This window comes from Pseudomonas sp. LBUM1653 (genome assembly GCF_059716115.1).
In genome coordinates, this window is record NZ_CP166803.1 from 232,202 (window position 1) to 289,057 (window position 56,856).

A 56,856-nucleotide genomic window follows, 5' to 3' on the forward strand; every position below is an offset into this window, starting at 1 on the left:
AGACGTCGCGCCCCAGCCAGGCCGACAGGCGTTCGAGTTTTTCCAGGGCGGTGGGCTGACCGAGCAGGTCGAGACGATTAAAGCGGGCAAGCTGTTGTTTGATCATGGGTCCGTACTGGCGGTGGAATATCTCTGGACTATAGGCACGCCACTTTGTCGGGGCAACCGACAATCGCTTATAGCCAATTGTGCTTAGCACAGCACAATTGGTTCTTAATTTGGCTTGCGGGCCTTGCCGTAAAGTAATCGCCGACAGTGCGGCCCGACAGTCCGGCCGCCCGTGAGGAGTTTTTACCGTGAGTGAGCGTTCCAGCCATTGGCAATTGCAAACCATCGTCAGCCAACTGCGCACGGCACGTGAGCAGTGGCGTGCACAAAACGGCCGCGCCAGCGGTGAGCAGGGTGGTCGCGAGTTGCCGTCGCGGGCGGCCATGGCGGACATTCTCGAAGCGCTCTGCGGTGCGCTGTTCCCGATGCGCCTGGGACCGGTGGACTTGCGCGAAGAGAGTGAGGATTTCTATGTCGGCCACACCCTCGATGTGGCGTTGAATGCGTTGCTGGCTCAGGCGCGACTGGAGTTGCGCTACGCCGCTCGCCACAGTACCCAGGCAGACATTGAAGTCGAGGCTAAAACCATCCAGATCATTCAGGACTTCGCCCTCGCGTTGCCAGGGCTGCGCAGCCTGTTGGACACCGACGTTCTGGCGGCGTATCACGGTGACCCGGCGGCGCGTAGCGTCGATGAAGTGCTGCTGTGCTATCCCGGCATTTTGGCGGTGATTCACCATCGCCTCGCCCACCATCTATATCGCGCCGGCTTGCCTTTGCTGGCACGGATCAGCGCAGAAATCGCACATTCGGCCACGGGCATCGACATTCACCCAGGCGCGCAGATCGGCCGCAGTTTCTTCATCGACCACGGGACCGGTGTGGTGATCGGCGAGACCGCGATCATCGGCGAGCGGGTGCGGATTTATCAGGCGGTGACCTTGGGTGCCAAGCGCTTTCCAGCGGACGAAGACGGCCAGTTGCAGAAGGGCCAGGCGCGGCATCCGATCGTCGAGGATGACGTGGTGATTTACGCCGGGGCGACGATTTTGGGCCGGATCACCATCGGCAAGGGCTCGACCGTTGGCGGTAATGTCTGGCTGACCCGCAGCGTACCGGCGGGCAGCAACCTGACCCAGGCGAATCTGCAGCTGGATGATGGGGCGCAGAAGTAGGGTCTCAAATCTTCGCTGACTGAGCTGGCCTCTTCGCGAGCAGGCTCGCTCCCACAGGGAAATGCATTCCAATTGTGGGAGCGAGCCTGCTCGCGAATGTTTTCAAGCCGTATCGAGATATTGGCTTTCACCCCATTCTCCACTGAATGAATCCCCCCAAGCCCCGCGTCATATCGCTCCTTGAGCTACTGTTCGAGCACGACCGCCGAGCCCTGCGATTAGTCCTTAGCACCCTATTCATGTTTAACTTGAACGTTCATTCAAGTTAAACCGGTGGTTCGCTGCCCGCTCACAACAGGAGGCTTGCCTTTGCTGAGTCCGATTTCTACAGCCACGTTTTACCCCCTCGAGGTGCACCGTCAATGAGTGCATCGTCCATTCCCCCAAGCGGCCTGGTCCGCATGAATCCGCCGGTATTTTACTTCGCGGCGACTTTCATTCTGTTGTTCGGTGTCGTGGTCATGGCCATGCCCGAACAGGCCGGTGCCTGGTTGCTGGCGGCGCAAAACTGGGCGGCCAACACGGTTGGCTGGTACTACATGCTGGCGATGACCTTGTATCTGGTCTTCGTGGTGGTCACCGCGTTATCGGGCTACGGCAAGATCAAACTCGGTGCCGACCACGACGAGCCCGAATTCAGTTATCTGTCCTGGGCCGGCATGCTGTTCGCCGCCGGGATCAGCATTACGCTGTTTTTCTTCTGCGTGTCCGAGCCCCTGACCCATATGCTGCAACCGCCTCAGGGCGAGGCGGGCACGGCGGATGCGGCGCGGCAGGCAATGCAGATTCTGTTTCTGCACTGGGGCCTGCATGGCTGGGGCGTGTTCGCCTTTGTCGGCATGGCGCTGGCCTACTTCGCCTACCGGCATAACCTGCCGCTGGCCCTGCGCTCGGCGCTGTACCCGCTGATCGGCAAACGTATCAACGGCCCCATAGGTTACGCGGTGGACGGCTTCGGCATCATCGCCACGGTCTTCGGCCTCGGCGCCGACATGGGCTTTGGCGTGTTGCACCTCAACTCGGGTCTGGACTACCTGTTCGGCATTGCTCACACCCAATGGATTCAGGTCGGGCTGATCACGCTGATGATGGGCGCGGCGATCATCGTGGCGGTGTCCGGCGTCGACAAGGGCGTGCGGGTGATGTCCGACATCAACATGCTGCTGGCCTGTGCGCTGCTGCTGTTCGTGTTGTTCGCCGGGCCCACCCAACACTTGCTCAATACCCTGATCCAGAACGTTGGCGACTACCTTGGCGCCTTGCCGATGAAGAGTTTTGACCTCTACGCCTACGACAAACCCAGCGACTGGCTGGGTGGCTGGACGGTGTTCTACTGGGCCTGGTGGATCGCCTGGTCGCCGTTCGTTGGCCTGTTCATTGCGCGGATTTCCCGTGGCCGCACCATCCGCGAGTTTGTCTTCGGCGTGCTGCTGATTCCGCTGGGTTTCACCCTGGCGTGGATGTCGATCTTCGGCAACAGCGCCATCGACCAAGTGCTCAACCACGGAATGTCGGCGCTGGGCATGTCGGCCATCGACAACCCGTCGATGACCCTCTACCTGCTGCTGGAAACCTACCCATGGAGCAAGACCGTGATCGCGGTCACGGTGTTTATCAGCTTCGTGTTCTTCGTCACCTCCGCCGATTCCGGCACCGTGGTGTTGTCGACGCTGTCCGCCAAGGGTGGCAACCCCGATGAAGACGGGCCGAAATGGTTGCGGGTGTTCTGGGGCGCGATGACCGCGCTGGTGACCAGCGCACTGCTGTTTTCCGGCAGCATCGATGCGTTGAAGTCCGCCGTGGTCCTGACTTCGCTGCCGTTCTCGATGATTTTGCTGTTGATGATGTGGGGGCTGCACAAAGCGTTTTATCTGGAATCGCAGAAGCAGATTGCGCAGATGCATTCCCTGGCGCCGGTGTCCGGCTCGCGGCGCGGTGGCTGGCGTCAGCGCTTGAGCCAGGCGGTGCATTTCCCGTCGCGGGACGAGGTCTATCGCTTCCTGGATTCAACGGTGCGCCCCGCCATCGAAGAGGTGTCGGCGGTGTTTATCGAAAAGGGCCTGAGCGTCGTGACTCACCCGGAGCCGGTCAATGACAGCGTCAGCCTCGAAATCGGTCACGGCGACGAACACCCGTTCATCTATCAGGTACAAATGCGCGGCTACTTTACGCCGTCATTTGCCCGGGGTGGCATGGGCTCCAAGGAGCTCAATAATCGTCGCTATTACCGAGCCGAAGTACATTTGAGCGAGGGCAGTCAGAACTACGATCTGGTGGGATACACCAAGGAACAGATCATCAATGACATCCTTGATCAGTACGAGCGGCACATGCAGTTCCTGCACCTGGTGCGTTGAGCGGGTCTTCAGGTCTCGGTGGTCAACACCATGAATAACACCAGCGCCGCCACCGGGATACCGAACACGGCGCTGCCAACCACAAGCTCCGTGCCCAGTGGCTGGCCTGCATGCACCATGCCCACCGCGCCATTGATCAGCGTCAGCGCCAGCCACAGCACGATAAAGCTGTAGGCAAGAACCTGGCGGGGGAAGCCGATTTTTTCGCCGATGTACAGCATCAAAGCGAGCAGGATCAGGCCGAAAGTGATGATGATGGTGGTGTGCATGGTGGGTGCCTCCCTTCAGGTGTGTGCTGGCATTACTGATTCACCCCAATACACCGAGCATAGTTAAACCAGCCCGCCATTCACCCGCAGAATCTGCCCATTGACCCACGCAGAATCCGGCCCGACCAAAAACGACACCACACGGGAAATATCTTCTGGTTGCCCGAGGCGCTCCAGCGGCGCCATTTTGGCGAAATTCTGGATCTGCTCTTCGCTCTTGCCATGCAGGAACAAATCGGTTGCCACCGGGCCAGGCGCCACGGCGTTGACCGTTATATTGCGTCCGCGCATTTCCTTGGCGAACACCTGGGTCAACGATTCGACCGCTGCCTTGCTGGCAATGTACACCGCATAGCCCGGCAGGTTCAGGCCCACGGTACTGCTGGAGAAGTTGATGATCCGTCCCCCGCTGTTCAGACGTGTGGCGGCTTCGCGCAGGATGTTGAAGGTGCCGCGAGCGTGGATGTTGAAGTTCTGTTCGAACAGTTCGTCGCTGTGTTGCGCCAGCGGCATGACCTTGAGGATACCGGCGTTGTTCACGAGTACATCCACCTTGCCGAGTTGTGTTTCGGTCTCATCGAACATCCGGCGCACGTCGTCGGCACTGGCCACGTCCGCCTTGATCGCTATGGCTTGATGACCCGCCTGACGCAACTCTACAACCAGTCTTGATGCTTCGCTGGCGCTGTTGGCGTAGTTGATGACTACGGCGAAACCTTCGCAGGCCAGTTGCCTGGCAATGACCGCGCCGATGCCGCGGGAGGCGCCGGTCACGAGAGCAACCCTGGAAGTTTGAGTGGTCATGGCAATGTTCCTGTTGATTGGGTGTGGAGCCAATTTCACATGTTTACTCAGGCCAATAAATGCACCAGAGTTGCCTTGACTGTTCAATAATCGCCAACAATCGAGCGTGGGAGTGCAGCGTGGATCAAGTCAAAGCGATGAAGGTGTTCGTGCGCATCTACGAGCGCAGCAGCTTCACCCTGGCGGCGGATGACCTGAACCTGCCGCGTGCAACGCTGACCCACACGCTGAATCAATTCGAAGCCTGGCTCGGCACGCGTTTACTGGAGCGCAGTACCCGTAAGGTGCGTGCGACGCTGGATGGCGAGGCGTATTACCTGCGTTGTGTGCAATTGCTGGCGGAGCTGGAAGAGGCCGAACTGGCGTTTCGCGGGGTGGCGCCAAAAGGGCGGCTGCGAGTCGATTTGCACGGTACCTTGGCCAAACATTTCGTAATCCCGGCCTTGCCGCAATTCATGGCTCGTTACCCGGACATCGAACTGTCCATCAGCGAGGCCGACCGCCACGTTGATCTCATCACCGAAGGCGTCGATTGCGTGCTGCGCGCCGGCACTCTTGGCGATTCCACGCTGATTGGCAAACGTGTTGCGAACCTGCGCCAGATCACCTGCGCCAGCCCGGCCTATCTGCGCAAATATGGAGAACCGGCAAGCCTCGACGACTTGAAACAACATCGCGCGGTGAACTACGTCTCGCGCACGACGGCCAAATTGTTTCCATTCGAATTCATGGTCGATGGCGAGCTCAAGGAAGTGCCCATCGATGGCGCCGTTTCGGTGTTTGGCGCGCAAATCTACGCCGCCTCGGCGATTGCCGGATTAGGCCTGATCCAGTGCCCGCACTATCGCATGGAAACGCAGATCGCCCAGGGGCTGGTGAAGGAAATCCTCACCGATACCCCACCGCCGTCGATGCCGGTGTCAGTGCTGTATCCGCACAATCGCCACATGTCGCCACGGGTTCGGGTATTTGTGGATTGGTTGGGGGAGGTGTTTGCGGATGCCGGATGAAGGGCCGAACGCAGAGCGTCCGTTGAGGCATTCCCACGCAGAGCGTGGGAACGATTATCTGTGAAACGTTTCAGCAAATATTCGAGTCCGGGGTTTTCTGGCGTTTGTCTGGGCGTATGCTGGGCGACTGGCGAAGCAGTCGATACCAGATTCAAGACAGACAAGAGAGGATTCGATGACTTACACCGCTGCCGAAAACCGCTACGACTCCATCCCTTACCGCCGCGTGGGCCGCAGCGGGCTGGTGCTGCCGGCGCTGTCCCTGGGCCTGTGGCACAACTTCGGCGACAGCACGCCGATCAACACTCAGCGTGCGTTGTTGCGCACGGCGTTCGACCTTGGGATCAACCATTTCGACCTGGCCAACAACTACGGCCCGCCATACGGCAGCGCCGAGATCAATTTCGGCCGTTTGCTGCGTGAAGACTTCAAGCAGTACCGCGACGAGTTGATCATCTCCAGCAAGGCCGGTTGGGATATGTGGCCCGGTCCTTATGGTCAGGGCGGCGGTTCGCGCAAGTACGTACTCGCCAGCCTTGACCAGAGCCTGCAACGCCTGGGTCTCGACTATGTGGACATCTTCTACTCGCACCGTTTCGACCCGGACACCCCACTGGAAGAAACCGCCAGCGCCTTGGCTACCGCCGTACAGCAGGGCAAGGCGTTGTACATCGGTATCTCGTCTTATTCCGGGGTGAAAACCCGTGAAATGGCGGCGTTGCTCAAAGAGTGGAAAGTCCCGTTGTTGATTCACCAACCGGCCTACAACCTACTCAATCGCTGGGTGGAAAAGGACCTGCTGGACACCACCGACGAACTCGGTACGGGTGTGATTGCGTTCACGCCGCTGGCTCAGGGGCTGCTGACGGACAAGTATCTCAACGGCGTGCCGGCGGATGCGCGAGTCAACCGTCCGGGCGGTGCTTCGTTGCAGGCGTCGCACTTGTCCGAGGCCAACATCGCCCAAGTGCGCGCGCTCAATGAAATCGCCAAGCGTCGCGGTCAAAGCCTGGCGCAACTGGCGCTGGCCTGGACTCTGCGCGATCCACGGGTGACCTCGGCGCTGATCGGTGCGAGCCGGCCGGAGCAGATCATCGAGAACGTCGGGGCGTTGAAGAATTTGAGCTTCAGTGCAGAGGAACTGGCGGAGATTGACCGTTTTGCTCAGGAGGGTGGGATTAACCTTTGGGAGAAGCCTTCAACGGCGGAGTAAGCATTCGGCGCCAGGTTCTTCTCGCGTCCGTCACACCGCATTCGCGAGCAGGCTCGCTCCCACATGAGTTCGCAATCTAATGTGGGAGCGAGCCTGCTCGCGAAGGGGCCATCAAAATCACTACAAAAACTGGCGGATCAGCGGAAGAACGGCGCATCCCCCAACACCGTCGCCCGCTGCATCACCCGCCGCGCCGGGCGGTAATCATCCACCGCGTAATGCTGAGTCACGCGGTTGTCCCAGAAGGCGATGTCATCTTTCTGCCAGCGCCAGCGAATGGTGAATTCCGGCCGGGTCGTATGGGCGAACAGAAATTTCAGGATCGCCTCGCTCTCGGTTTCCGCCAGCTCGTTGATCTTCGAGGTGAAGCCTTCGTTGACGAACAGTGAGCGACGTCCGCTCACCGGGTGCGTCCGGATCACCGGGTGTGACAGCGGCGGATTCTTGCGCCGTGTCTCTTCCCATTGGGCCAGCGCTTCTGGCGTGTTGCCATAGCGCTCCAGCGGAAACGAACGGGTGAAGTCGTGGGTGGCGGTCAACCCTTCGAGCAGGCTTTTCATTGGCGCCGACAAGGCTTCATACGCCGCGATGCCGCTGGCCCACAGGGTATCGCCGCCAAACTCCGGCAGCAGCTTGGCGCTGAGCACCGCGCCCATGGCCGGGGTCGGCAGGAAGGTCACGTCGGTGTGCCAGATCGCGTTGTCACGCACGTCGGTGACGGCGGTGTCGAGGATCAGCACCTCCGGTTGTTCCGGCACGTTCGGATAGATCGGGTGGATGTGCAGGTCACCGAAATTGGCAGCGAATCGCGCCTGCTGCTGCGGGGTGATCGGCTGGTCTCGGAAGAACAGCACCTGGTGCTTGAGCAGCGCTTGCTCGATGGTGTCGCGTTGCTCCAGGTTCAGCGGCTGGCTGACATCGACGCCGCTGATCTGTGCGCCGAGAGCCGAGCTTAGAGGGACGATGGTCAGGTTGCTCATGGTGGTTCTCTTCAATCCGGGGGCGCCGAAATGTCGGCGTAGTCAGTTCTGAATTTGTCAGTGAGCCTGGCCGTGCCATGGCACCAGTTTGCGTTGCAGGGCACGCAGGCCCATCTCCATGGTGAAGGCAATCAGCGCGATCACCAGAATCCCCAGCACCACTACATCGGTGACCAGGAACTGCGCAGCCGACTGCACCATGAAACCCAGGCCGCTGGTGGCGGCGATCAGTTCGGCGGCCACCAGCGTCGACCAACCCACGCCCAGGCCAATGCGCACGCCCGTCAAAATGTCCGGCAAGGCGCTCGGCAGAATCACATGGCGGATCAATTGTGCGCGGGTGGCACCCAGTGACTGCGCGGCGCGCAATTTGGCCGGGTCGACGGTTCGCACGCCCGTGGCGGTGGCGATGGCAATCGGGGCGAAAATGGCCAGGTAGATCAGCAGCACTTTCGACAACTCACCGATACCGCACCAGATCACGATCAGCGGCAGGTAAGCCAGCGGTGGAATAGGGCGATAGAATTCGATCAACGGATCCAGCACGCCACGGGCAATACGGTTGGCACCGATGGCGATGCCCACCGGCACGGCGGTCAGCACCGCGAAGCCGAGGCCCAGACCGATTCGACTGAGGCTCGCGCCCAAGTGCTGCCACAAGGTTGAATCCATATAGCCCGTGGTCACCAGCAGCCAACCCTTTTGCAGTACGGCGGACGGAGGCGGTAGAAACAACGGTTCGATCATGCCGGTGGCAGTGACCGCCCACCAAATGGCAACCAGCGCGAACAGCGTCAACACGCTGATCCAGCGAGTGCTCAAGCTGCGGCGCAGCGTAATGACCTTAGAACCTGGTTTGACCGCTGCGGCGGGAATTTCGTAGCTGCTCATGCGCGCTCCTGCCGCTGGGCGGCGCTGCGTTGGGAGAACACTTTGGCGAGCACGTGTTCGCGGGTTTCGATAAAGCTCGGATCGGACTTGATCGACCGTGCCGACTCACCCGCGGCATAACGCTGACCAAAATCCAGGTGCAGACGCTCGACGATCTGCCCCGGATTCGGTGCCAGCAAAATCAGATCCGTGGCAAGAAATACCGCTTCTTCAATGTCGTGGGTGATCAGGAACACCGGTTTGGCGGTGCGCCGCCAGACTTGCAGGAGCAGCTCTTGCATCTGTTCGCGGGTGAAGGCGTCGAGGGCGCCGAAGGGTTCGTCCATCAGCAGCACGCGCGGATCGGCAGCGAGCGCGCGGGCCAGGCCGACACGCTGTTTTTGGCCGCCGGAGAGTTGCCAGATCCGGCGGCTTTCAAAACCGGAAAGGTCCACCAGCGCGAGCATTTCCCGTGCGCGGATTTCGCGTTTGTCTCGAGCAATGCCGGCCAGTTCCAGGCCGAAGCCGACGTTGGCCAACACGTCCTGCCAGGGCAGCAGGGCGTCGTCCTGGAACACCACGCCGCGTTCGGCGCTCGGACCTTTAACCGGCACGCCGTCGAGGGTAATGCGCCCGGCGCTGGGCTCGACGAAACCGGCAATCAGGTTCAACAGCGAGGTCTTGCCGCTGCCGGACGGGCCGAGGGCGACCAGCAACTGCTGGGGCCCCAGGGTCAGGGAAATATCCGCCAGCACAGGTGTAGGGCTGCCGGGGTACTGTGCGCTGATGCGCTCCAGCTGTAACAAAGCCATCGCCATTAACTCCCGATCAATCCGTGATGAACTTGGCGCTGACGTACGGCGCGTAATCCGGCAGCACCGCGTCAACCTTGCCTTGTTCCTTGAGGAACACAGCGGTGTCGGTGATGGCCTTGGTCGTCGGTGCGCCCAGCGTAATCACTTGATCGGCTGCCAGTGGATAGACGTTGCCTTGCAGCAGCAGTGGAATGTCGCTGGCCTTGGCGCCGGACAGTTTTACCAGCTTGTCGACGTTGCTTTGATTGGCGAGCCAGGCTTGTGGGTCTTTGCGGTAATCGGCGTAGGCATCCAGGGTGACTTTGGCAAACGCGGTGACGATTTCCGGGTGCTTCTCGGCAAAGTCCTTGCGCACGATCCAGGCGTCGAAGGTGGGCGCACCGAACTTGGCCAGTTCGCCGGAGGTAATCAGCACTTTGCCGTTTTCCTTGGCCACACCGAGGGCTGGATCCCACACGTAGGTGGCGTCGATGTCACCGCGTTTCCATGCGGCAATGATCGCTGGCGGAGCCAGGTTGAGCACGGTGACTTTCGACGGGTCGATGTTCCAGTGCTTAAGCGCGGCGAGCAGGCTGTAGTGGCCGGTGGAAACGAAAGGTACGGCGATTTTCTTGCCGATCAGGTCTTGGGGAGTCTTGATTCCGGAACCGTCGCGGGCCACCAGGGCTTCGGCAGCGCCGATCTGGGTGGCGATCAGAAAGGTTTCCACCGGTACTTTGCGGGTGATTGCAGCTGTCAGCGGGCTGGAACCGAGGTAGCCGATCTGCACGTCACCCGAGGCGATGGCGGCGATGATGTCGGCACCGTTATCGAATTTGCGCCAGTTGATGTCGGCCTTGGTAGCTTTTTCATACGCGCCGTCGGCCTGGGCGACTTTCGCCGGGTCTACGGTGGTCTGGTAAGCGACAGTCACGTCGGCCGCCTGGGCAAACAAACTCGCCGCAGCCAAGGAAGCGGCTGCCAGCAGGCGAAGAGAGAAATTCAGTTTCATCGAGAAGCTCCTTGTCAGGCGGCCGAGGGCAGCGTGAGAGGAGACTAAATGATCTAAGAATCAGTAAATAAATAACTTTTTCGAATTAGCTTATGAGCGGAAAATTCTAAGCCGGACCGTTGCGCGGCTTTCGCGAGCAGGCTCGCTCCCACAGGGACTGCGTAAATCCTGTGGGAGCGAGCCTGCTCGCGAAAAGGTCCGAAGGACCTTCTGGAAGTTAGTTGCTGATCGCCAGAATGCTCGCCTGATACGAACCTACAAACACATCGAAATCACCGACTTCGTTCTGCTCAAGCGTGGCTTGCTGAGCCAGCGACGAACGCGCGAGCTCTTCAAACCTGGCCTGTTGCTCTGCCGGCAACGGTTCGCTGCGGAAAAACTCCGCGTGTACCCGGCTCTGACGCAGGGAGAATTGAGCAAAGCTTTCCTTGTGCTCGGCCATTGCCGCCAGTACCTGGGCCGATGGCGTCAGGGAAGGGTTCTGGACCTTGGCCATCTGAGCGTCCAGCGCTTTGCTATGGGCATCGCCGCCATGGCTCTGATCAAGCAGCGCCGCCAACGGGGCAATCTGCTCCAACAATTGGCCAGCCCATTCTTTCAGATCGACCGGTTGCCCGTCGCGCTGCAATTGCAGGCCCGGACGACGACCTTCCTTGACCACGCTGAGGAAGTTGGAGGTCGCATTCGAGCAGCTGGTGTTGGTCAGCAACGGGCTGTCGTTCAGCGCGCAGTACAGGAGGAAGGCGTCGAGGAAGCGCGACTCGGTGAGGTCGATGCCCATCGGCAGGAACGGGTTGATGTCTAGACAACGCACTTCGACGTACTGGATGCCGCGGGCCACCAACGCCTGAATCGGCCGTTCGCCGGTGTAGGTCACGCGTTTCGGGCGGATGTTGGAGTAGTACTCGTTTTCGATCTGCAGGATGTTGGTGTTGAGCTGAACCCACTCACCGTCCTGGTGGGTGCCGACTTCGACATACGGTGCATAGGGTGTCGCCACCGCTTTGCGCAGGCTATCGGTGTAGCTGTTCAGGTCGTTGTAGCACGGTGTCAGGCCTGCCTGGGCGTTGCTCTGGTAACCCAGGTCACTCATGCGCAGGCTGGTGGCGTACGGCAAATAGAGGGTGTCCGGGTCGAGCTGTTCCAACTGGTGCGAACGACCGCGCAGGAACCCGGCGTCCAGCGCTGGAGACGCGCCGAACAGGTACATCAGCAGCCAGCTGTAGCGGCGGAAGTTACGGATCAGCGCGATGTAGGCCGACGACTGATAGTCGCGGTCGGTGCCGACAAAGCCTTCGGCCTGCTTGAGCAGCGGCCAGAGCTTTTCCGGCAGGGAAAAGTTGTAGTGAATGCCGGCGATGCACTGCATGGTCTTGCCGTAGCGCAGGGCCAGGCCCTTGCGGTAGACGTACTTGAGCTGACCGATATTGGACGTGCCGTAGTAGGCGATCGGGATATCTTCCTCGGCCGGCAACGGGCACGGCATCGAGGGGCTCCACAGGTACTCGTTGCCGAGCTTGCTGTAGGCAAAACGGTGAATGCTGTCCAGGCTCGCCAGCGTATCGGCCGGGTCGGGCAGGGCCGGGGTGATGAACTCCAGCAGCGACTCGGAATAGTCGGTGGTGATCTGTTCGTTGGTCAGCGCGGAACCCAATTCTTCCGGGTGCGGCGTTTGCGCCAGGCGACCTTCATCGGTCACGCGCAGGCATTCACGTTCGATGCCGTGAAGGCACTGTTCGAGCAGAGAGAGGTTAGCGCGCTCGCCGAGCAGAGCCAGGCGGCGGTTGAGAAGTTCGCTCAAGTTGGATTCCTTCACGCGTCAGTCGCCCCAATATGGGGGTGGGCAAGACGGTCTACAAGGGTGAAGTTAAAACTGGCGTTTTCGCCTGGTTTTGGAGCCGTGCACGTACTGATCGTCGCAATCCCCTGTGGGAGCGAGCCTGCTCGCGAAGAGGGAGTGTCAGTCGACATTGAAGTCGCCTGATACACCGCCTTCGCGAGCAGGCTCGCTCCCACAGGAAACTCCGGCGCTGTAATCACAACGCCGAAATTAACTCAAATCGATGACTTCTAGCTACAGGACAGCGAACGTGCCTTGTGCTTTAGCGACCAGTTTGTCGCCTTGCATCACATCGGCTTCGACCACCAGCGTGCGGCGACCCGGATGGATCACCCGGGCCGTGCACATCACTTCACCGTCAGCGACGGCGCGGATGTAGTTGATCTTGCACTCGATGGTCGCGCTCTGCTGGTCAAAGCCGTGGGTGCTGGAACAGGCCAGACCCATGGCAATGTCCACCAGGCTGAACAAGGCCCCGCCGTGCAGCTTGTTGGCGCGATTACGCAGTTGTGGCTCAAGCGCCAGGGCGACTTGCGCCACCCCGGTTTCCACGCTGTGCAAACGGCAGCCCAGCAGCTTGAAAAATGCGCTTTCGGTGTATCCGGCAGGGATGTCCATCAGCGCTTCTTCAGCTGTTTGGCGTTGGCGAACAGCGACGCCATGGCGTTGTTGCTCGGCGCTGCGGCCGTGGTTTCCTTGCGCGGTGCGGTGTTCTGGGATTGGCGTGGAGCCGAACCCGGACGCGCACCACGAGCGCCGTCGATTTTCTCGCCAGGGGTGTCGCTCATGCGCATCGACAGGCCCACGCGTTTACGCGGGATGTCAACTTCCATGACCTTCACTTTCACCACGTCACCGGCCTTGACCGCTTCCCGTGGATCCTTGATGAACTTCTCCGAAAGTGCGGAGATGTGCACCAAACCGTCCTGATGCACGCCGATATCGACGAATGCACCGAAGTTGGTCACGTTGGTCACTACGCCTTCGAGAATCATGCCCAGCTGCAGATCCTTGAGGTCTTCCACGCCCTCCTGGAACTCGGCGGTCTTGAACTCGGGACGCGGGTCGCGGCCAGGCTTTTCAAGTTCTTGCAGAATGTCGGTGACCGTCGGCAAGCCGAAGGTTTCATCGGTGTATTTCTTCGGATCGAGGCGTTTGAGGAAGCTTGCATCGCCGATCAGCGAGCGAATGTCGCGGTCGGTTTCAGCGGCGATCCGCTGTACCAATGGATAGGCTTCCGGGTGAACCGCAGACGAATCCAGAGGATTTTCGCCGTTCATCACGCGCAGGAAACCAGCCGCCTGCTCGAAGGTTTTCTCACCCAGACGCGCGACTTTCTTCAGCGCAGCGCGAGTCTTGAACGCACCGTGTTCGTCGCGGTGGCTGACGATATTCTGCGCCAGGGTCGCGTTGAGGCCGGAGATGCGGGCCAGCAGCGCCACAGAGGCAGTGTTCACGTCCACGCCGACGGCGTTTACGCAGTCTTCAACCACAGCGTCCAGGCCGCGTGCCAGTTTCAGCTGCGACACGTCATGCTGGTACTGGCCGACGCCGATGGATTTCGGATCGATCTTCACAAGCTCAGCCAGCGGATCCTGCAAGCGACGAGCGATAGACACCGCGCCACGGATCGATACGTCGAGGTCCGGGAATTCCTTGGACGCCAGTTCCGAGGCCGAGTAAACCGATGCGCCGGCCTCGGACACCATGACCTTGGTCATTTTCATGGCTGGGTATTTTTTGATCAGTTCGGCGGCCAGCTTGTCGGTTTCACGGCTGGCGGTGCCGTTACCGATGGCGATCAGGTCCACCGAGTGCTTGGCGCACAGGGCGGCGAGAATCGCGATGGTCTGGTCCCACTTGTTATGCGGCACGTGCGGGTAAACCGTGGCGTGGTCCAGCAGCTTGCCGGTGGAATCGACCACCGCAACCTTGCAGCCGGTACGCAGGCCCGGGTCGAGGCCCAGGGTCGCGCGTGGGCCGGCCGGGGCTGACAGCAGCAGGTCGTGCAGGTTGTGGGCGAACACGTTGATCGCCTCGGTTTCCGCGCCGTCGCGCAGCTCACCCAGCAGATCGGTTTCCAGGTGGGTGTAGAGCTTGACCTTCCAGGTCCAGCGCACCACTTCGCCCAGCCATTTATCGGCAGCGCGGTTCTGGTTCTGGATACCGAATTGCTGGCCGATCATGCCCTCGCACGGGTGCATGGTGCCCGGCAGTTCATCGCCGACCTTCAGCGCGGAGCTGAGAATGCCTTCGTTGCGGCCACGGAAAATCGCCAGCGCGCGGTGCGACGGCATGCTTTTGAGCGGTTCGTCGTGTTCGAAGTAGTCGCGGAACTTGGCGCCTTCCTCTTCCTTGCCGGCAATCACGCGGGCACTGAGGGTGGCTTCCTGCTTCAGGTAGCTGCGCAGCTTGTCCAGGAGACCGGCGTCTTCAGCGAAGCGCTCCATGAGAATGTACTTGGCGCCTTCGAGGGCGGCCTTCACATCGGCCACGCCTTTTTCGGCGTCGATGAAGCGGGCGGCTTCGGTTTCCGGGCTCAGGGTCGGGTCGTTGAACAGACCGTCAGCCAATTCGCCGAGGCCAGCTTCCAGGGCGATCTGGCCCTTGGTGCGGCGCTTCTGCTTGTACGGCAGGTACAAGTCTTCGAGGCGGGTCTTGGTGTCGGCGAGCTTGATGTCGCGCTCGAGTTGCGGGGTCAGCTTGCCTTGCTCCTGGATGCTGACAAGGATGCTGATGCGCCGTTCGTCGAGTTCTCGCAGGTAGCGCAGACGCTCTTCCAGATGACGCAATTGAATGTCATCGAGGCTGCCGGTCACTTCTTTCCGGTAACGGGCGATAAAGGGAACGGTAGAACCTTCATCGAGTAGCGCGACGGCCGCTTCGACCTGTTGTGGGCGTACGCCGAGTTCTTCGGCGATGCGGCTGTTGATGCTGTCCATAAAACCACCTGACAAATTGTGAAAGCAGGCTCGCAGGCGCAACGATGAGGCCTTGGCGAGTCTGGTTGAGCGGCCTGGCCTGCGCCGCTACCTGGATCAAAGGTATCCCGTTGACCCGTGAAATCGAACAATTACTGCCGGCGCCATGAAAATAAAAAGTGGCCAACCAGCGTAACGATCAGACGTTGCCTGACACAAAAGGCCGCGCATTATAACCAGCGTTGCGCCCTTCGGGGGCATCGCAAGTTGTAGGCATAATCCCCGGATTTCTGGCGATAAAAGAAAAATCTGCTAACAATGCACACGGTGCGTATAACGGCAGCTACGCCATAATGCGCGCCGAGATCAAAGGAGCATCCAATGAGCAGCACTGCAAACAATGCTGAAGGCGAAAAAATTCTTATTGTTGACGACGATCCGGGCCTCAGCAGCCTGCTGGAACGTTTTTTCGTCAGCAAGGGCTACCGTGCCCGCGCCGTACCGAACACTGAACAAATGGACCGCCTGCTGGCGCGAGAAGTGTTCAACCTGGTCGTCCTCGACCTGATGCTGCCCGGTGAAGACGGCTTGACCGCCTGCCGCCGCCTGCGCGGCGCGAACAATCAAATCCCGATCATCATGCTGACCGCCAAGGGCGATGAGCTGAGCCGCATCAAGGGCCTGGAACTGGGCGCCGACGATTACCTGGCCAAGCCGTTCAACCCGGACGAGCTGATGGCCCGCGTAAAAGCCGTCCTGCGTCGTCAGTCGGCTCCGGTGCCTGGCGCACCAGGCAGCGAAGACGAAAGCGTGACCTTCGGTGACTACGAGCTGTCCCTGGCCACCCGCGAACTCAAGCGTGGCGAAGAAGTGCACATGCTCACCACCGGCGAGTTCGCGGTGCTCAAGGCGTTGGTGATGAACGCCCGTCAGCCATTGACCCGAGACAAGTTGATGAACCTGGCCCGTGGCCGTGAGTGGGATGCCCTGGAGCGCTCCATCGACGTGCAGATTTCCCGTCTGCGCCGGATGATCGAGCCCGATCCGTCCAAGCCGCGTTACATCCAGACTGTCTGGGGTGTGGGCTACGTATTTGTTCCGGATGGCGCCGCCACCAAGTGATCGGCGATCTGTAGGCGCGGGTTTGTGCGGGCTACGGGCAAGATGGCCTTGCCCGCAGACTCGCGACCGGCAATGTGCGAGCATCGCTCGCTCCTGCACGTGTTTAACGGTTACCCATGAAAACCCCGGTTTGGTTCCCCCAAAGTTTCTTCTCTCGCACCCTTTGGCTGGTGCTGATCGTTGTCCTGTTTTCCAAGGCGCTGACCCTGGTTTATCTGCTGATGAACGAAGACGTACTGGTGGACCGCCAGTACAGCCATGGCGTCGCCCTGACGCTGCGCGCCTACTGGGCGGCCGATGAAAACAATCGCGAAAAGATCGCCGATGCTGCAACCCTGATTCGGGTAGTAGGCGCCGGTGTGCCTGAGGGTGAACATCACTGGCCCTACAGCGAGATCTATCAACGGCAGATGCAAGCCGAACTGGGGGCCGATACCGAGGTGCGCTTGCGCATGCACTCGCCACCGGCGCTGTGGGTCCGGGCGCCTAGCCTGGGCGATGGCTGGCTGAAAGTGCCGCTGTATCCGCACCCGTTGCGCGGCCAGAAAATCTGGAATGTGCTCGGCTGGTTTCTCGCCATCGGCCTGCTGTCCACTGCCTCGGCGTGGATCTTCGTCAGCCAGCTCAACCAGCCCCTCAAACGCCTGGTGTATGCCGCGCGGCAACTCGGCCAGGGGCGCAGCGTGCGCTTGCCGATCAGTGATACACCCAGTGAAATGACCGAGGTCTATCGCGCGTTCAACCAGATGGCCGAAGACGTCGAGCAGGCCGGCCGCGAGCGCGAACTGATGCTGGCCGGGGTTTCCCATGACCTGCGCACGCCGCTGACCCGGTTGCGCCTGTCGCTGGAGCTGATGGGCGATCATAACGACCTGACGGACGCCATGGTGCGCGATATCGAGGACATGGACGCCATTCTCGATCAGTTCCTGGCGTTCATTCGCGATGGTCGTGACGAGTCGGTGGAGGAGGTGGACCTGAGCGATCTCGTCCGCGAAGTCGCCGCGCCGTACAACCAGAACGAAGAAAAGGTGCGCTTGCGTCTTGAGCCGATTCAACCATTCCCGTTGCGCCGGGTGTCGATGAAGCGGCTGTTGAACAATCTGATTGGCAACGCGTTGAATCACGCGGGCAGTGGGGTTGAGGTGGCGGCGTATGTGTCCGGAGATACCAGTGCGCCTTATGTCGTCCTGAGTGTCATGGACCGTGGCGCCGGGATAGATCCATCGGAGCTGGAAGCGATCTTCAATCCATTTACTCGGGGTGATCGGGCCCGGGGCGGCAAAGGCACTGGGCTAGGTCTGGCGATCGTGAAGCGGATTGCTTCGATGCATGGCGGGAATGTTGAATTGCGCAACCGTTCGGGCGGTGGACTTGAGGCTCGGGTGCGGTTGCCACTTGGATTGATGCTGCCGCGGGATGCGGTTTAACCGCTGAAAAGATCGCAGCCTGCGGCAGCTCCTACAGGGTACGCATTCCCATGTAGGAGCTGCCGCAGGCTGCGATCTTTTGCTTTATCCCTTGCCTTTGGTCCGCGTCATGTTCGGCCCGCCATTCTTCTCCAGGTGCTCGATGATGATCCCCGCCACGTTCTTGCTGGTGGTGGTCTCGATCCCTTCCAGTCCCGGCGACGAGTTCACTTCCATCACTAGCGGCCCGTGATTGGAACGCAGGATATCCACCCCTGCCACGGCCAACCCCATGACCTTCGCCGCGCGCAATGCCGTCATGCGTTCTTCCGGGGTGATCTTGATCAGGCTGGCGCTGCCACCGCGATGCAGGTTGGAGCGAAACTCCCCGGGTTTGGCCTGGCGCTTCATGGCTGCAATGACTTTGTCACCGACCACGAAGCAGCGAATGTCGGCACCGCCAGCCTCCTTGATGTACTCCTGAACCATGATGTTCTGCTTGAGGCCCATGAATGCCTCGATCACCGACTCTGCCGCCGTGGCGGTTTCGCACAACACCACGCCGATGCCCTGGGTGCCTTCCAGCACCTTGATCACCAGCGGCGCGCCGTTGACCATTGCAATCAGGTCGGGAATGTCGTCGGGGGAGTGAGCAAAACCGGTGACCGGCAAGCCGATACCGCGCCGAGAGAGCAATTGCAGCGATCGTAGTTTGTCCCGCGAGCGGGCGATGGCCACCGATTCGTTGAGAGGAAACACACCCATCATTTCGAACTGGCGCAACACCGCGCAGCCATAAAACGTGACCGACGCACCGATCCGCGGGATCACTGCATCGAAACCCTCCAGCGGTTTGCCGCGATAGTGGATCTGCGGCTTGTGGCTGGCGATGTTCATATAGGCGCGCAGGGTGTCGACCACCACCATTTCATGGCCGCGTTCGGTACCGGCTTCGACCAGGCGACGGGTGGAATACAGACGCGGGTTCCGCGAAAGCACAGCGATCTTCATGCAACACCTGTGGAGGAGGTAGATACCGGGAACACCGGCTTGTCTTGTACATATTTGATTCCCGGATTGACTACCAACTGGCCGTCAATCAGGGCTTTGGAACCGAGTAGCAGGCGATAACGCATGGATTTGCGGCAGGCGAGCGTGAACTCGACCCGCCAGACCCGATCGCCGAGGGCCAGGGTGGTGCTGATCACGTATCGCACCTGCGCATGACCGTTGGAGCTTTTAATGGTTTTTCTCGTCACCAGCGGTGCTTCGCAGCGGCGGTGACGTAACTGCACCACCGTGCCCAGGTGCGCGGTGAAGCGCACCCACTGCGCGCCGTCGCGGTCGAAAGTCTCGATGTCGGTGGCGTGCAGGCTGGAGGTGCTGGCACCGGTGTCGATTTTTGCCCGAAGGCCGGCGACTCCCAAATCCGGGAGCGCCACCCACTCGCGCAGACCGACAACGGTCAAATGGTCAAATGTCTTCAAAATTGCTCAACCGGTAGAAACCGCTCTGGCCGCAAGCGGCCGAATTCGCGGTATTCACGCAGAATAATGGTTAAAAGGCGACAGATATCTACGGCCCGGATTTCCAGCCCCACGGAGAGGTTCTGGAATGTCTGCATTGTAATCCGGGACGGCGTAATTCTTGGTACGACTGAAACGGTAGTACAGTTCACCAATATTTCAGAACGAGGAAATCCCATGGCACAAAAAAACGAAGAGGACGACAAGGTCCGCCTCGATAAATGGTTGTGGGCGGCGCGCTTTTACAAAACCCGTGCCTTGGCCAAGGCGGCGATCGAAAGCGGCAAGGTGCATTGCCGGGGAGAGCGCTGCAAACCGGGCAAGGAGCCGCGCATTGGCGATGAATTCGTGATACGCACCGGTTTCGAGGAACGCACGGTAGTGGTCCAGGCGCTCTCGATTGTTCGACGTGGCGCGCCCGAAGCACAGACGCTGTATGCCGAAACCGAAGCCAGCTTCGCCAAGCGGGAAAACGCAGCGGCCGAGCGCAAGGCAGGTGCCTTGGGTGTGAGTACCGATGGCAAGCCGAGCAAGAAACAGCGGCGGGATCTGTTCAAGTTTCGTGGCAGCAGCAACGAATGATTCATCAGGGCCACCGATCACGCCAATCAGGCCAAGACTTGTAATTGCGCCTGTGTGTAGCCATATAAGGTAATTAGTTTGCCGTGCATGTGCCATTCGTCGTAAAGCGCTTACAGCCACAGGCCTCCAGGCCACAACCCGGCAGCCATACGCTATAGCCAAGGCGTAACCTCGTTCCGTAACCACTTTTGTCACCACTTCAGATACCAGACTTATGACCGACTTACCGGATAACGACTTCACCCAACGCTTCATCTTCGATGACAGCGACACCCGTGGCGAGATGGTTTCGCTGGAACTCAGCTACGCTGAAGTCCTGGCCAAACACGCCTATCCGGAGCCGGTTGCGCAACTGCTCGGCGAACTGATGGCGGCCGCAGCGTTGCTGGTTGGCACCTTGAAGTTCGATGGCCTGCTGATCCTACAGGCCCGCTCTGAAGGCCCGATTCCGTTGCTGATGATCGAGTGCTCCAGCGAGCGCGACATCCGTGGCCTGGCCCGATACGAGGCTGAGCGGATTGCCCCCGACGCCACCCTGGCCGACCTGATGCCGGCTGGCTCGCTGACATTGACCATCGACCCGAAGCAGGGCCAGCGCTACCAGGGCGTCGTCGATCTGGACGGTGAAACCTTGTCCGATTGCTTCACCAACTACTTCGTCATGTCTCAGCAGATTGGTACTCGCATCAAGCTCTGCGCCGATGGCCGCCGTGCCCGTGGCCTGTTGCTGCAACAGCTGCCCGCCGATCGCTTGAAAGACGAGGAAGAACGCGCCGACAGCTGGCAGCACCTCACTGCACTGGCCACCACCCTGACGGCCGATGAATTGCTGAGTCTGGACAACGAAACCGTGCTCCATCGTCTCTATCACGAAGAGCAGGTTCGTCTGTTCGATGTGCAGAAACTGCGCTTTCGTTGCAGCTGCTCGCGCGAACGTTCAGCCAATGCGCTGGTCAGTCTGGGTATGGAAGACGCGCAAAACCTGGTGCTCGAACACGGTGGTAACATCGAGATCGATTGTCAGTTCTGCAACCAGCAGTACCTGTTCGACGCCGCCGATGTCACCCAATTGTTCGCTGGAGCGGGTGTCGAGACGCCGTCAGATACCCGGCACTAAAACGGTTCAGCGCAGGTAAATTCACTGGAAAGTACCGCAATAGCGCCGTTACGACGGGAGGGCCCTACTCTTTTTGGGCTTTTCTGGCATAATCCGGCCCACTTTTTTCGCGGTAGTAGTGCACGACTTTCTACTACAAAACGTTTGGAGCACTCGGCCACTGGCCGACGGGGAACCTCATGACGCAAGCCAATAACGCCGTGTACACCGATCTGAGTGTTGATGATCTGGTTAAAGAAGCCCTCAACCGCGGTGAAGGCGAGCTTGCCGATACCGGCGCACTGGTTGTTCGTACCGGTCACCGTACCGGCCGTTCGCCAGTCGATCGTTTCATCGTTGAAGAGCCGTCCACCTCGGCCGCCATCGCCTGGGGCCCGATCAACCGCAAGTTCCCGGCTGACAAGTTCGATGCCCTGTGGAGCCGCGTAGAAGCATTCAACAATGCGCAAGAGCACTTCGTTTCCCACGTGCATGTAGGCGCGGCTGAAGAGCACTACCTGGCCGTGAAGATGACCACCCAGACCGCTTGGCAGAACCTGTTCGGCCGTTGCCTGTTCATCAACCCGGCCCAGTACAACCCGGCTGGCCGTGAAGAGTGGCAAGTGCTCAACGTTGCCAACTTCGAATGCGTTCCAGAGCGTGATGGCACCAACTCCGACGGTTGCGTGATCATCAACTTCGCGCAGAAGAAAGTGCTGATCGCCGGCATGCGCTACGCCGGTGAAATGAAGAAAGCCATGTTCTCGGTGCAGAACTTCCTGCTGCCGGCCGCCGACGTGCTGCCAATGCACTGTGCTGCCAACATCGGCGAAGAAGGCGACGTGACCCTGTTCTTCGGTCTGTCCGGTACTGGCAAGACCACCCTGTCCGCCGATGAAAGCCGTTACCTGATCGGTGACGACGAACACGGCTGGGGCGAGGGCGTGGTGTTCAACATCGAAGGCGGTTGCTATGCCAAGTGCATCGACCTGTCCGAGAAGAACGAGCCGGTCATCTGGAAAGCCATCAAGCACGGTGCAGTCCTGGAAAACGTCGTTATCGACGACGCCAAGCACGCCGACTACGCCGATGTCAGCCTGACCCAGAACAGCCGCGCCGCCTACCCGCTGGAGCACGTAGCCAAGCGTTCCGAGCAGAACCTCGGTGGCGAGCCGAACGCTGTGATCTTCCTGACCTGCGACCTGACCGGCGTTCTGCCGCCAGTGTCGATCCTCAACGAAGAACAAGCGGCCTACCACTTCCTTTCCGGTTACACCGCTCTGGTCGGTTCGACCGAAATGGGTTCGGGCAGCGGCATCAAGTCGACCTTCTCCACCTGCTTCGGCGCACCGTTCTTCCCGCGTCCGGCTGGCGAATACGCAGAACTGCTGATCAAGCGCATCCGCGGCTTCGGCTCCAAGGTCTACCTGGTCAACACCGGCTGGACCGGCGGTGGCTACGGCGTCGGCAAGCGCTTCAACATCCCGACCACCCGCGCGGTGATCGCAGCGATCCAGAGCGGCGCTCTGATCGGTACCGAAACCGAGCACCTGGACACCATCAACCTCGACGTGCCACTGGCCGTACCGGGCGTTGAAACTGGCCTGCTGAACCCACGCAACACCTGGGCCGACAAGCCATCCTACGACGAAGCCGCTAAAGCACTGGCCGGCCTGTTCATCGAGAACTTCAAGAAGTTCGAAGTGAGCGACGCGATCAAGGCTGCTGGTCCGAAGTTGTAAGTGTTGGTTTGATGCAATGAAAAAGCCGCCCTTCGGGGCGGCTTTTTTGTGCGCAGCGTTTCAGGTTTTCAGGTGCAAGACAAACGCGCCGACCAACACCAGCACTACCCCCAGCACCTGCACCTTCCCCAGCCGTTCCTTGAAAAACACATACCCCAGGATCGCCGCAATTCCGCCGGACAACGTGCTGATCACCGTCACCACCGAAACCGACCCGGCCACCGCCCCCCATGCGAATGAGGAAAACCCGCCGAGGTTCATCAGGCTGGCGCCGGTCAGCGTCAGGCAATTTTTCAGCGGCGGTATTTTCAAGCCGTCGTCGAGCCTGAGTACGATCACCACCAGCACCATCAACCCGACCAGGTATGCAAGCCAAAGCATTGTCACCGGCCCCAGCACGGGCAACACGAAACGTCCCTGCAGCCAGAAACTGGTGCCGTAGAACATTGCCGCCAGCAGCGCGTAGGCGATGGAGTTGCTGGCTTGGGTGGTGTGTGGCACCTTCGGGTCGGAATGAATGCTGGATAGAACCACCCCGAGCACACAGAGGCCGATACACAGCAACTGAATCAGGCTGATGTGCTCGCCCCCGGCCCAGGACAACAGCGTGGTCACTACACCATATGACGTCACCAGCGGGGCGACGATGGAGGCTTTGCCCAGGGCGAACGCCTTGGACAAGGCCAGGGCGCCGGACACCGTCAACACGGCCGCGACGAGGCCGAAAAGCCAGGTTTCCAGCGGGGCGGCCATGGACCGCAGAATGAATACCGGGAAGGCGATCAACAGCAGGCTCATGATGGTAAAACCCAGCGCCTGGCCGAAATACACGGCACGTTTGACGCCGACGGCACGGGCATTCAAGCCCACCAGAAAATCCGTGCCGCCCCACAGCAAAGCAGCCAACAAGCCCATCAATACGTCCACGCAATGTCCTTATTGTTATGTGCCGCGGACGTTACAGGCCTTCAAGTTCCCGGGTGTCCCAGCGTTGAGCCTTGATCGCTCGGTAGAGCATGCCGATGGTCAATGGTTCCTTCTAACCGCGACCCTTGGCTTTGCGCTTGAGAAATACATCGTAGCCTTCGGGTTGAAAATAGAGGTAGCTGTCGTAATCCACGAAATCGATGGCGAAGTGGTCTTCCAGGGTTTCGATTAAATGCTGTGCATCGGCGCCGTTGCAGCCAAGGTCGAAGTTGATCGAGGTGGTGAGGCTGATGGTTTTGCGTTCGGGGAGGCCGAGTTCTTCGTGTAGTAGCTGGATGAGCAGGTGCAGGGTGGGGTCTTCGGGGAGGTTGGGGGCGAGGTTCATAGTAAAGATGTCTGACTGGACTTGGGCAGATCTAATTGTTCGTCAGGAAGGATGGGAAGGGCGGGAGCAGATTGCGGCGAAGCATTTTGCAGGTACTTGGCGATGGCTTCTTCTCGAGTGGACAACGGTTTTTCGAGATCTGCCGGCGACGTGTTGAACCCTGCAAGACGCAAGCTTGCTAGATAGTTTGAACGGCAGACCTTTTCGTAATGCGCTTGTTTTTGTTCGAATGTTAACTTGCTCATCACGTCGCCTCAGGTGGCTAATGCATTCAATACATGGACGGGGTCATTATGAATAGCTTTCAGCAAAGCTTTAGCCGGCCCCGTTGGCTCACGACGGCCCTGCTCCCAGTTTCGCAGAGTGCCAAGTTGGACGTCGATCAACGCTGCGAACTTGGCTTGAGTTAAACCAGTAGCCTTACGGATTTCTTTGACATGCAATGCATCTACCTGAAATTCGCGGGATGGTCGCCGCTCACCCCGTACGATCTCGTCCATCTGTTGTACGCTTTCCATCAGCTCATCAAAAAATTTGCTCATGGTTATCTCCAGTGTTCAATGACGGCTTTCAACGCTTTGCGCTCATCGGCGGTAAGATCTTGTTGTTCATTTTTAGGGTAGATCATCAATAAAGCGATTTGCGATGCCGAGATGAAATGATAGTAAATCACTCGAGCTCCGCCTCGTTTACCGTGCCCCTTCGCCGCAACCCGCATTTTGCGAATCCCGCCTGCCCCTTCGATGACGTCACCAGCTGAAGGGTTCAATACCAGCTGCTTCTGTAATATGGCGTAGGCATCGTCATCCAATAGCTCTTTGGCTCGACGAGTGAAGATTGGGGTCTCAATAAATATCATTAGTAATGTACGCCATTGGCTTACTTTTTGGCAGTGCCGGTAGTCCTGAATGAACCCGCCGCCTTTTCAGCTGCGACCGTTGTTTGATCGTTCTCACGCAGAGAGTGAGAACGATCATTCACTAGACGTCAGGTTGGAGCTTTCCAGTTGAGCATGCGTTGCTGTGCGACTTTGAGCAGGTCGCAACCGTCTTGGGTCAAGAGGTAGAGCGCGTGGGTGATGTGGGGGATGTCTTCGACGTCGCCGTCCTTGAAGCTTTGGCAGTGCAGGGTTTGCAGGAGCTCGCTGGAAGCCCGAATGCGCTGGAGAGCGGCTTCGAGGATGTCTTGGGGGTTGGCTTCTGTATCGATGAACAGGGGCGGGGAATCGGTGAGGTTTGTTTGAAGTGGGCGGTAGCGATTTGGAAACGGATTTAACATGGTCACGGAGTAACACCTCAAATTAGATGGGAATGTGCGATCTCGTTGTTCTCGGGTGACCAAACCCGGTTCGCTGATGGCAACGACAGTCCAACTATAGGTATGAGTCTTCGGGGCGCGAAAGACGACAAGGCGTCTTCTTTTGTAGGACCGTGCCGAAGCTTTGATAGGGCGTTGCTGACGGACTTGTCCACAATGCACCGCGTTATCGTTCATCGCGAGCATGCTCGCTCCCACAGGGGGATTGTGGTGTTCTTCAGCCGGTGAGTTTCGGCAGACGTTGTCGGGCGATTTCGAGCAGGTCGTTGCCGTCATGGGTCAGCAGGTACAGCGCATTGACAATGTTGGGGATGTCGCTGGCGTCGGCCTGTTTGAAGCACAGGCAGTACAAGGTTTCCAGCAGGTCGCTGGCGGCGCGGATGCGTTGGCGGGCGGCGTCGAGGATTTCCAGGGGATCGGCCTCGGTGTCGATGACCAGCACCGGGGTTTCGCTGTTACTGGACTTGAGCGGGCGATAGCGGTCGGCCAGTGGGTTGGGGTTGTTCATCGAGGTGGGTCCTGTGCGAAATCGGCAAGTGTGCCCGGCAGGCCGAGACACTTTTTCAGCCGCGCCGGAAACTATAGAAGGGTGCGTGACTAAGCGACAAGACCGCTTTGATGGACAGGTTTTGTAGGGTTTTTATCGTTTTTTGAGGAAGGGACTACGCGTTGGCGCCTTTTTTTGCGCGAAACGGTTAGAGGTAAAAATGCCTACAGGATTGTCGGGTGTTGTTAGGCGGAACTCGGGTAGACAGGGCATCAGAATCTGTAGGATTGATCGACATCAACACGCTGTATCATCCCGTATCGTTTTGCCCCGGACCTTTTCTCGACTCGCTGCGATCGCCGGCTAGGCTTTGCTCATCGCAGCAGTCAACGGAGTGACAGCTTATGCACAACACCCTGGAACAGGTTTTCGGTTATCCACAGTTTCGTCCCGGCCAAGAGGCAGTGGTCAGCGCGGTGCTGGCGGGGCGCTCGGCGGCGGCAATTTTCCCCACCGGTTCCGGCAAGTCCCTTTGCTATCAGCTGTCGGCCGTATTGCTGCCGCACCTGACGCTGGTGGTCTCGCCACTGCTGGCATTGATGCAGGATCAGTTGGCGTTCCTGCAACGCCACGGCATTGCCGCGGGCAGTATCGATTCGGCCCAGAGCCGCGATGACGCCAGCGATGTGATGGCCCGCGCCAAGTCCGGCGAACTGAAAATCCTGATGATCTCCGTGGAGCGCTTGAAGAACGAGCGATTTCGAAATTTCCTGCAGCAGGTGCCGATCTCGCTGCTGGTGGTGGACGAGGCGCATTGCATCTCCGAATGGGGCCATAACTTTCGCCCGGACTACCTCAAGCTTCCGGACTATCAGCGCCAGTTCAACATTCCCCAGGTGTTGTTGCTGACTGCCACCGCGACCCCGAAAGTGATCGCCGACATGCAGGCGAAATTCGCCATCGAACCTGACGACGTGGTGACCACCGGTTTCTATCGGCCGAACCTCAACCTGTGGGTGGAGCCGGTTCGCGGCCAGGACAAGCGCCGACGTCTGGTGGAATGGATGAGCCAGCGCCCCGGCCAGCCGAGCATTGTCTACGTCACCCAGCAGAAAACCGCCGAGCAGATTGCTGAACACCTAGAGCGCAATGGCATTCAGGCCGAGGCCTATCACGCCGGTTTGCCCCACGAGCAGCGCGACGGTATCCAGAAACGATTCATGGGCGGGCAGTCCAATTGCATCGTCGCCACCATCGCCTTCGGCATGGGCATCGACAAGAGCGACATCCGCAACGTGGTGCATTTCGACCTGCCCAAATCCATCGAAAACTACAGCCAGGAAATCGGCCGTGCCGGGCGTGACGGACAGCCATCGGATTGCCTGGTGCTGGCCAATCGCGACAGCCTCAACGTGCTGGAAAACTTCGTCTACGGCGATACGCCTGAACTGGACGGAATCCGCTGCGTGCTCGACGAAATGCAGGCCGCCGCGCCCGAAGGACAATGGGAGTTTCTGCTGGGGCCTCTGGCGGACCAGAGCAACATTCGCCAGCTGCCGCTCAAGACATTGCTGGTTCAGCTGGAGCTTCGTGGTTTGATCGCTCCGCGTTATGCCTACTATGCCGAATACCGGTTCAAGTATCTGCAGGAGCCCGAGGCATTGCTGGCTCGCTTCGAGGGTGAACGCAGGGATTTCGTCGCGGCGATCATCCAGACATCCAGCCGCGCACGGACCTGGGCCACGGTGAATTTCGATGCGCTGTATGAACAGCACCAGGCCGAGCGCAGTCGGGTGGTCAAGGCGCTGGATTATTTCCAGGAGAAGGGCTGGGTCGAGCTTGAAAGCAAGCTGATGACCGAAGTGTACAGCCTGCTGCAAACCGGTTTCGACAGTGTCGCGTTGAGTGAAGAGCTGCACGCCGGCTTCACTCGGCATGAACAGACCGAGGTTGCACGGATTCACGCCATGCTCGATCTATTCGCCACCGATCGCTGTCTGGGCTATCGCTTGGCCGAGTATTTCGGCGACGAAAATGCGCCCCGCCAGTGCGGGCATTGCTCGGTGTGTCACGGGCAAGTGGCGCGGCTGCCAGCACCGCCGGCGTTTCCGGCGCTTGTGGATAAAAATTTCGAGGGGTTGTGTGGCGCTTTTATCCACAGGCATGAGCAACACACGGGGAGTGTGCCGTCGGCCGAGCGCGTGACGCGGTTTTTATGCGGGATCAGTGTGCCGTTGTTTACCAAGCTCAAGGTGCGGACGATTTCGGGGTTTGCGGCGTTGGACGATTATCCGTATGCCGAGGTCCGGGGATGGGCCGAGGTACACCTACCGGAATCATTGGTGTCCGGCGAGGGCGCATCCATCCGCTGAATGTTGCTCATCACAGGAATAAATTTCAAAAAAGCGCAGCGGCTGACTATGGTGAAGGCTGTCTTCGGATCGCCAACAAGAGAACAAAACATGAGCCAGACACCGTTCAATATTCAGCGCGCAGCCGTCATCGGCGCGGGCACCATGGGCCGCGGCATTGTCATGTGCCTGGCCAACGCCGGGGTGGCGGTGCAATGGGTCGATAACAATCCGCAGATGCTTGAACAGGCACTGGTCACCGTGGCGGACACCTATGCCCATAGTGTTCGGCAGGAACGCATCGATCAGGTCGAGGCCGATGCCCGCGTCGCGCGAGTCACGGCGGCCGCCGATTATGCGGCTATTCGTGATGTCGATCTGGTCATCGAAGCCGTCTACGAAAACCTCGAACTCAAGCAGGCCATCTTCCGCGAACTGGACGGCTTGCTCAAACCTGAAGCCATTCTGGCAAGTAACACGTCGGCACTGGACATCGACGCCATCGCCGCGGTGACTGGCCGCCCACAACAGGTCCTGGGCCTGCACTTCTTCAGCCCGGCGCACATCATGAAACTGCTGGAAATCGTCCGGGGTGACCAGACTGCACCGGCGGTCATCGATGCTGCACTGGCGCTGGGCAAGCGCATGGGCAAGGTCAGCGTGGTGTCGGGCAATTGCGACGGCTTCATCGGCAATCGCATGCTCAATACCTATGTGCTGGAAGCCCGAAAAATGCTGCTGGAGGGCGCTTACCCCTACCAGGTCGATGCGGCGCTGCAAGGCTTCGGCTTCGCCATGGGGCCATTCCGTATGTTCGACGTGGTCGGCGTCGATCTGCAATGGCGCGCCCGGCAACTGTCCGGTGTGGGGCAGGATGCGCCAGAGGTGCAGGTGGATAACCGTCTGTGTGAGCAGGGCCGTTTCGGTCAGAAGAGTGGCAACGGCTACTACCACTATGAGCCGGGCAGTCGCCAGGCTGAACACGACCTGCATGTCGATGCATTGGTGCTGGAAGTCAGTGAGGGACTGGGCTTTCATCGCCGCAAGATCAGCCCGGAGGAGATTCTGGAGCGCTGCCTGCTGGCGTTGGTCAACGAGGGCGCGAAGATTCTTCAGGAAGGGATCGCCGGATCGGCCCACGACATCGATCTGGTTTACCTCAACGGATATGGGTTCCCGGCGGACAAGGGCGGGCCGATGGCCTGGGCGGATCAGCAAGGGTTGGCGGATATTCATCAACGGCTGTTGGCGCTGGAGACCCGCCAGGGTGATCACTGGAGCCCGGCGCGGTTGATTGGTGATTTGGCGGCGGTGGGCAAAGGGTTTGCTGACCGCTGATTGATGTGGCGCCTGCAAGGGCGCCTTCGTCGGAACGCCGCCCGGAGCCGGCTCGCTCCCACAGTTGATCTTCAGTGAACCGAATTTTTTTACGACTTAGATCCCTGTGGGAGCGAGCCTGCTCGCGAAGAACGATAACGCGGTTTTCGTCTTAAACTGGTAATCCAACCCCAGGAATCAATGCTGATGCCCCAACGCTCCGACTACCCACACTTCCAACCCATCACCACACGCTGGCACGACAACGACGCCTACGGTCACGTCAACAACGTCACCTACTACAGCTTCTTCGACACGGCGGTGAACACCTACCTGATCGAAGTTGGCGGCCTGGATATCCATGATGGCGAGGTGGTGGGTTTCGTGGTGAGTTCAGCCTGCGATTACTTTGCTTCCATCGCGTTCCCGGACCGGATCGAGGTCGGCCTGCGGGTTGGAAAATTGGGCAACAGCTCGGTGCAGTACGAGTTGGCGGTGTTCAAGCAAGGGGAAGACGAGGCCTGCGCAGCGGGGCGCTTCGTGCATGTCTTTGTCGACCGCGCCTCGAATCAGCCAGTGGCGATTCCGGCTGAGTTGCGCAGTGCCTTGGGGCGGCTGGTGGTTTGAAGCAGACAAAAAAAATCGCAGCCCTTGGGCTGCGATTTTTTTTACCTGCCAGCGAAACCGTTCCGGTTTCAATGACGGTGGCGGTAGTACTTCTTGTGATGCTTGCGATGGCCGTAATGATGGCCACGATCGTGATGGCCGTCACGGTAGGAGCGACGATCACCACGACGATCGTCATCGTCGTCATCATCGCTCTTGTTGCCCATATAGTTACCCAGCGCGCCACCGGCGCCGCCGCCTGCCGCGGAGCCGATCAGGCTGCCGGTGGTGCCGCCCATGCTGCGGCCGACCACGTTACCGCCTGCTGCGCCCAACGCACCACCGATGGCGGCTTCGCCACGGCTGCGTTTGTCTGCGCCGACTGCGCTACCACCCGCGCCGCCCAAGGCCGCGCCGATGGTGGAACCTGTATTGCCGCCAATCGATTGGCCGACGACCGAGCCCAGAACCCCGCCCAATGCGCCGCCCACACCTGCTTCGGTGGTGCCGCCAGCAGAGGCCATGCCACTGACCAGGCCAAGGGACAACAAGAGAATCGAGGAGAACTTCATGGAGGAACCTCAAGGGGATGACGACGCGATCCTGAGGCTGTGTCATGGACGTGACAATCGAAATCCGACGAGTAACACGACTTGAGCACATTTCTATAAGTTGCTGTTTTTTGGGCGGAACTTAACGGGTTTTCGCCGGTCTTTAGTTACTTCGGATAGGCCGTTTTTGTGAAAAAACGGCCTTTTTTGTGAGCGTTTGGAAAATAATCCATCCGCAAGTTTCGTTGATTTTCCACCGCCATCGCGAGCAAGCTCGCTCCCACAGTTTGATTTGCGTTGAACACACACACACTGTGGGAGCGAGCTTGCTCGCGATGAGGCCAGACCAGGCGCAGCGTTACGCGGATTTGGCCAAGATCAACCCGGTCTCACTCGCCGCTTCCAATCGGATCGCCACGAACTTCGACGTCGGCGTATGGCTGCCATCCCCGGTGCTTTCCAACGGCACCAACGGGTTTACTTCCGGATAGTACGCCGCCGCTTGCCCCGCCGGAATATCGAACGCCAGTAGCGTGAAGCCCTTCACCCGACGCTCCAGGCCATCATCCCAGATCGAAACGATATCGGCCTTCTGCCCCGGTTTGAAGCCCAGGCGAATGATGTCTGCTTCGTTGACGAACAGCACGTCACGCTGCCCCTTCACTCCGCGATAACGGTCGTTAAGGCCATAGATCGTGGTGTTGTACTGATCGTGGGAGCGCATCGATTGCATGATCAGGTCCGGCAGCACACCGGTAGCGCGGGTGCGTTCGTGCACCAGGTCCTTGGGCAACGCGTTCGGCCGGAAATTGGCCCGACCCGATGCAGTGTTCCACTTGCGCGCGCCGGCGCTGTTGCCCAGGTAGAAACCGCCCGGGTTCTTGACCCTCTCGTTGAAGTCCTTGAACCCTGGAATGGTTTCGGCAATCAGGTCGCGGATGCGCCCGTAGTCGGCCACCAGCCAGTTCCAGTCCACCGGGTGGTTGCCCAGGGTGGCTGCCGCGATGCCGGCAAGAATCGCCGGCTCCGAGCGCATCTGGTTCGACAGCGGCTCCAACTGACCATTGGAGGCGTGGACCATGCTGAACGAATCTTCGACGGTCACCGCTTGAGGACCTTCGGTTTGCCGGTCGATGTCGGTCCGGCCCAGGCACGGCAGGATCAGGGCGTCTTTACCGTGAGTCAGGTGGCTGCGGTTGAGCTTGGTGCTGATCTGCACGGTCAGGTCGCAGTTGCGCAGGGCCTGGAAGGTGCGCGGACTGTCCGGGGTGGCTTGGGCGAAGTTGCCGCCCAAGCCGATGAAGACTTTGGCCCGGCCTTCGGCCATGGCATGAATCGCCTCGACCACGTTGTGGCCGTTTTCGCGCGGCACCGTGAACTGGAAGCGACGTTCCAGGGCATCGAGGAACGCCACCGGCGGCCGTTCGTTGATGCCCATGGTCCGATCGCCCTGCACGTTGCTGTGGCCACGCACCGGGCACAGGCCGGCGCCTGGCCGACCGATGTTGCCGCGCAGCAACATCAGGTTGGCGATTTCCTGGATGGTCGCTACCGAATGGCGATGCTGGGTGATGCCCATGGCCCAGCACATGATGACGTTCTTGCCCTTGGCGTACATGCGCGCCGCTTGCTCGATCTCCACCAGGGTCAGGCCGGACTGCTCAACGATCTGTTCCCACGGGGTTTCGTCGATGGCGGCCAGGTAGTCCAGGACATTGACGCTGTGTTCATTGAGGAAGACGTGATCGAACACCGCAGGCTCGCCCGCTTTCTGTGCATCGCGCTCCCATTGCAGCAGGAACTTCGCCATGCCACGCATTATCGCCATGTCGCCGCCCAGGGCTGGACGGAAGTACGCGGTGTTGGTCGGTTTGTCGCCGTTGGTGAGCATTTCAATCGGATGTTGCGGGTGCTGGAAGCGCTCCAGGCCGCGCTCTTTCAGCGGGTTGATGCACACCACTTGCGCGCCGCGTTTCACCGCTTCACGCAACGGTTCGAGCATCCGTGGATGGTTGGTGCCAGGGTTCTGGCCCCAGACGAAAATCGCATCGGCGTGTTCGAAGTCGTCGAAGGTCACGGTGCCTTTGCCGACGCCGACACTTTGTGCCAATGCCACGCCGCTGGCTTCGTGGCACATGTTCGAACAGTCGGGAAAGTTGTTGGTGCCGTAGGCGCGCACGAACAGCTGGTACAAAAAAGCCGCTTCGTTACTGGCGCGGCCCGAGGTGTAGAACTCGGCCTGATTCGGGCTCGACAAGCCGTTCAGGTGTTTGGCGATCAGCGCAAAGGCAGCGTCCCAACTGATCGGCCTGTAGCGATCGGTCTCGGCGTCATAGCTCATCGGCTCGGTCAGCCGGCCCTGATACTCAAGCCAGTAATCGCTTTGCTCCAGCAGCGAAGTGACGCTGTGCTTGGCGAAAAATTTGCCGTCGACGCGGCGTTTGGTCGCTTCCCAGTTCACTGCTTTGGCGCCGTTCTCGCAGAACATCACCATGCCGCCTTCATTGGAATCACCCCAGGCGCAACCGGGACAGTCGAAGCCGCCGTTCTTGTTGGTCTTGAGCATCATCCGCAGGTTTTTCAGCGCGTTGTCGCTGGTCAACCAGGCCTGGGCGACGCTGATCAGTGCGCCCCACCCTCCGGCCGCGCCTTTGTAGGGCTTGTAGCGAGGGACGGGTTTCTGGTCGGCTTGACGGTGTTGACTCACGCTTGGTTCTCCAACGCAGGGCTGTAGACCCGCGGCGCATTCTTTTGTGGCAGATGGATGAGATTGAGGTTGTGGCGACGGGCCCATTGCACGGCGAGCCCCGTGGGCGACGACAGGCTGACCAGGGTCTGGATGCCGGCGCGCAAGACTTTCTGGATCAACTCGAGGCTGCATCGACTGGTGACAATCGCCAGTCCGCCAGCCATCGGAATGTTTTGGCGAATCAAGCCGCCGATCAATTTGTCGAGGGCGTTGTGCCGGCCGATATCTTCACGACCCAGCAACAGTTGGCCTTGGTCGTTCATGAACACGGCCGCGTGCACCGCCCCGCAGTGCTGGCCAAGCGGCTGGAACGCACCGATGCGCTGGCGCAGGCCCTCGAGCCACTCGGCCGGTGGCAAGGGGGCGCCGGGCAATACCTCGAGCTCGGGCAATGCCTGCTCGACCGCTTCCACGCCGCAGAGCCCGCAACCGCTGGTACCGGCCAGTTGCCGACGCTGTTGCTTGAGGTTCCAGAACGCGCGATTGGCGATGGTCACTTGCGCGTATTGCGCCGATCCCGAACCGCTGAGTTGCAGGTCATAGATGTCCGAGGCGTCATGGATGATGCCGCTGCCCAGGCTGAAGCCGACGATGAAGTCTTCCAGGTCCGTGGGCGTCACCAGCATCACCGCCTGGCTGATACCGTTATAGGCAATCGCCAGGGCAACTTCCTCGGCCAGCGCGGTGCTGGCCGACTCCGAGTGCTCAAGGTTGCTGTAGCTATATGTCTGGCTGGCGGCGGGCGCGGGCGTTTCGAGGGCAGGCGCCGCGCAGGCTGGGCGCTTGGCGTTCATGGCATCACCGAGGGATTGATCAGCTTTAAGACTAGGCGTGACAACTTGTCGCGTCTAATCGCTATTACTGATCTGCCGATAGATGCCGTCGATCAAGCGCCGATCAGTGATTGTTGATAAATCGCAAAACAAGCTTCCGCCAAGGCCGAGCGTGGCGCGCTGCGCCGCATGATTAGCCCCAGTCGGCCGAGGGTCTGGGCGTTTTCGATCGGTTGCAGGCGCAAATGATCGGTCAGTTCTTCCAGGCCTCCGTCCAACGGCATCACGGCGCAGCACAAGCCGCCGTGTACAGCTTGTAACAGTTGATGAACGGCATCGGTTTGCAACAAAGGCTGCGGGTTGAGGCCGCGGCTATGGAAGTTGTGGTCGATGGATTGGCGAAAGTGCATGCCGCTGGTGAGCATGCCCAGCGGCAATTCGATCAACGATTCCCAGCTCAGCGGCGCTTCGCCGAAGGTAAAGAAACGCTGATCGTAGAGCAGGCCCATACGGGTTTCACTGAAGGCCAGGGAATCGAAGCGCTCGGCATCCAGGCGTTCGAGGTAGGACACGCCGAGGTCCAGGCGATTGTTCGCCAGTTGTTCGAGGATTTGCTCGGAACTCAGCGCCGAGAGTTCGAAGCGCAGGTTCGGGTGTTCCGCGTGCAGGCGTTGCAGCAGCGGCAAGGGATCGAAGCTCGACAGCGGCACCACGCCCAGGCGCAAGGTGCCGACCAGGTTGCCGCGACAGGCGGCCGCCTCGGCGTACAAGCCGTCATAGGCCGCCAAGACGGTGCGCGCCCAGGCCAGGACCCTCTCGCCAGGTGCGGTGAAGCCTTCGAAACGCTGGCCGCGATTGACCAGCGGCAGATCGAGTTCTTCTTCGAGGCTGCGCAGGCGCATGGACAGGGTCGGCTGAGTAATGTGGCAGCGTGCGGCGGCCTGGCCGAAATGGCGGGTTTCGTCCAGGGCGATGAGGAATTTCAGCTGCTTGATGTCCATCTTCGCTCCTGGGTTCCGGGAAGGGGCCGATTCTAGCGCAAGCGGCGTCATTGGTCGGGTTGCATTCGCAAATGACCGTCGTGGTCTAGGCTTTTGCGTCTGGAACCCGAAACCCAAGGAGAGCGAAACGATGAGCCTGTTCAGTTTTCTAAAAGAAGCCGGTGAAAAAATCCTCGACGCGTTGACGCCGGACAAGGCCGAAGCCAACAGCGAGGCGTTGACCAAGCATGTGCAGAGCGCGTTGACGGGGATCGATACGTCCAAAATTCAAGTAAAGGTCGAGGGCGAGAAAATCATTGCTACCGGCGAAGCCGCCAGCCAGGAAGAGAAAGAAAAAATTCTTCTGGCGCTGGGTAACGTGGCCGGTATTAGTGGTGTTGATGACCAGATCACCGTGACCGGACCGGTTGCCACACCGGCGAAGTTTGTCACCGTCGAAAAAGGCGACACGCTTAGCGCAATCTCCAAGCGTGTGTATGGTGATCCCAACAAGTATCAGAAGATCTTCGAAGCCAACAAACCGATGCTCAAGGACCCGAACAAGATCTATCCAGGGCAGTCATTGCGAATTCCTGAGTAACCCTCAAGACCGCTTTCGCGAGCAGGCTCGCTCCCACATTTGATCTGCAGTGAACACAGCATTTGTGCACGACGCAGATCCAGTGTGGGAGCGAGCCTGCTCGCGAAGCAGGCAACTCGGTCTCAAAGCCCTGCTATCAAATCCCGATAATCCCCGACCGCCGCAAACTCCGCCGTGTCCTTGGGTCCTTTGCGGCTGTCCGGCTCTTTCACCGCCAACAAATGAGCCACCCCGAACTCCCGCGCACTGCGCAGGATCGGCAAGGTGTCGTCGATAAACAGGCTGCGCGCCGGGTCGAAGTCGATGTCGGCCTGCAAGGCATCCCAGAACTGCGGATTTTCCTTGGGGAAACCGTAATCGTGGGAGCTTATCAAGCGCTCGAAATACGGTGCCAGCTCAATTCTTTCCAGCTTCAATGACAGCGAATCGCGGTGCGCATTGGTGATCAGCACCACGCGCTTGCCTGCACGCTTGATCGCTGCCAGAAAGGTGTCCGCATCCGGGCGCAGGGCGATCAGGTGAGCGGTTTCCAGTTTCAGTTCGCGCACGGGCAGTTTCAGTTCGGCACTCCAGAAATCCAGGCAGTACCACTGCAGCTGACCGGCATTGCGTTCAAACAGCGGCTGCAACTCCATCTCGGCCATGGCCCGGCTCACCCCGTGCCATTCGGCATAACGCTTTGGCAGGTGCTCGAGCCAGAAATGGTTGTCGAAGTGCAAGTCCAGCAGCGTGCCGTCCATGTCCAGCAGAACGGTATCGATGTCGCGCCAGGGCAGCAGAGACATAAAAACTTCTCCAACGGTAAAAAAAGGTATCCGGGGACAACAATCAGGATAGGCCGGGTATAGTAACCCGCTATCGCCCAGGAGCCGCTCATGCGCCAGAAACCCACCATCCTCGCCCGCGAGATTGTCGCCACCAGCCGTTTGTTCTGCGTCGAGGAGCTGAAGTTGCGTTTTTCCAATGGCGTGGAGCGCACCTATGAGCGGTTGGTCGGAAAGGGCGCAGGCTATGGCGCCGTGATGATCGTGGCGATGCTCGATTCCGACCATGCCGTACTGGTCGAGGAATACTGCGGCGGTACAGATGAATACGAATTCTCGCTGCCCAAAGGCTTGATCGAACCGGGCGAGGACGTTTTGGCGGCAGCCGAGCGCGAGCTCAAGGAAGAGGCCGGTTTTGGCGCGCGACAGCTTGAGCATTTGACTGAGCTGTCGTTGTCACCCGGTTACATGAGCCAGAAAATCCAGGTGGTGTTGGCCACTGACCTGTACGAAGAACGCCTGGAAGGTGACGAACCGGAGCCGATGGGCATGGACAAGGTCAACCTGCGCGAGTTGTCTGCGCTGGCGCAGAACCCGAAGTTCACCGAAGGCCGTGCCTTGGCGGCCTTGTACCTGGCCCGTGACCTGCTGACCCAGCGCGGGGTGTTCCAGCCATGAATTTTCCCCATCCATTGATGGCGCCGGCGGTCGAGCTGGCATTGAAGGCCGGCGAGGCGATCCTGCCGTTCTGGCGTACCGGCACGGCGGTGACCGCCAAGGCTGACGATTCGCCGGTCACCGCCGCCGACCTCGCTGCCCACCATGTGATTCTGGCCGGGCTGACCACGCTGGACCCGAGCATTCCGGTGTTGTCCGAAGAAGATGCCAACATCCCGCAGAGCGTACGCGCCGGATGGCAGCGCTGGTGGTTGGTGGACCCGCTGGACGGCACCAAGGAGTTTATTTCCGGCAGCGAAGAGTTCACCGTCAACATCGCGCTGATCGAGCAGGGGCGCGTAGTATTTGGCGTGGTGTCGATGCCGACTAATGGGCGTTTCTATGTCGGTGGTGCCGGGTTCGGCGCGTGGCGTTGCGATCAAGGTGGTACGCCCGTGGCGATTCAGGTGCGTGACGTGCCGGCCCCCGGCCAATCGTTCACCGTGGTTGCCAGTCGTCGCCATTCCAGTCCCGAGCAGGAGCGCCTGCTGGCCGGGTTGAGCGCCAGCCTGGGTGAGCTGGAGCTGGCCAATATCGGCAGCTCCCTGAAGTTCTGCCTGTTGGCCGAGGGGGCGGCAGATTGTTATCCACGCCTGGCGCCGACTTCGCAGTGGGACACGGCGGCGGCTCAAGGCGTGCTGGAAGGGGCGGGTGGCGAGGTGCTGGATCTGAATGGTGCGCCGTTCTGTTATCCGGCGCGGGAATCGTTGTTGAATGAGTTCTTTTTGGCGTTGCCGGCTAAAGCTGCGTGGCGCGAGAAACTGTTGGGATTGGCTCGCTCCTGAATGGCGGCGGCTGCACAGCTGATCGCCAGCAGGCTGGCTCCCACAGTTGATCTCTGTTGCCCGTAGGTTTTGTGTACGACAGAGCTCCAATGTGGGAGCGAGCCTGCTCGCGATAGGGCCTACCGGTGCAGCACATATTGCCCGGTAAACCTCACCGCATCCTCATCACGGCCTTCATTGACGACCCGCGTATGCAGCGTCAACCGCGCTCGGCTGTATCGCTGGAACGTGGTCAGGAATTTCTTCCAGATCACCGGGTCCGGCGCCTGGCAAATGGCATTGGCATCGCCCGTCACCGGCAGCGGGTAACTGATTTGTCCTTCCTGGATCACGATGTGCCCGTCGGTGATGCCTTCTTCTTTCAATCGCAAATGCAACCAGCCCCAACCAGCCAGCACCGCGCCGCAATACAGGCTGCCGCCGAACATGGTGCTCTTGTGGTTGACGTTGGCGTCCAGCGGCAAGTACAGGCGCAGTTGTTGATCGTGCCAGTCGAGCACCTTGAGGCCCATGTCCCGGGTGAGGGGAATGTCGTGATGGAGGACGGATTCCAGTTGACGACTGTCGCGGCTCATTCAGCGGCCTCTTGTTTGAAGTGGATGAGTGGGCGGCGGCTCAATCGAGGTCGTCGCTGTGGGTTGAGGTGCCGCTGTCGGCGAAGCTCAGGCCGTGCTTGCGCAATTTGTCATGCAAGGTCTTGCGTGGAATGCCCAGCGCCTCGGCGACGCTGCGCACCGAGCCGTGCGAGCGCGCCAGTTCGGCGGCAATCAGGGTTTTCTCGAAGTTTTCCACTTGCTCGCTCAACCCGCCGCTGACCATGTCTGCCGTCGTGCCAAGCGTGCCTTGCACCTCGTTGTTATCCAGCGCCAGTTCCAGGCCCAGGGCGAAGCGTTCGGCAGCATTCTGCAGCTCGCGCACGTTGCCGGGCCAGGTGTGGCGCAACAGCAGGGCGCGTTGTCCGGGTTGCAGTTCATGGGGCGGCAAGCCGTGGCGGGTACTGGCTTCATCGGCGAAATGCTGGAACAGCACCAATGCATCTTCGCCGCGTTCGCGCAGTGGCGGAATGCGCAATGGCGCGACGTTCAGGCGATAGTACAAGTCGGCGCGGAATCGCCCCTGATCGGCGGCTTGACGCAGATCTTCCTTGGTGGCGGCGATGATGCGGATGTCCAGCGGGATCAGTTGATTGCCGCCCAGGCGTTCGACCACACGTTCCTGCAGCAAGCGCAGCAATTTCACCTGGACGTCCAGGCTCATGCTTTCGATCTCATCGAGAAACAACGTGCCACCGTTGGCAAATTCGAACTTGCCGATGCGGCGTTTCTGCGCGCCCGTGAAAGCGCCTGGCTCATGACCGAACAACTCGCTTTCGACCACCGACTCGGCCAGCGCCCCGGCGTTGATCGCCACGAACGGACCACTGCGCCGACTCGACAGGTCATGCAGCGCGCGGGCGACCACTTCTTTACCGGCCCCGGTCTCACCGAGGATCAGCACGTCCGCCCGGGTCGCCGCCAAGGCGCCGATTTGCTCGCGCAGGCGCAGCATCGAGGGCGACTGCCCGACCAGGCGTGTGCTCAATTCATTGCGATCGCTCAGGGCCAGGCGCAGGCTGCGGTTGTCCAGCACCAGTCGGCGCAAGGCCAGGGCGCGGCGTACGCTGTCGAGCAGCGCGTCGCTGGCAAAGGGTTTTTCCAGAAAATCATAAGCCCCGGCGCGCATGGCTTGCACCGCCAGCGGCACATCGCCGTGGCCGGTGATCAGCAGCACTGGCAGTTCCGGGTCCTGGGCGTGGAGTTCGGTCAGCAGTTCGATGCCGTCCATGCCCGGCATGCGGATATCGCTGACGACCACGCCCGGCCAGTCGCGCTCCAGTTGTGCGGCCAGGCCCTTGGCTTCGGCCAGCGGAAGAATCTTCAGGCCGGCCAGGTCAAGGGTCTGGCTCAAGGCCTGACGCAGGTGGGGATCGTCGTCGATCAACACGACCTGGATGCGGTTGTCGATGGTCATGCACTTCGGTCCTCGGACGGTTGCAGGCTCACACCCGGTGCGCCTGCGCGTAGCTTCAGGGTAATCAGGGCGCCGCCCTCCTTGTGGTTGGCGAACGACAGTTCGCCGCCGAAGGCGCGCATCAGGGTCTCGCAGATCGCCAACCCCAATCCAAGGCCCTGGGTGCGGGTCTTGGTGGTGTAGAAGGGCTCGCTGGCGCGGCCGAGGGCCTCCAGGCAGAAACCGGGGCCGTTGTCGCGAATGTACAGGTTGACGCCTTCGGCGGTGGATTGGGCACTCAGCCAGAGTTTACGCGGCGGGCCTTTTTCCGTCAGGGCATCCAGGGCGTTGGCCAGCAGGTTGCCCAGCACCTGGCGCAGGCGGGTTTCTCCGGCCTCGACCCACAAAGTGGCGGCGGGCAAGTCGCGGATCAGCTCGACTTCCATACTGCGCCGACGCTTGGCCAACAAGGCCAGGGCATCGTCCAGCGCCGGCTGCAGGGCGACGCTTTCCGGGGCGTGGCGGTCGCGTCGGGCAAAGGCGCGCAGGTGAGCAATGATCGACGCCATGCGCCCGGTCAATTCGCTGATCAGCTTGAGGTTGCCACGGGCATCGTCGGTGCGCTGGTGGTCGAGCAACACTTCGGCGTTTTCCGCGTAGCTGCGGATGGCTGCCAGCGGCTGGTTGAGTTCGTGGCTGATGCTCGCCGACATCGTTCCCAGGGCGGAGAGCTTGCCGGCCTGCACCAGGTCATCCTGGGCGCGAACCAGCTCTTGCTGGGCCTGTTCGCGCTCCAGCACTTCCTGTTTGAGTCGGCGGTTGAGGCCCTCAAGATCACTGGTACGCTCGGCAACCCGGCCTTCCAGTTCGCGCCGGGCCTTGGCTTCGAAGGCGATCCGTTCCAGGTAATGACGGCGGCGTTGCATCATCAGGCCGAGCAACAGCATCAACACCAACAGCGTCGCGCCACCGATGGCGACCACTGTGCGCACTGGGCGATCGATCAGGGTGCGCGGGGCGAGGATGCTGACGTTCCAGCCGGTTTCCGCGATCGCCTGGGTCTGAGTCAACCAGGCGTTGGGATTGAGCTTCAGCGGCTTGGGCTCGCGGGTGGGGTAGGGCTGGATCGCGGTGATGGCCTTGCGCTCTTCTTCGCTCAACTCACGGGTCGAGCGAAACCGCCATTCCGGCCGCGAGGTGAGGATGACCACGCCATTGTGATCGGTCAGCAGCAGTTGCTCCGGGGTTTTGCCCCACAGGCTCTCGGTGTGGTCGAGGTCGACCTTGACCACCAGCACGCCGGTGATTTTCTCTCCCTCGCGCACGGCGGCGGCGAAAAAGTAGCCACGTTTGGCGGACGTGGTGCCCAGCCCGAAAAAACGCCCGAGCCGACCGGCCATGGCTTCGCTGAAGTACGGCCGGAAGGCGAAGTTTCGGCCGACGAAACTGTCATGCTTGTCCCAATTGGAGGCGGCCAGGGTCTTGCCCGTGGTGTCCATGAGATACATGACTTCGGCGCCGGTCTGGGTGCTGATGTTTTTCAGCAGGCGGTTGGCGTTGCCCTGGGTGACGCCATCGTCTGGGGCGCCAAGCACGGCGCGCAGGGCCGGCAGGTAGCCGAGGATCTGCGGCAGTACTTCATAACGGTGCAGGGTGCCCAGCAGGTTGGCGACGTAGAGATCGAGGGTCTGGCGATTCTGGCCAGCCAGCTCGCTGCGGTAATAGCGCTCGGCCAGATGCTCCAGCGGCCACAGCAAGGGCACCAGGCACAGCGCGAGCAGGGCCAGGCTGCGCCAGCGGGGTCTGCGGGGAAGGGTCGGAGTCATGAGCATCGAGCGCCTGTGGGGACAGGTGCATTATGCCTAGGCTTGCCGATGCAGTCTGCGCACCTTGGGTCCGGGTGCGTCTTCGCGCTGAAATGGCAGCCGGGTATTTCAGTCGAAGACGTCGGCGTCCTTGAAAAATGCCGCGGCCTGATCCCTGGCCGACAGTTGCGGCGCTGTTTCCAGCTGCCAGTCGATGGCCAGGTCCGGGTCGTCCCAACGAATGCTGCGTTCGGCCGACGGGTTGTAGTACTCAGTGGTTTTGTACAGAACCTCGGCGAAATCACTCAACACCACGAAACCGTGGGCGAAACCCTTGGGGATCCACAGCTGGCGATTATTCTGCGCAGAAAGGCGCACGGCCACCCATTTGCCGAAATGCGGCGAGCTGCGCCGCACGTCAACGGCTACATCAAGGATTTCCCCGGCGCAGACCCGAACCAGTTTGTCCTGGGTATTCTCCAGCTGGTAATGCAGCCCGCGTAGCACGCCTTTTTGCGAGCGCGAATGGTTGTCCTGAATGAACTGGGTGTTTAGGCCGGTGGCTTCCTTGAAAGCCTTCGCGTTGAAACTTTCGTAGAAAAAACCACGATCGTCACCGAAAACCTTAGGCTCGATGATCAAAACACCGGGCAGGTCGGTGGTCACAACATTCATGGTTTTCTCCAACCGTAGCCATTGATGGTCGTCATTCTTGCCCAGAGTGTCAGTAAGGGCGAGCGTCATGTGCTTTTTTCTTCGTAGTTGACCGATCTAGCCGCTTGCCAGCCGGCTGAAGGGGGGTTGCGTATCGCCCCAAGCAGTGGCGATATAGGCGCCTAATAAAATTTCAGGGGTCGTTGTATGCCGCTCGCCACGTTGATTCATCGCGCCAGTTTGCCCAGTCCGCAAGTGTCTGCGGAGCAAGCGCTTGAGTTGTTGCAGGCGCATTACGGGTTCGGCGGAACGTTGCAGGCCCTTGGCAGCCAGCAGGATTTGAACTACCGCGTCGACAGCGACCAAGGCCGTTTTGTCCTGAAAATCTGCCGGGGCGACTATTCGGCGCTGGAGCTGCAAGCCCAGCATGCCGGGCTCAAGCATCTGGCTGAACATCCTGACGTGCACGTGCCGCGGGTGATTGTGGCGAAAAACGCTGCGGACCTGTTGTCCCTGGAGGTCGCTGGCCAAGCGGTGCATGTGCGTTTGCTGGATTACATCGAGGGGCAGTCCCTGACGCACCTCGAACATTTCAATCGCACGGTGGTGGCCGGTTTCGGGCGGCTGTGCGGTGAAATGGACCTGGCATTGGCGAATTTTGACCATCCGGGGCTGATACGAACTCTGCAGTGGGACGCACGCCACGCCCACGCACTGATCGCGCATTTGCTACCGGTCATCAAGGATGAAACCCAGCGCCGACTGATCGTTGAAGCGTCGGAGCAGGCCGAGCGCCATTTGTTGCCGCTGCAAGACAAGTTGCCTGTGCAAGCCATTCACATGGACATCACCGACGACAACGTGGTGTGGCAGCGAGATGCGCAACGCCATTGGCAACTGCAAGGTGTGATCGATTTCGGCGACTTGATCCGTACCTGGCGCATTACCGATCTGTCGGTGACCTGTGCAGCGTTGCTGCACCATGGTGAAGGCGATCCCTTCTGCATTTTGCCAGCGGTGCAGGCGTATCACGCGGTCAATCCGCTGCAGCATGAAGAACTGCTGGCGCTGTGGCCGCTGATCGTCGCCCGCGCGGCGGTATTGGTGCTCAGTGGCGAACAGCAGGTCAGCATTGATCCGGGCAATACCTATAGCCGCGATAATCTGGTCCACGAGTGGGAAATCTTTCGTGTGGCCACATCGGTGCCGTTGGCGCTGATGGAAGCGGCCATCCTGTCGGCAGTCGGGCAGAACCTGCCTGCCATTGGCAGCGAAGGCTTCGCGCCGCTGCTGCCGAGCCTGGTGGGGCGTGAGTTTGCGTTGATCGACCTCGGCGTTCTCAGCCCGCATTTCGAGGCCGGTAACTGGGAGCAGGAAGGCATCGATCAGCGCCTGTTGGACGAAGCCGAAGCCGCCCACGGCCTGGCGGCCAGTCGTTATGGGCAATACCGTTTGTCCCGCACGCGCCCGGACACTGCCGGCGAGCCGGACACCTGTCCCTTGCACGTCGAGTTGCGCGTGCCCCACGGCACGGCAGTCGAAGCGCCGTTTGCCGGGGTGGTGCACCAGCCGATGCCCGGGTTGCTGCAACTGGACGGTCCGCAACTGAGTGTGCGGTTGTGGGGTGTCACGCCATCGCTGCACAGCGGCGCGGCGCTGGTAAAGGGCCAGGTGCTGGGCTCGGTCAGCGGGCCGTTGATCGTGCAGCTGTGCCGAGGGGCGTCGTTTACCGCGCCGTTGTTTTGCACACCTTCACGTGCTGGCGCCTGGCAGGCGTTGTGCCCGTCGCCGGCAACACTGCTGGGGCTGGCTTGCGATGCGCAGGAGGAACTCGATTCACAGACCTTGCTTGCCCGTCGCGACGCCAGTTTCGCCCGCACGCAAAAACACTATTACGTCGACCCGCCGCGTATCGAACGCGGCTGGCGCAACCACCTGATCGACATGCAAGGCCGCTCTTACCTCGACATGCTCAACAACGTCGCGGTACTCGGCCACGGCCATCCGCGCATGGCGGCGGTTGCCAGTCGTCAGTGGTCGTTGCTCAACACCAACTCGCGGTTCAACTACGCGGCCGTGGCCGAGTTCTCCGAGCGCCTGCTGAAATTGTCACCAGAGGGCATGGATCGGGTGTTCCTGGTCAACAGCGGCAGCGAGGCCAACGACCTGGCCATTCGCCTGGCGTGGGCCCACAGCGGCGGGCGCGACATGCTCAGTGTACTGGAGGCCTATCACGGCTGGACGGTAGGCGCGGATGCGGTATCGACTTCGATCGCCGACAACCCCAAGGCCCTGAGCAGCCGCCCGGACTGGGTGCACCCGGTGACCGCGCCAAACACCTATCGCGGCGAATTTCGCGGCCCTGAAAGCACGCCGGACTACGTGCGCAGCGTCGAACACAACCTGGCGAAAATCGCCGGGCAAAAGCGTCAACTGGCCGGTTTCATTTGCGAGCCGGTGTATGGCAATGCCGGTGGCATCTCGCTGCCGCCGGGTTACTTGCAGCAGGTTTACGCAATGGTCCGCGCCCAAGGCGGCGTGTGCATCGCCGACGAAGTACAAGTGGGTTACGGGCGCATGGGGCATTTCTTCTGGGGATTTGAAGAGCAGGGCGTGGTACCGGACATCATCACCATGGCCAAGGGCATGGGTAACGGCCAGCCACTGGGCGCGGTGATCACCCGCCGGGAAATCGCCGAAGCGCTGGAGGCCGAGGGGTATTTCTTCTCGTCCGCCGGTGGCAGCCCGGTCAGTTGCCAGATCGGTATGGCGGTGCTGGATGTGATGGAAGAGGAAAAGCTCTGGGAAAACGCTCAGGTCGTCGGCGGGTACTTCAAGGAGCGACTTGAAGCGCTGATCGATATTCATCCGTTGGTCGGCGCCGTGCATGGTTCAGGGTTTTATCTGGGGGTGGAGTTGATCCGCAACCGTGAAACCCTGGAGCCAGCCACCGAAGAAACCACCGCGTTGTGCGATCGCTTGCGCGAACTGGGCATCTTCATGCAACCGACTGGCGATTACTTGAACGTGCTGAAGATCAAACCGCCGATGGTCACCTCGCGCCAGAGCGTGGATTTCTTTGTGGAAATGCTCTCGAAGGTGCTCGCGGAGGGTCTCTAAACGCATATCCCTGTGGGAGCGAGCTTGCTCGCGATGAGGCCGTGTCAGTCACAGATTTTTTTGATTGAAAGACCGCTATCGCGAGCAAGCTCGCTCCCACAGGATTTGTGGTGTTAATCCGATTGATATCGGGTTTAAGTGAGTATTTTAAGACGAAAGGCATATTATTCGCTTTGAAAGCCGATTTTTATCGGATATAAAGACGCCAATGCCAGGGCGCGGATGAACCATGCCCGACCGTCAAGCACTTGCCCGGAGATGATTCATGAGCCGTAACGTTACCGTCGCCGCCACTCAGATGGCCTGTTCCTGGGACCTTGAAGGCAATATCGAAGTCGCTGAAAGGCTGGTCCGCGAAGCCGCCGCCAAAGGCGCGCAGATCATCCTGATCCAGGAACTGTTCGAAGCGCCGTACTTCTGCCAGAAGCCGAATCCGGATTACCTGCAACTGGCGACGACGGTGGAAGACAACGTTGCCATCAAGCACTTCCAGAAAATCGCCAAGGAACTGCAAGTAGTGCTGCCGATCAGCTTCTACGAACTGGCGGGCCGCGCACGTTTCAACAGCATCGCGATCATCGATGCCGACGGCAGCAACCTCGGGATTTATCGTAAAAGCCACATTCCGGATGGCCCTGGCTATCACGAGAAGTACTACTTCAATCCGGGCGATACCGGCTTCAAGGTGTGGAACACCCGTTACGCGAAAATCGGCGTGGGCATCTGCTGGGACCAGTGGTTCCCTGAGGCCGCTCGCAGCATGGCGCTGCAAGGCGCGGAAATCCTTTTCTACCCGACCGCCATCGGCAGCGAGCCGCACGACAAGACCATTTCGTCCCGTGATCACTGGCAACGCGTGCAACAGGGCCACGCCGGCGCTAACCTGATGCCGCTGGTCGCCAGTAACCGCATCGGCAACGAAGAACAAGACGGCTACGACATTACCTTCTATGGTTCGTCGTTCATCGCCAACCAGTTCGGCGAGAAGGTGCAGGAACTCAACGAAACCGAAGAAGGCGTTCTGGTTCACACCTTCGACCTCGACCAACTGGAACACATCCGTAGCGCGTGGGGCTCGTTCCGTGACCGTCGTCCGAACCTGTACAGCGCGCTGAAAACCCTCGACGGTTCCCTGGAGTCCTGATCGACATGACCACTTTGAGCAGCACCCCTCGCGCAGACGGCTTCTACATGCCGGCCGAGTGGGCACCACAAACCCAGACCTGGATGATCTGGCCCGAGCGTCCGGACAACTGGCGCCTGGGCGGCAAACCGGCGCAAGCCGCGCACGTGGCGGTGGCCAAGGCCATCGCCCGTTTCGAACCGGTGACCGTGGCGGTGTCCGCCGGCCAATACGAAAACGCCCGTGCCCGCCTGGACGTACCGAATATCCGCGTTGTCGAGATGTCCAGCGACGACGCCTGGGTTCGGGACACTGGCCCGACGTTCGTCATCAACAACAGCGGCGAAGTCCGGGGCGTGAACTGGGACTTCAACTCGTGGGGCGGTTTTGACGGTGGCCTGTATTCGCCGTGGAACCGTGACTCGCAGGTGGGCGGCAAGATCCTCGAGATCGAGCGCAGCCAGCGTTACCGCACCGAGGGCTTCGTGCTCGAAGGCGGTTCGATCCATGTCGATGGCGAAGGTACGCTGATCACCACCGAAGAATGCCTGCTCAACCGCAATCGCAACCCGCACATGAACCGTGCGGAAATCGAAGCGGTGCTCAGCGCCAATCTGGCTGTGGATAAAATCATCTGGCTGCCGGACGGATTGTTCAACGACGAAACCGACGGCCATGTGGATAACTTCTGCTGCTACGTGCGTCCGGGTGAAGTGCTGTTGGCCTGGACAGACGACCCGCAGGACCCGAACTACCCGCGCTGCCAGGCCGCCATGAACGTGCTGCAAAGTAGCACCGACGCCAAGGGACGCCCGTTCACGGTGCACAAGATGCCGATCCCGGGACCGCTGTACGCCACCGAGGAAGAATGCGCCGGTGTCGATCCGGTGGACGGGACTCAGGAACGTAACCCGACCGTTCGTCTGGCCGGCTCTTACGTGAATTTCCTGATCGTCAACGGCGGCATCATTGCCCCGAGCTTCGATGATCCGTTGGACGGCCCGGCCAAGGAAATTCTGCAGGCGCTGTTCCCACAGCACGAAGTGGTGATGGTTCCTGGCCGCGAACTGTTACTGGGAGGCGGTAACATTCACTGCCTTACCCAACAACAGCCAGCGTCGCACAAAGAGTGAGTGCAGTTGTAACAGCTTGAGTTAACAGCAAAATATTTCAGGCCAGCGCTTTCACTCGCCGTGCCACAAGCAAGCCCGCAGCCCTTCAGGATTGCGGGCTTTTTTGTATCCGTCGGTCGGCAAATGAGAGCCATTGGCATAGCTCTTGTATCTGTCATGGGGTAAACGGGGAGGGGGAGAGCTTCGATGTTCTGTCATAAACCTTGGATAAGTTAGCCGCTCAAAAACCAGGAGAGAGCGTTGAAATGAACGCCGAAGTGAATGTGGCAAGCGAGCGGGCGTTGCATCCCCTGGCGGTAAACAGCGAATCGCTGCAGATCCTGGCGCACTGGTTCAAGTCCAATGGAACGTGTCAGATCGCAGAAAGTGATCCGCGCCGGACGATGATCGAGCGCTACCCCGCTGGTTTATTCAGCGAGGCGGAACTGGATGCGTTGTGGGATGTGATGGAAGGATAAGAAGAACGACAACGGATTGATGAAGAAAAAGCGCTGCCGGGATGGCAGCGCTTTTTTGTGGGCGAAAGTTTTACGTCACTGTTGTCCACTGTGGGAGCGAGCTTGCTCGCGATGAGGGAGTGTCAGTCACAATTTTCTTGCATGACACACCGCCATCGCGAGCAAGCTCGCGCCCACTGGTTTTTGCGGTGTGTCTAGAAGCTGTAGGTGCCTGTAACGACCACGCTACGCGGCTCACCCGGTTGAATCTGCGCCGCACTGGTGGCCGACTCGTAGTACGTCTTGTCGCTGATATTATTCAGCGCCGCGCGCAAATCCCAATCCTTCTGCCTGAAGCCGGCCAAGGCATCCCAGCGCCCATAACCCGGCAGCACGGTGGTGTTGAGGTTGTCGGCATAACGATCGCCGACCAGGGTCAAACCGGTTTCGGCGTACCAGCCCATTTCCGGTTTCCAAGTCAGGAACAGGCTGCCGTTACGCTTGGCCACGTTGCTGATGCGATTACCTTCAAAGCCATTGTTGTCTTTCTCGATCGTTGCGTCCTGAAGACCTACGCCGCCGCGCACATACCAGTTGCCGGCGATCTTGCCGGCGGCAGTGAGTTCGATCCCGCGCGAACGTTGCATACCGGTCAGCAAGGTAATCGTCGGGTTGTTCGGATCGCTGGTACGGCGGTTGTAGAGTTCCAGCTCGTAGATCGCCAGCGTGGTGCTCAGGCGATCGTCCAGCCAGTCGCTTTTCACGCCGATTTCTTTCTGCTTGGTCAGCTCGGGGCTCAGGTCGTTGGTGTTGCCGACCGCACCCGGGGTAATACCGATCAAACCACCACCGACTGGCGAAAACGTCTTCGACCAGGAGGCATAGAAGGAATGATTCTGCAGCGGCGTCCACACCAGTCCTACGCGAGGGCTGGTGCTGTGACTGTCACGGTCTTCGGAAATGTCCCGCAGCTTGTTGGTCGACTCGATGTCAAACGTGTCGTAACGCAAACCGGCGAGCAGTTGCCATTGATCGTTCAGTTGCAGCTGATCCTGCACATACACCGCACGGCTTTCGACCTCGGTGTGCGAACTGCTGGAGACCTGCATGCGTCCGGTGTGGCGCAAATCCCGATTAGGGTTGTTCAGGTCCAGCGACGGCACCGGTGAACTGCCTGCCCCTGCGGTGGCGGCGGTGTACAAGGTCGGATCGCGGCGCTGGCTGCCGATCTCGATGCCGGTCAGCAGGCGATGCTCCAGGCCGAAGGTATCGAAACCGCCTTCCAGCTCAACGTTGTTGTAGACGTTACGGGTGGTCAGGTCTTGTTGCCAGTGCTGGCGCGTGACCTGGTTGGTGGTCGGGTTGTAGCCGGTCAGGTAGGTGTTGTCGAAATCGCTGTTGAGCTTGAACACGCCGAGGGTCTGGCGCAATTGCCAGTTATCGCTGAGCTCATAGGTGAGTCTGGAGCGCAGGGATTGCGACTTGTCGTCGATGAAATCGTGCTCGCTGCCGTAGGTCGTGTCGCGTCCGACGTCTGCCGGGCGGCCGTTGACCCCGGGGACGCCGCGATCCGGCGTACGGTTGTAACGGCTGTATTCGTACTGCACCAGCCAGTTCAGGTCCGGTGTCAGTTGCCAGGTCATCGAGGGCGCGAACAACTGGCGATTGCCACTCACACCATCGCGGAAACTGTTCTGGTCCATGTTGCCCATGTTCAGGCGCAGGCTGATGTTCTCGGATGGATCGGTGCTGAGGTCGGCATACAGGCTGCGCAAGTCATCGCTGCCGCCCTGGGCTTCGAGGGTCGAGCGGCGACCGAACTCCGGCAGTTTGCTCACCCGGTTGACGATCCCGCCTTGGCTGCCACGGCCGTACAACACGGCGGCCGGGCCTTTGAGCACGTCGATGCGTTCGATGTTGTGCAAGTCGCGCACGTATTGGCTGTCGTCGCGGATGCCATCGAGATAGAAATCGTTGCTGGCGTCAAAGCCACGGATGCGCAAGCTGTCGAAGCGGGTGTCGGCGCCGCTGCTGACGTTGGGGATGCCACTTAGTGCGGTGCCCAGATCGTTGGTACCGTAATCGAAAACGTTGGCGGTCTTGATCGAGTCGATGGCTTGAGGCACGTAGCGCACCGGTGTGTTGGTGCGGGTCGCGGTGTTGGTTTCCTTCACGCGCGGGTCATCGGCCTCGGCTTCGGCACTGATGGATGTGGCAGGTAAGGTGGTAGGGGCAGCGTAGGAGAAACCGGCAGATATCAGAGCAGAAAGCCCGAGGCTGAAGGGCGTAAGGCGAAAAGGGACAGGCATTGAAGAACGCATCCGTAGGAATTTTCGGGGTGCAACAAGAGCGGCGCGAATGATAATGCTTGCTATTTACTTGTGTTAATTATTCCTGAGCTGCGTCTCTGTTTGATTGTTTCCAATTGTGTCGCAATTGTTACTACTAACTTTTCGACGTCATTCGATTACATCACGACTGGGCGCCATTTGAGTTTTCCTGCCAAGTAAACTCATTTCTTAGACGAATTTCGCCTAGTTACAGACGATTCATGAAATTGACATATCGTTAAGGCCGCAGCTACGATCCGGCCCAACGCCTGTGGCAGACCGCCATGACCCTAAAATAATAAAAAGGCCCGCCGCGAGTGATCGTGGGCGGGCCTTTTTGTTTGCGGCATGAAAAAAGAGCGCGATAGCGCCGTTTCGGCCGTTCTACACAGCGCGTTTCAACCGGTAATAAGGAAAACAACATGTTGAACAAGCGAATCAGCCTGATCGCTCTGGGGATTTTGAGCGCTACACAGGCCATGGCTAACGACCAGGCCGAATCCAAGGGATTTGTTGAAGACAGCAGCCTCAAAGTGCTGCTGCGCAATGCCTACATGAACCGTGACTACAAAGACGGCAACCCGGACAAGTCCGAGTGGGGCCAAGCGGCCATCGGTACGTTCTCGTCCGGCTTCACCCAAGGCACCATCGGTGTGGGTGTGGATGCCTTTGGTCTGTACGCGCTCAATCTGGAGCGCAATGAAGACCGCAGCGGCGCCCAAGGCATCGATTTTTTCAAAAAGGGTGCCAGCGGCGAACCGGCTGACGACCTGGCCAAAGGTGGCGCAGCGGTCAAATTCCGTCTGTCCAGCACAACGCTGACCTACGGCGACCAAATGCCGGTCCTGCCGGTACTGAGCTACGACAACGGTCGTCTGCTGCCGGAAAGCTACACCGGTACCCTGATCACCTCCAAGGAGATCAAGGGCCTGGAACTGAACGCCGGTCGCTTCACCGCCGAATCGCGCAAAAGCGCCGAAGGCCGCGACAGCGGTGGCTTGAAGTCGATCAACGTGTTGGGCGGTAGCTACCAGTTCACCGAACAATTCAAGGCCGCGTTGTACGCCTCCGACGTCGAAGACGTGCTGAAGAAGCAATACGTGAACGCCAACTACGTGTTCCCGATCGACAAGGATCAGTCCCTGACACTGGACTTCAACGGCTATCGCACCAAGCTGGAAGATTCCTACGTTCGCGACAACAACATCACCGGCGACGACAACAAGATCTGGAGCCTGGCAGCCACCTTCGCCACGGGCCCGCACTCGTTCACCCTGGCTCACCAGCGCAGCACTGGCGACAGCAATCTGGGCTACGCCTACGGCGGCTACCAGAAAGATCAAAACCGCGTCGGCGACGGTGGCAACACCATCTACCTGGCCAACTCCTACTGGTCCGACTTCAACGCCGAAGACGAACGCAGCTGGCAACTGGGCTATGGCCTGGACTTCAGCACCTTCGGTGTCCCGGGCCTGAGCTACAACTTCGCCTACGTACGCGGTGACAACATCACCACCTCCACCAGCGAAGGCGGCACAGAGCGCGAGATCTTCAACCAGTTCAAGTACGTCGTGCAGAGCGGCCCGGCCAAAGACCTGAGCATCAAGCTGCGCAGCTCGATCCTGCGCGTGTCGCAGAAGTCGAGCGAGTACAACGTCAGCGGTAACGAAGTGCGTGTGTTCGTGGATTACCCGATCAACGTTTTCTGATGATGGGTTGCGGTATTGAGGTCTGATTCAAGGCTGAGAACAAAGAAGCCCCGACTGGTTCGGGGCTTTTCTTTGTCATTCAAAAACTACATGTCGCCAAAACTCGATTTCGGGAACACGTCTTAAGCACGTGTCGTCCGCAGCGACATATTCCAAGGACGTGTCGCAAAAAGTGAAAAATTGCGACACGTGTGAACCGAAACGAAAGGGGATGTCCTGCAAGATTGTCGGAAGTCTCTGAAAGGAAAAGAGGAACCAGCTGATTTTTCGTGGGACCTCGGGCGGTTGAAATAGCGGTTCACGTCAACCGAGATAGGCAAATGGATGTTCCAGGGGTAAAGGAGGCTCCTGATCAAGAAAATTGGAAGGATCTTGGCTTGCCTGATCTGCGCGATATTCCAATTCTCCTCGAAGGCAGGATCGTTCGAGAGCTATGCAGCGCGATCGATTTCCGCTCTGCTCTGGAACAAGTCGCGCAGGGGTTTGGATTGTATGAAGGGGCTAACGCGGTCTTGATCGAAACGCCATATGTACCTGTGATGGTTCGGCGTGAGCATCTTTCTCACATCGTAGAAAAACGACCAAATGCCCGAGAGCGTTTCACTGAGTTTGCTGTCGATACAGTGCGCAACCCATTAGAAATCTGGCGGGTTTCCTACAGCGATGGTTCCTATCGTCTCGCTTTCATTGGTGCATACAACACAAAATACCAAATGCTGGTAATCGTCCATGTTGACCTTGGATACGTACTTTGGAATTTCATGAACTGTGACAAAAAGGCGTTGAACAAGCATCGGCATGGAAATTTGGTATATCACCGATAACTCATCCAAAAGTAAAAAAGCAGCCTGATAGGCTGCTTTTTCTGGAAGGTTGCTTGATATTTTGCTCCCTCAAGCGGGGGAGAAGAGGTCTCACCCGAGCGCTGATTTTCAGGTAATCAACGGGGTTCCTAACGCCGACTATTGCCACCTGAAGGCAGTCGGTTTCGCGCTCTTGCGAGGATTCTCGGCCAACGACGGTGCTTATGTCAACCAGGCTTGAGCGACGCGCTGAGGTTTGTAAAGCGGCGAAGTAACCGCCAGGGACGATTCAATGGTGCGCAATAATAATTACACCACGTAACTAATGATGTTCCCGCCCCCACCTTTATCCCCTCCAGCGAACTCCCTACATTGAGCTCCAACGCCTCTCCCATCATCCCGACGGGAAGGTCACTGGAGTTTCCCTCATGCCTTTTGTAAGCGTACGCATCACCCGCGATGGCGTTACCACTGAGCAGAAAGCTCAGGTGATCGCCGAGATCACTGAAACACTGGAACGCGTCCTCAACAGTATGCGTCCGGCCAAGTCATCTACCCAACCCTGCAAAGCCCAGACATGGTGTGCACTTAAATTCAAGTGGGCACCAGTTCTAGCCTTTTAAGCGGGTATTTCATGCAGCCAACACGCCGTTCCTATTCCAAATCCTTCAAGGCCCAGGTCATTCAAGAGTGCGCCCAGCCCGGCGCTTCGATTGCCAGCATCGCGCTCAGCAACCGCCTTAACGCAAACCTCGTCCACAAATGGATTCGGTTGCAGGCGCAGAAAAGCACGGCGCAGACACCTGCATTCATCCCATTGCCTATGCAAACAACAGCGCACCTATCTTCATCGAATATCAGCGTTGAGATTCTGCACCCACGCGGCACCGTCAAAGTAAATTGGCCAACCGATAGTGCTGCTGCCTGCGCCGCTTTCCTTCGAGACCTGGTGCGATGATCCGCATCGACGCCATCTGGCTAGCCACTGAGCCCATGGATATGCGCGCCGGCACTGAAACGGCGTTGGCCAGGGTGATCGCGGTGTTCGGTGCGGCGAAGCCGCACTGCGCCTATCTGTTTGCCAATCGCCGCGCGACTCGGATGAAAGTGCTGGTGCACGATGGGATTGGCGTCTGGCTGGCTGCACGGCGCTTGAACCAAGGTAAATTTCATTGGCCAGGCGTTCGTCAAGGTAGTGAAGTGCAGTTGGATACCGAGCAACTTCAGGCCTTGGTGCTTGGTCTACCTTGGCAACGTGTTGGAGCTGGCGGTGCAATCACGCTGCTTTGAACGTCTTGGCTTGCTGTCGCAAGGGGCCTGCTTTGGTAAAATCCAAGGCATGACTTCCTCGCCCAATCTCGATCAAATGAATCCCGACCAATTGCGTGCATTCGCTGCGCAGTTGCTGTCGCAAGTCGAGACCATGGGCAAGAAGATCAACCGCGATCAAACGGTGATCGATAAGCTGACCCACGAGATCGCACAACTCAAGCGTTTGAAGTTTGCCAAGCGCAGCGAGCAGATGAATCCTGAGCAGGCCAGCCTGCTTGATGACCTGATCGATACCGATATCGCGGCGATTGAGGCCGAGCTTCAAGCCTTGCAAATAGAACCTGCGGCGACCGAGCAAAAGAAGCAGAAGCCCAAGCGCACGGCATTGCCGGCAGAATTCCCACGCACGTTGATCCATCACGAACCGGACAACACCCACTGCCTATGCGGCTGCGCACTTAAGCGCATAGGTGAAGATATCAGCGAAAAGCTGGACTACACGCCGGGCGTGTTTACCGTCGAGCGCCATGTTCGTGGCAAGTGGGTTTGCGATGACTGCGAAACGTTGATCCAGGCACCCGTACCGGCGCAGGTCATCGACAAGGGCATCCCGACTGCCGGGTTACTTGCCCACGTCATGATCGCGAAGTTCGCTGATCATCTTCCGCTTTACCGTCAGGAATCGATTTTTGGTCGAGCTGGCTTGGCCATCCCACGTTCAACATTGGCTCAATGGGTTGGCACGACTGGCGTGCAGTTACAGCCGCTGGTCGATGCACTGCGCGACGTAGTGCTCGGGCAGCAGGTCATCCACGCCGACGAAACACCGGTACAGATGCTCGCTCCAGGCTCGAAGAAAACCCACCGCTCTTATGTTTGGGCCTACGCCACCAGCCAGTTCTGCGAAACAGCGGCAGTGGTTTACGACTTCAGCCCCAGCCGTGCCGGTGAGCATGCTCGCAACTTCCTGCGAGGCTGGAAGGGCAATTTGGTCTGCGATGATTTTGGTGGCTACAAGGCCAGCTTCGAACTCGGGGTGACGGAGATCGGCTGCATGGCCCATGCGCGGCGCAAGTTCTTCGAACTGCATGCCACGAACAAAAGCACGCTCGCCGAACAAGCTCTTCGCTATATCCAATTGCTTTACGAAATAGAGAGTGAAGTCCGCGACCTGGAGCCAGATTCACGGCAACGAATACGGCAAGAAAAAGCCGTACCGGTGATGGAAAGGCTGCATGCCTGGATGATCGGCCAGCGCGATCTCGTGCCTGAAGGTTCGGCCATCAGCAGAGCCCTGGATTACAGCTTGAAACGATGGGCAGCGCTATCGCGCTACCTTGATGACGGGGCCGTACCCATTGACAACAATTGGGCCGAGAACCAAATCCGACCGTGGGCTCTTGGACGCAAGAACTGGCTATTTGCAGGATCGCTACGCAGCGGCAAACGGGCGGCAGCGATCATGAGTTTAATCCAGTCTGCACGGCTCAACAGGCATGATCCGTATGCCTATTTGAAGGATGTACTCACGCGTCTGCCAACTCAGCGCGCAAGTGAGATTGCAGATTTACTGCCACATAACTGGCTTCCGCCACGGAGCCGTTGAAATGGAAAAGATCACAAAGCAGTTCTTTCATTCATGAGCTTGTTTGCTATCGCTCGGCGCTTGATCACGATCCTCAAGACTATAATCTCGAACTACTTGGGCGATGCGCAGGTGATAGTCATCGAAAACCTGCCTACGGCCTGCTAATTGGGCCGAACGATGTAGCTCAAGGCCGCGCCACCGCTTAATAGCTTCCTCGTCACGCCAAAATGACAGTGAGAGAACCTTTCCTGGTTCACTTAGGCTTTGGAAACGCTCAACTGAGATGAAACCATCCAGCTCTGCTAGCAATGGTTTCAGTTCAGCGGCAAGGTCAAGATACCGCTGGTATTGCTCCTCATGAGGCCATGCTTCAAAGATAACTGCGATCATTGCTGAGTTTCCCGATCACGATAAAAATGAGGGATGCGACCATTAAGGGAGGGCAAATAACTCCACCGATAAGGACGAGCAGATGAGGCTGGTTGTCGATGCAGCCATGCCAAAATCGCCTCAGAGGCGATAGTCAATGCAAGTTGCTGGCCTGGACATTGATGTCTTCCTGAGCCGAAGCTGAAGGTTCGTCGTTGCGTTCGTTTGACCAAGAGTCTATCGGGGTCTGGGTTCGCGTAGGGATCCCTATTGGCTGAAGCGAGCAACACTAGAACGGTATCACCCGCCTCCAAGACGCTGCCCCCGATAGTGCATCGCTTCGCAACGAATCGCCGGGTGTTTTGCACGGGCGAGTCGTAGCGCGCTACCTCTTCCACCAAGTCTGCAACGAGCATCTGCGTAGGTTGCATGTCTTTAATCAGA

53 protein-coding genes and 3 pseudogenes (2 of these 56 only partly in view) are annotated in these 56,856 nt (G+C 59.5%); 25 read left to right on the plus strand and 31 right to left on the minus strand.

Features of this window, described 5'->3' with window-relative positions; all coding sequences use genetic code 11:
* Positions 1–106: the 5' portion of a D-cysteine desulfhydrase gene (locus tag ACA054_RS01085; RefSeq protein WP_497687823.1), read on the minus strand. Its footprint begins 887 nt before the window's first position; only the first 106 of its 993 coding nucleotides appear in the window; its start codon is at positions 104–106; its stop codon lies off the left edge, out of view.
* A gap of 190 nt (positions 107–296) precedes the next feature.
* Between ACA054_RS01085 and epsC the strand changes: the two genes are divergently transcribed.
* Entirely contained in the window at positions 297–1,223 is a 927-nt protein-coding gene (epsC, locus tag ACA054_RS01090) for a serine O-acetyltransferase EpsC (protein WP_497687824.1), read from the plus strand.
* A gap of 401 nt (positions 1,224–1,624) precedes the next feature.
* Positions 1,625–3,580 (plus strand): choline transporter BetT, encoded by a 1,956-nt coding sequence (gene betT / locus ACA054_RS01095; RefSeq protein ID WP_497690223.1) that lies wholly within the window; start codon positions 1,625–1,627, stop codon positions 3,578–3,580.
* A gap of 8 nt (positions 3,581–3,588) precedes the next feature.
* Here betT and ACA054_RS01100 read toward each other — a convergent pair whose 3' ends face one another.
* Together ACA054_RS01100 and ACA054_RS01105 are read right to left on the minus strand one after the other, a co-directional pair.
* Positions 3,589–3,849: a hypothetical protein gene (locus ACA054_RS01100; RefSeq protein ID WP_497687825.1), complete on the minus strand. Its 261-nt coding sequence runs from the start codon at positions 3,847–3,849 to the stop codon at positions 3,589–3,591.
* A 63-nt stretch (positions 3,850–3,912) separates the two neighbouring features.
* Positions 3,913–4,653 carry an SDR family oxidoreductase gene (locus ACA054_RS01105; protein WP_497687826.1) on the minus strand — a complete coding sequence of 247 codons (741 nt, stop codon included), beginning with the start codon at positions 4,651–4,653 and terminating at the stop codon, positions 3,913–3,915.
* Positions 4,654–4,772: 119 nt separating this feature from the next.
* Between ACA054_RS01105 and ACA054_RS01110 the strand changes: the two genes are divergently transcribed.
* Together ACA054_RS01110 and mgrA are read left to right on the plus strand one after the other, a co-directional pair.
* On the plus strand, positions 4,773–5,663 hold the full coding sequence (locus ACA054_RS01110; RefSeq protein WP_497687827.1) for a LysR family transcriptional regulator: 891 nt from the start codon (positions 4,773–4,775) through the stop codon (positions 5,661–5,663).
* A gap of 175 nt (positions 5,664–5,838) precedes the next feature.
* Positions 5,839–6,876 (plus strand): L-glyceraldehyde 3-phosphate reductase, encoded by a 1,038-nt coding sequence (gene mgrA / locus ACA054_RS01115; protein ID WP_497687828.1) that lies wholly within the window; start codon positions 5,839–5,841, stop codon positions 6,874–6,876.
* Between the two features lie 137 nt (positions 6,877–7,013).
* Here mgrA and tauD read toward each other — a convergent pair whose 3' ends face one another.
* The 7 genes from tauD to ACA054_RS01150 all read right to left on the minus strand — a co-directional run bounded on the left by tauD (position 7,014) and on the right by ACA054_RS01150 (position 15,314).
* Complete coding sequence (gene tauD / locus ACA054_RS01120; protein WP_497687829.1) at positions 7,014–7,856, minus strand: taurine dioxygenase; 843 nt, start codon at positions 7,854–7,856, stop codon at positions 7,014–7,016.
* 57 nt (positions 7,857–7,913) lie between these two features.
* Positions 7,914–8,747: a taurine ABC transporter permease TauC gene (tauC, locus tag ACA054_RS01125; protein WP_497687830.1), complete on the minus strand. Its 834-nt coding sequence runs from the start codon at positions 8,745–8,747 to the stop codon at positions 7,914–7,916.
* Positions 8,744–9,538, minus strand: coding sequence for a taurine ABC transporter ATP-binding subunit (gene tauB / locus ACA054_RS01130; RefSeq protein ID WP_497687831.1), 795 nt, complete (start codon positions 9,536–9,538; stop codon positions 8,744–8,746). Before tauB ends, tauC begins: the two co-directional genes overlap by 4 nt.
* A gap of 16 nt (positions 9,539–9,554) precedes the next feature.
* Positions 9,555–10,532 carry a taurine ABC transporter substrate-binding protein gene (gene tauA, locus ACA054_RS01135; RefSeq protein ID WP_497687832.1) on the minus strand — a complete coding sequence of 326 codons (978 nt, stop codon included), beginning with the start codon at positions 10,530–10,532 and terminating at the stop codon, positions 9,555–9,557.
* A gap of 217 nt (positions 10,533–10,749) precedes the next feature.
* The gene (gene gshA, locus ACA054_RS01140; protein ID WP_497687833.1) at positions 10,750–12,333 is read right to left on the minus strand and encodes a glutamate--cysteine ligase; all 1,584 of its coding nucleotides are present in this window, start codon (positions 12,331–12,333) and stop codon (positions 10,750–10,752) included.
* A gap of 273 nt (positions 12,334–12,606) precedes the next feature.
* Positions 12,607–12,990, minus strand: a complete 384-nt coding sequence (locus ACA054_RS01145) for a PaaI family thioesterase (protein ID WP_497687834.1) — start codon at positions 12,988–12,990, stop codon at positions 12,607–12,609.
* Positions 12,990–15,314, minus strand: a complete 2,325-nt coding sequence (locus tag ACA054_RS01150) for a Tex family protein (protein ID WP_497687835.1) — start codon at positions 15,312–15,314, stop codon at positions 12,990–12,992. Before ACA054_RS01150 ends, ACA054_RS01145 begins: the two co-directional genes overlap by 1 nt.
* A gap of 360 nt (positions 15,315–15,674) precedes the next feature.
* Here ACA054_RS01150 and ompR point away from each other — a divergent pair, with 360 nt between their 5' ends.
* Positions 15,675–16,415 carry an osmolarity response regulator transcription factor OmpR gene (gene ompR / locus ACA054_RS01155; RefSeq protein ID WP_008057590.1) on the plus strand — a complete coding sequence of 247 codons (741 nt, stop codon included), beginning with the start codon at positions 15,675–15,677 and terminating at the stop codon, positions 16,413–16,415.
* A gap of 116 nt (positions 16,416–16,531) precedes the next feature.
* Positions 16,532–17,845: an ATP-binding protein gene (locus ACA054_RS01160; RefSeq protein WP_497687836.1), complete on the plus strand. Its 1,314-nt coding sequence runs from the start codon at positions 16,532–16,534 to the stop codon at positions 17,843–17,845.
* Between the two features lie 84 nt (positions 17,846–17,929).
* Here the strand turns inward: ACA054_RS01160 and rimK are convergent, their stop codons facing one another.
* Together rimK and rimB are read right to left on the minus strand one after the other, a co-directional pair.
* Positions 17,930–18,835: a 30S ribosomal protein S6--L-glutamate ligase gene (rimK, locus tag ACA054_RS01165; protein WP_008057588.1), complete on the minus strand. Its 906-nt coding sequence runs from the start codon at positions 18,833–18,835 to the stop codon at positions 17,930–17,932.
* Entirely contained in the window at positions 18,832–19,311 is a 480-nt protein-coding gene (gene rimB, locus ACA054_RS01170) for a retropepsin-like aspartic endopeptidase RimB (RefSeq protein WP_497637471.1), read from the minus strand. The genes rimK and rimB overlap by 4 nt, the downstream gene beginning before the upstream one ends.
* A gap of 216 nt (positions 19,312–19,527) precedes the next feature.
* Here rimB and ACA054_RS01175 point away from each other — a divergent pair, with 216 nt between their 5' ends.
* From ACA054_RS01175 to ACA054_RS01185, 3 genes are all read left to right on the plus strand, one after another.
* A complete protein-coding gene (locus ACA054_RS01175; RefSeq protein WP_497687837.1) occupies positions 19,528–19,932 on the plus strand; it encodes an RNA-binding S4 domain-containing protein in 405 nt (134 codons plus the stop codon).
* Between the two features lie 214 nt (positions 19,933–20,146).
* Complete coding sequence (gene hslO / locus ACA054_RS01180) at positions 20,147–21,049, plus strand: Hsp33 family molecular chaperone HslO (protein WP_497687838.1); 903 nt, start codon at positions 20,147–20,149, stop codon at positions 21,047–21,049.
* 179 nt (positions 21,050–21,228) lie between these two features.
* Entirely contained in the window at positions 21,229–22,770 is a 1,542-nt protein-coding gene (locus ACA054_RS01185; protein ID WP_497687839.1) for a phosphoenolpyruvate carboxykinase, read from the plus strand.
* 60 nt (positions 22,771–22,830) lie between these two features.
* On the opposite strand, the gene ACA054_RS01190 is transcribed toward ACA054_RS01185, so the two are convergent.
* The 7 genes and pseudogenes from ACA054_RS01190 to ACA054_RS01220 form a co-directional block, all read right to left on the minus strand.
* Positions 22,831–23,685, minus strand: coding sequence for an EamA family transporter (locus ACA054_RS01190; protein ID WP_497690224.1), 855 nt, complete (start codon positions 23,683–23,685; stop codon positions 22,831–22,833).
* A 43-nt stretch (positions 23,686–23,728) separates the two neighbouring features.
* Positions 23,729–24,082, minus strand: a pseudogene (locus ACA054_RS01195) (DUF1493 family protein).
* Between the two features lie 92 nt (positions 24,083–24,174).
* Positions 24,175–24,327, minus strand: a pseudogene (locus ACA054_RS01200) (YhfG family protein); the annotation flags it as partial.
* 9 nt (positions 24,328–24,336) lie between these two features.
* Positions 24,337–24,624 carry a NadS family protein gene (gene nadS / locus ACA054_RS01205; protein ID WP_497687840.1) on the minus strand — a complete coding sequence of 96 codons (288 nt, stop codon included), beginning with the start codon at positions 24,622–24,624 and terminating at the stop codon, positions 24,337–24,339.
* Between the two features lie 2 nt (positions 24,625–24,626).
* Positions 24,627–24,941 carry a type II toxin-antitoxin system RelE/ParE family toxin gene (locus ACA054_RS01210; protein ID WP_497687841.1) on the minus strand — a complete coding sequence of 105 codons (315 nt, stop codon included), beginning with the start codon at positions 24,939–24,941 and terminating at the stop codon, positions 24,627–24,629.
* A 128-nt stretch (positions 24,942–25,069) separates the two neighbouring features.
* Positions 25,070–25,366, minus strand: a complete 297-nt coding sequence (locus ACA054_RS01215) for a hypothetical protein (protein ID WP_497687842.1) — start codon at positions 25,364–25,366, stop codon at positions 25,070–25,072.
* Positions 25,367–25,616: 250 nt separating this feature from the next.
* Positions 25,617–25,907: a hypothetical protein gene (locus ACA054_RS01220; protein WP_497687843.1), complete on the minus strand. Its 291-nt coding sequence runs from the start codon at positions 25,905–25,907 to the stop codon at positions 25,617–25,619.
* Positions 25,908–26,290: 383 nt separating this feature from the next.
* Between ACA054_RS01220 and ACA054_RS01225 the strand changes: the two genes are divergently transcribed.
* The 3 genes from ACA054_RS01225 to ACA054_RS01235 all read left to right on the plus strand — a co-directional run bounded on the left by ACA054_RS01225 (position 26,291) and on the right by ACA054_RS01235 (position 30,181).
* Complete coding sequence (locus ACA054_RS01225; RefSeq protein WP_497687844.1) at positions 26,291–28,258, plus strand: RecQ family ATP-dependent DNA helicase; 1,968 nt, start codon at positions 26,291–26,293, stop codon at positions 28,256–28,258.
* A 90-nt stretch (positions 28,259–28,348) separates the two neighbouring features.
* Positions 28,349–29,575 (plus strand): 3-hydroxyacyl-CoA dehydrogenase, encoded by a 1,227-nt coding sequence (locus ACA054_RS01230; RefSeq protein ID WP_497687845.1) that lies wholly within the window; start codon positions 28,349–28,351, stop codon positions 29,573–29,575.
* A 186-nt stretch (positions 29,576–29,761) separates the two neighbouring features.
* Positions 29,762–30,181, plus strand: coding sequence for an acyl-CoA thioesterase (locus tag ACA054_RS01235; RefSeq protein ID WP_497687846.1), 420 nt, complete (start codon positions 29,762–29,764; stop codon positions 30,179–30,181).
* A gap of 68 nt (positions 30,182–30,249) precedes the next feature.
* Here the strand turns inward: ACA054_RS01235 and ACA054_RS01240 are convergent, their stop codons facing one another.
* The 4 genes from ACA054_RS01240 to ACA054_RS01255 all read right to left on the minus strand — a co-directional run bounded on the left by ACA054_RS01240 (position 30,250) and on the right by ACA054_RS01255 (position 35,234).
* The gene (locus ACA054_RS01240; protein WP_497687847.1) at positions 30,250–30,732 is read right to left on the minus strand and encodes a glycine zipper domain-containing protein; all 483 of its coding nucleotides are present in this window, start codon (positions 30,730–30,732) and stop codon (positions 30,250–30,252) included.
* Positions 30,733–31,069: 337 nt separating this feature from the next.
* Positions 31,070–33,418 (minus strand): FdhF/YdeP family oxidoreductase, encoded by a 2,349-nt coding sequence (locus ACA054_RS01245; RefSeq protein ID WP_497687848.1) that lies wholly within the window; start codon positions 33,416–33,418, stop codon positions 31,070–31,072.
* The gene (gene fdhD / locus ACA054_RS01250; RefSeq protein ID WP_497687849.1) at positions 33,415–34,254 is read right to left on the minus strand and encodes a formate dehydrogenase accessory sulfurtransferase FdhD; all 840 of its coding nucleotides are present in this window, start codon (positions 34,252–34,254) and stop codon (positions 33,415–33,417) included. Before fdhD ends, ACA054_RS01245 begins: the two co-directional genes overlap by 4 nt.
* 92 nt (positions 34,255–34,346) lie before the next feature.
* On the minus strand, positions 34,347–35,234 hold the full coding sequence (locus ACA054_RS01255; RefSeq protein WP_497687850.1) for a LysR family transcriptional regulator: 888 nt from the start codon (positions 35,232–35,234) through the stop codon (positions 34,347–34,349).
* Between the two features lie 130 nt (positions 35,235–35,364).
* Here ACA054_RS01255 and lysM point away from each other — a divergent pair, with 130 nt between their 5' ends.
* Entirely contained in the window at positions 35,365–35,814 is a 450-nt protein-coding gene (gene lysM / locus ACA054_RS01260) for a peptidoglycan-binding protein LysM (RefSeq protein WP_497687851.1), read from the plus strand.
* Positions 35,815–35,936: 122 nt separating this feature from the next.
* Here the strand turns inward: lysM and yrfG are convergent, their stop codons facing one another.
* Complete coding sequence (yrfG, locus tag ACA054_RS01265; protein WP_497687852.1) at positions 35,937–36,599, minus strand: GMP/IMP nucleotidase; 663 nt, start codon at positions 36,597–36,599, stop codon at positions 35,937–35,939.
* A 90-nt stretch (positions 36,600–36,689) separates the two neighbouring features.
* Here yrfG and nudE point away from each other — a divergent pair, with 90 nt between their 5' ends.
* Complete coding sequence (gene nudE, locus ACA054_RS01270; RefSeq protein ID WP_497687853.1) at positions 36,690–37,256, plus strand: ADP compounds hydrolase NudE; 567 nt, start codon at positions 36,690–36,692, stop codon at positions 37,254–37,256.
* Positions 37,253–38,080: a 3'(2'),5'-bisphosphate nucleotidase CysQ gene (gene cysQ / locus ACA054_RS01275; RefSeq protein WP_497687854.1), complete on the plus strand. Its 828-nt coding sequence runs from the start codon at positions 37,253–37,255 to the stop codon at positions 38,078–38,080. The genes nudE and cysQ overlap by 4 nt, the downstream gene beginning before the upstream one ends.
* 119 nt (positions 38,081–38,199) lie before the next feature.
* Here the strand turns inward: cysQ and ACA054_RS01280 are convergent, their stop codons facing one another.
* From ACA054_RS01280 to rfbC, 4 genes are all read right to left on the minus strand, one after another.
* Positions 38,200–38,655, minus strand: coding sequence for a YiiD C-terminal domain-containing protein (locus ACA054_RS01280; RefSeq protein ID WP_419712491.1), 456 nt, complete (start codon positions 38,653–38,655; stop codon positions 38,200–38,202).
* A gap of 40 nt (positions 38,656–38,695) precedes the next feature.
* Positions 38,696–40,090, minus strand: coding sequence for a sigma-54-dependent transcriptional regulator (locus ACA054_RS01285; protein WP_497687855.1), 1,395 nt, complete (start codon positions 40,088–40,090; stop codon positions 38,696–38,698).
* A complete protein-coding gene (locus ACA054_RS01290) occupies positions 40,087–41,895 on the minus strand; it encodes a sensor histidine kinase (RefSeq protein ID WP_497687856.1) in 1,809 nt (602 codons plus the stop codon). The genes ACA054_RS01285 and ACA054_RS01290 overlap by 4 nt, the downstream gene beginning before the upstream one ends.
* Before the next feature lie 108 nt (positions 41,896–42,003).
* Positions 42,004–42,549: a dTDP-4-dehydrorhamnose 3,5-epimerase gene (gene rfbC / locus ACA054_RS01295; protein WP_497690225.1), complete on the minus strand. Its 546-nt coding sequence runs from the start codon at positions 42,547–42,549 to the stop codon at positions 42,004–42,006.
* Positions 42,550–42,735: 186 nt separating this feature from the next.
* On the opposite strand from rfbC, the gene ACA054_RS01300 reads away from it, so the two are divergent.
* The 4 genes from ACA054_RS01300 (at position 42,736) to ACA054_RS01315 (ending at position 48,362) form a co-directional block, all read left to right on the plus strand.
* On the plus strand, positions 42,736–45,648 hold the full coding sequence (locus tag ACA054_RS01300; RefSeq protein ID WP_497687857.1) for an aminotransferase: 2,913 nt from the start codon (positions 42,736–42,738) through the stop codon (positions 45,646–45,648).
* Positions 45,649–45,913: 265 nt separating this feature from the next.
* Positions 45,914–46,792, plus strand: coding sequence for an N-carbamoylputrescine amidase (gene aguB / locus ACA054_RS01305; protein WP_497687858.1), 879 nt, complete (start codon positions 45,914–45,916; stop codon positions 46,790–46,792).
* A gap of 5 nt (positions 46,793–46,797) precedes the next feature.
* The gene (aguA, locus tag ACA054_RS01310; protein WP_497687859.1) at positions 46,798–47,904 is read left to right on the plus strand and encodes an agmatine deiminase; all 1,107 of its coding nucleotides are present in this window, start codon (positions 46,798–46,800) and stop codon (positions 47,902–47,904) included.
* A 245-nt stretch (positions 47,905–48,149) separates the two neighbouring features.
* Positions 48,150–48,362 carry a hypothetical protein gene (locus ACA054_RS01315; RefSeq protein ID WP_497687860.1) on the plus strand — a complete coding sequence of 71 codons (213 nt, stop codon included), beginning with the start codon at positions 48,150–48,152 and terminating at the stop codon, positions 48,360–48,362.
* A gap of 194 nt (positions 48,363–48,556) precedes the next feature.
* On the opposite strand, the gene ACA054_RS01320 is transcribed toward ACA054_RS01315, so the two are convergent.
* The gene (locus ACA054_RS01320; RefSeq protein ID WP_497687861.1) at positions 48,557–50,650 is read right to left on the minus strand and encodes a TonB-dependent receptor; all 2,094 of its coding nucleotides are present in this window, start codon (positions 50,648–50,650) and stop codon (positions 48,557–48,559) included.
* 443 nt (positions 50,651–51,093) lie between these two features.
* Here ACA054_RS01320 and ACA054_RS01325 point away from each other — a divergent pair, with 443 nt between their 5' ends.
* The 6 genes and pseudogenes from ACA054_RS01325 (at position 51,094) to tnpC (ending at position 56,061) form a co-directional block, all read left to right on the plus strand.
* Positions 51,094–52,380 carry an OprD family porin gene (locus ACA054_RS01325; protein WP_497687862.1) on the plus strand — a complete coding sequence of 429 codons (1,287 nt, stop codon included), beginning with the start codon at positions 51,094–51,096 and terminating at the stop codon, positions 52,378–52,380.
* A gap of 320 nt (positions 52,381–52,700) precedes the next feature.
* Positions 52,701–53,204, plus strand: coding sequence for a PBECR2 nuclease fold domain-containing protein (locus tag ACA054_RS01330; protein WP_497687863.1), 504 nt, complete (start codon positions 52,701–52,703; stop codon positions 53,202–53,204).
* Between the two features lie 407 nt (positions 53,205–53,611).
* Positions 53,612–53,713, plus strand: a pseudogene (locus ACA054_RS01335) (tautomerase family protein); the annotation flags it as partial.
* A gap of 104 nt (positions 53,714–53,817) precedes the next feature.
* Positions 53,818–54,141 (plus strand): IS66-like element accessory protein TnpA, encoded by a 324-nt coding sequence (gene tnpA / locus ACA054_RS01340; protein ID WP_497687864.1) that lies wholly within the window; start codon positions 53,818–53,820, stop codon positions 54,139–54,141.
* Positions 54,138–54,473, plus strand: a complete 336-nt coding sequence (tnpB, locus tag ACA054_RS01345) for an IS66 family insertion sequence element accessory protein TnpB (RefSeq protein WP_497687865.1) — start codon at positions 54,138–54,140, stop codon at positions 54,471–54,473. Before tnpA ends, tnpB begins: the two co-directional genes overlap by 4 nt.
* Before the next feature lie 49 nt (positions 54,474–54,522).
* Positions 54,523–56,061, plus strand: a complete 1,539-nt coding sequence (gene tnpC / locus ACA054_RS01350; protein WP_497690226.1) for an IS66 family transposase — start codon at positions 54,523–54,525, stop codon at positions 56,059–56,061.
* Between the two features lie 27 nt (positions 56,062–56,088).
* Here the strand turns inward: tnpC and ACA054_RS01355 are convergent, their stop codons facing one another.
* Complete coding sequence (locus ACA054_RS01355; protein ID WP_003230353.1) at positions 56,089–56,433, minus strand: antibiotic biosynthesis monooxygenase family protein; 345 nt, start codon at positions 56,431–56,433, stop codon at positions 56,089–56,091.
* Positions 56,430–56,856, minus strand: the final stretch of a protein-coding gene (locus ACA054_RS01360) for a cytochrome P450 (protein ID WP_497687866.1). 734 nt of this gene lie beyond the right edge of the window; 427 of the gene's 1,161 nt are visible here — the last part of the coding sequence; its start codon lies beyond the right edge, outside the window; the stop codon is at positions 56,430–56,432. The genes ACA054_RS01355 and ACA054_RS01360 overlap by 4 nt, the downstream gene beginning before the upstream one ends.

Coding starts and splice junctions, on each gene's coding strand:
- betT (WP_497690223.1), top strand. CDS start 1,625: ATGAATCCGCCGGTATTTTACTTCGCGGCGACTTTCATTCTGTTGTTC.
- ACA054_RS01100 (WP_497687825.1), bottom strand. CDS start 3,849: ATGCACACCACCATCATCATCACTTTCGGCCTGATCCTGCTCGCTTTG.
- ACA054_RS01105 (WP_497687826.1), bottom strand. CDS start 4,653: ATGACCACTCAAACTTCCAGGGTTGCTCTCGTGACCGGCGCCTCCCGC.
- mgrA (WP_497687828.1), top strand. CDS start 5,839: ATGACTTACACCGCTGCCGAAAACCGCTACGACTCCATCCCTTACCGC.
- tauD (WP_497687829.1), bottom strand. CDS start 7,856: ATGAGCAACCTGACCATCGTCCCTCTAAGCTCGGCTCTCGGCGCACAG.
- tauC (WP_497687830.1), bottom strand. CDS start 8,747: ATGAGCAGCTACGAAATTCCCGCCGCAGCGGTCAAACCAGGTTCTAAG.
- tauB (WP_497687831.1), bottom strand. CDS start 9,538: ATGGCTTTGTTACAGCTGGAGCGCATCAGCGCACAGTACCCCGGCAGC.
- tauA (WP_497687832.1), bottom strand. CDS start 10,532: ATGAAACTGAATTTCTCTCTTCGCCTGCTGGCAGCCGCTTCCTTGGCT.
- ACA054_RS01145 (WP_497687834.1), bottom strand. CDS start 12,990: ATGGACATCCCTGCCGGATACACCGAAAGCGCATTTTTCAAGCTGCTG.
- ACA054_RS01150 (WP_497687835.1), bottom strand. CDS start 15,314: ATGGACAGCATCAACAGCCGCATCGCCGAAGAACTCGGCGTACGCCCA.
- ompR (WP_008057590.1), top strand. CDS start 15,675: ATGAGCAGCACTGCAAACAATGCTGAAGGCGAAAAAATTCTTATTGTT.
- ACA054_RS01160 (WP_497687836.1), top strand. CDS start 16,532: ATGAAAACCCCGGTTTGGTTCCCCCAAAGTTTCTTCTCTCGCACCCTT.
- rimK (WP_008057588.1), bottom strand. CDS start 18,835: ATGAAGATCGCTGTGCTTTCGCGGAACCCGCGTCTGTATTCCACCCGT.
- ACA054_RS01175 (WP_497687837.1), top strand. CDS start 19,528: ATGGCACAAAAAAACGAAGAGGACGACAAGGTCCGCCTCGATAAATGG.
- hslO (WP_497687838.1), top strand. CDS start 20,147: ATGACCGACTTACCGGATAACGACTTCACCCAACGCTTCATCTTCGAT.
- ACA054_RS01185 (WP_497687839.1), top strand. CDS start 21,229: ATGACGCAAGCCAATAACGCCGTGTACACCGATCTGAGTGTTGATGAT.
- ACA054_RS01190 (WP_497690224.1), bottom strand. CDS start 23,685: ATGGGCTTGTTGGCTGCTTTGCTGTGGGGCGGCACGGATTTTCTGGTG.
- nadS (WP_497687840.1), bottom strand. CDS start 24,624: ATGAGCAAATTTTTTGATGAGCTGATGGAAAGCGTACAACAGATGGAC.
- ACA054_RS01210 (WP_497687841.1), bottom strand. CDS start 24,941: ATGATATTTATTGAGACCCCAATCTTCACTCGTCGAGCCAAAGAGCTA.
- ACA054_RS01220 (WP_497687843.1), bottom strand. CDS start 25,907: ATGAACAACCCCAACCCACTGGCCGACCGCTATCGCCCGCTCAAGTCC.
- ACA054_RS01225 (WP_497687844.1), top strand. CDS start 26,291: ATGCACAACACCCTGGAACAGGTTTTCGGTTATCCACAGTTTCGTCCC.
- ACA054_RS01230 (WP_497687845.1), top strand. CDS start 28,349: ATGAGCCAGACACCGTTCAATATTCAGCGCGCAGCCGTCATCGGCGCG.
- ACA054_RS01235 (WP_497687846.1), top strand. CDS start 29,762: ATGCCCCAACGCTCCGACTACCCACACTTCCAACCCATCACCACACGC.
- ACA054_RS01240 (WP_497687847.1), bottom strand. CDS start 30,732: ATGAAGTTCTCCTCGATTCTCTTGTTGTCCCTTGGCCTGGTCAGTGGC.
- fdhD (WP_497687849.1), bottom strand. CDS start 34,254: ATGAACGCCAAGCGCCCAGCCTGCGCGGCGCCTGCCCTCGAAACGCCC.
- ACA054_RS01255 (WP_497687850.1), bottom strand. CDS start 35,234: ATGGACATCAAGCAGCTGAAATTCCTCATCGCCCTGGACGAAACCCGC.
- lysM (WP_497687851.1), top strand. CDS start 35,365: ATGAGCCTGTTCAGTTTTCTAAAAGAAGCCGGTGAAAAAATCCTCGAC.
- yrfG (WP_497687852.1), bottom strand. CDS start 36,599: ATGTCTCTGCTGCCCTGGCGCGACATCGATACCGTTCTGCTGGACATG.
- nudE (WP_497687853.1), top strand. CDS start 36,690: ATGCGCCAGAAACCCACCATCCTCGCCCGCGAGATTGTCGCCACCAGC.
- cysQ (WP_497687854.1), top strand. CDS start 37,253: ATGAATTTTCCCCATCCATTGATGGCGCCGGCGGTCGAGCTGGCATTG.
- ACA054_RS01280 (WP_419712491.1), bottom strand. CDS start 38,655: ATGAGCCGCGACAGTCGTCAACTGGAATCCGTCCTCCATCACGACATT.
- ACA054_RS01285 (WP_497687855.1), bottom strand. CDS start 40,090: ATGACCATCGACAACCGCATCCAGGTCGTGTTGATCGACGACGATCCC.
- ACA054_RS01290 (WP_497687856.1), bottom strand. CDS start 41,895: ATGACTCCGACCCTTCCCCGCAGACCCCGCTGGCGCAGCCTGGCCCTG.
- rfbC (WP_497690225.1), bottom strand. CDS start 42,549: ATGAATGTTGTGACCACCGACCTGCCCGGTGTTTTGATCATCGAGCCT.
- ACA054_RS01300 (WP_497687857.1), top strand. CDS start 42,736: ATGCCGCTCGCCACGTTGATTCATCGCGCCAGTTTGCCCAGTCCGCAA.
- aguB (WP_497687858.1), top strand. CDS start 45,914: ATGAGCCGTAACGTTACCGTCGCCGCCACTCAGATGGCCTGTTCCTGG.
- aguA (WP_497687859.1), top strand. CDS start 46,798: ATGACCACTTTGAGCAGCACCCCTCGCGCAGACGGCTTCTACATGCCG.
- ACA054_RS01315 (WP_497687860.1), top strand. CDS start 48,150: ATGAACGCCGAAGTGAATGTGGCAAGCGAGCGGGCGTTGCATCCCCTG.
- ACA054_RS01320 (WP_497687861.1), bottom strand. CDS start 50,650: ATGCCTGTCCCTTTTCGCCTTACGCCCTTCAGCCTCGGGCTTTCTGCT.
- ACA054_RS01325 (WP_497687862.1), top strand. CDS start 51,094: ATGTTGAACAAGCGAATCAGCCTGATCGCTCTGGGGATTTTGAGCGCT.
- ACA054_RS01330 (WP_497687863.1), top strand. CDS start 52,701: ATGGATGTTCCAGGGGTAAAGGAGGCTCCTGATCAAGAAAATTGGAAG.
- tnpA (WP_497687864.1), top strand. CDS start 53,818: ATGCAGCCAACACGCCGTTCCTATTCCAAATCCTTCAAGGCCCAGGTC.
- tnpB (WP_497687865.1), top strand. CDS start 54,138: ATGATCCGCATCGACGCCATCTGGCTAGCCACTGAGCCCATGGATATG.
- tnpC (WP_497690226.1), top strand. CDS start 54,523: ATGACTTCCTCGCCCAATCTCGATCAAATGAATCCCGACCAATTGCGT.
- ACA054_RS01355 (WP_003230353.1), bottom strand. CDS start 56,433: ATGATCGCAGTTATCTTTGAAGCATGGCCTCATGAGGAGCAATACCAG.